Genomic DNA, 55,583 nt, shown 5'->3' on the forward strand with positions numbered 1-55,583 from the left:
GGCCTACTACACCTGGACCACGTACCTGCCGGCCTATGCCCAGGTGAACGCCGGATTCGGCAAGGGCGATGCGCTCGCCGTCGGCACGATCTCACTGGCCTTCTTCGCCGCTCTCCAGCCTCTGGGCGGGCTGTTGTCCGACCGTGTGGGCCGCAAGCCGCTGCTGATCGGCTTCGCAGGAGGGTTCGCCGTCCTCGCCGTTCCCCTGCTGCACGCGATCGGCAGCTCGTTCGTGTCGCTGTTGCTCGTGCAGTGCGCCGGCATGGTGCTGCTCACCGGATACACCTCGATCTCGGCGGCCGTGAACGCAGAGGTGTTCCCCGCGCGGGTGCGGGCAGCGGGTATCGGCTTTCCCTACTCGCTGACCGTGGCGCTGTTCGGAGGCACCGCCCCCTACCTCGGCACCTGGTTCAAGGACTCGGGCCATCCGGGGGCGTTCCCCTGGTACGTGGCCGGGCTCTGCCTCGTGTCCGGGTGCGTCTACGTGATCCTCCCGGAGACCGCGAAGCGCCCGCTCGGCCGTTCCGGTCAGCCCGCCGACCGCTGAACCGTCCCGGAGGGTGCTGCCGCGGCGCCGTCCGGTGCGGCGAACTCGGCGCGTACGGCGTCCGTGTGCTCTCCCAGCGCCGGCACCGCTCGCATCGCCGCCTCCCGGCCTTCCACCTCGACCGGCGGCAGCAGCCCGCGCAGCGGGCCGGCAGGGGAGCCGAACTCGCGCCAGCGGTCGCGCGCGGCGAGCTGCGGATGGGCCGTGAACTCGGCCACCGTCCGCAGCCGGGCGTTGGCGATCCCCGCCCCGTCGAGCAGGGCGGCCACTCCGTCCGTGGTGTGCGGGGCGAAGTGCTCCTCGATGACGGCGGTGAGTTCGTCGTCGTGGGACCGGCGCAGCGGATTGTCGGCGAACCGGGGATCGCGGACCAGCGCGGGCTGCCGGAGCACCTGCTCGCACAGGGCTGACCACTCCCGGTCGTTCTGCACACTCAGGAACACCTGCCCGCCGTCACCGCAGCGGTAGTGGCCGTAGGGGGAGATGGAGGGGTGGCGCGCACCGCTGCGGGTGAGCGGGGCGCCTCCGTAGGCCTCCGCGTAGTAAGGCTGCCCCATCCACTCCGCGAGTGCGTCGAAGAGCGAGACGGACAGGGCCGTGCCCTCTCCGGTGCGTTCCCGTTCGTAGAGGGCGGCGAGGATGCCGGTGTAGGCGTACATGCCCCCTGCTATGTCGGCTATGGAGATGCCGGGGCGGGCGGGGGAGCCGGCGTCCCCGGTGAGCGAGACCAGCCCGGTCTCGCACTGCACCAGCAGGTCGTACGCCTTCTTGTCGCGGTACGGGCCCTCTGCGCCGTAGCCGGAGACGTCGCAGGTGATCAGACGGGGGTGCCGGGCGCGCAGCACTTCGCTGCCGAGGCCGAGCCGTCCCGCAGCCCCGGGGGCCAGGTTCTGGACGAACACGTCGGCACGGGCGAGGAGACGTTCGAGCAGAGCGCGGTCGGCGTCGTCCTTGAGGTCGAGGGCGGCGCTTTCCTTCCCGCGGTTGACCCAGACGAAATAGGCGGAGAGTCCTCTGGTCCTGCGGTCGTAGTCACGGGCGAAGTCCCCGCGCCCCGGCCTCTCGATCTTGATCACGCGCGCGCCGAGGTCGGCGAGCTGACGGGTGGCGAAGGGTGCGGCCACCGCCTGTTCGAGGGCGACGACCGTGATGCCGTACAGGGGCAGGGCCGTGACGTCGTGCGACGGCAGCTTCAATTCGACTCCTCCCGCCAGTCAGTTCATATGACCGGGGTTGTGGACAGTCCGGAGCGCCGACGACGGCTCCGGGCCTAGTGTCGCGCCATGGACACCAGCTCACAGCATGCGCGGATCGCCTGTCACGAGGACCACCTCCAGGGTGCGCGGCCCGTGCACGCCCTCGACCCGCTCCAGTTCGATGTCGCTCGTCGCCGACGGGCCCGAAATCCAGGTCAGAGGCCGGGCCGGGGACAGCCGCCGGACGGCCTGGGGCACGGAGTCCACGACCTGGTCGCCGGTCCGCACCACGCAGATGTGATGGTCGGGCACGAGGGTGAGCCGGCGGCTCCCCTGATCCGGGCCCGCGTCGAGCACGACCGTCCCCGTCTCGGCGATCGCCAGTGCGCAGCCGGTCACGACGCTGTCGACGGAGTCGAGCTCGCGGGCCGTCAGCTCAGGGGAGTCGGCCGCGAGTTCGGCGGGCACATCGGCGAGCCAGCCGGCCGGCAGCCCGGCCGGTACGGCGACCCTGCGGGCACCGTGTTCGCGGAGCAGGCGGGCGAGGAGGACGGGCAGGCCCGTCGCGTCCACGCGGTGGACGAGCGCGCGGTAGTCCGCCAGGTTCTCCGCGAGGAGACCGACGGTCGCCTCATGCGAGCGCTCGCCGTGCTTCTCCGCGTAGTCGCGCGGCACGGGCTGATCGGCCGGCTGCTCCCGCGGCGGCACGTCCGCCAGCGCGCGCCGCACCCGGCCGAGGACGCGTTCCCTGCTGGAGCCACCGGTCATGAGCCGCCTCCTCCCTGGCTCGGTCCGCCGCGGGTCCGGGCCCACCAGTCGCGGAACGACTCGGCCGGCACCTCCGGCAGATCACGGGTGTCCGACCAGGCCCGGCCCGGGCCGGGCAGCCGCCGGGGGTGCAGCCCGCGCGTCCGGGCGAGCAGCCGCTGCCCCCGGCGCAGCGCACGGGGATGGTCGAAGGCCCAGCCCGCCGCACGCATGACGGCGCGCTCGGCGGTGTGCCGCTTCGCGGGCCTGATGAGGGTGCGGGTGCCGCGGACCGTCGCCGGACCGCCTTCCGCCACCCTCTCCCGCAGATGGACGAGGATTCCGGGAATGTCGATGGCCACCGGGCAGGCGTCGAAGCAGGCGCCGCACAGGGAGGAGGCGTACGGGAGCGACTCCTCCAAGGGCGAGGCGAGACCACGGAGCTGCGGCGTGAGGATGGCCCCGATGGGCCCCGGATACGGCGACCCGTACGCGTGGCCCCCGGCCCGCTCGTACACGGGGCAGACGTTCAGGCAGGCCGAGCAGCGGATGCAGCGCAGGGCCGCGCGGCCGATGTCGTCCGCGAGCGTGTCGGTGCGGCCGTTGTCGAGGAGTACCAGATGGAAGGCGCGCGGGCCGTCGCCGTCGGTGGTGCCCGTCCACATCGAGGTGTACGGGTTCATGCGCTCCGCCGTCGACGAGCGCGGCAGCAGCTGGAGGAAGATCTCCAGGTCGCGCCAGGTGGGCACGACCTTCTCGATGCCGACCACCGAGATCAGGGTCTCGGGAAGGGTGAGGCACATACGGCCGTTGCCCTCGGACTCGACCACGACCAGGGTGCCGGTCTCCGCCACCGCGAAGTTGGCCCCTGACACGGCCACTTTGGCCCGCAGGAACTTCTCCCGCAGGTGCAGCCTGGCGGCCTCGGCGAGGTCGGCGGGCCGGTCGGTCAGCCCCTCCGGCGCGGGCAGGCCCCAGTCCGCCATACGGCTGCGGAAGACGTCCCGGATCTCGGTGCGGTTGCGGTGGATGGCGGGCACCAGGATGTGCGAGGGCAGATCGTCGCCGAGCTGCACGATCAGCTCGGCGAGGTCCGTCTCGTACGCCCGGACACCGGCCGCGGCGAGGGCGTCGTTGAGCCCGGTTTCCTGGGTGGCCATCGACTTGACCTTGACCACCTCGCGTTCGCCGGTGGCCAGCACCAGACCGGTGACGATCCGGTTGGCCTCGGCGGCGTCGGCCGCCCAGTGGACCGTTCCGCCCGCCCGGGTCACGGCCTCCTCGAGCTGCACGAGGTAGTGGTCGAGATGGCGCAGGGTCCGGTCCTTGACCGCGGCCCCGGCGGCCCGGAGCTGCGCCCAGTCGTCCAGTTCCGCGACGGCGCGGTCGCGCTTGGCGCGGATGGTGTGCGTGGCGCGCCGGAGGTTGGCTCGGAGCCGGCCGTCCCGGGTCGAGACGCCGGCGGCGCGCGGGAAGGAGGGCATCCCCAGGTAGGTTCCGGTCACCGGGCACCACTGGCCAGGATCTCGGCGATGTGCACGGGACGGACGGGCGAGCCCTCCCGGGTGAGGATTCCGCCGATGTGCATGAGGCAGGAGTTGTCGACCGTGCACACGGCGCGGGCGCCGGTCGCCGTGACGGCCCGGGCCTTGTCGGAGCCCATTGCGGAGGAGACCGCCGGGTTCTTGACGGCGAACGTGCCGCCGAAGCCGCAGCACTCCTCCGCTCCGGGCAGCTCCCGCAGTTCCAGGCCCTCCACGTGCTCCAGGAGCCGGCGCGGCCGGTCCCCGAGTCCGAGGACCCGCAGCCCGTGACAGGTGGGGTGGTAGGTGACGGCGTGCGGGTAGTAGGCGCCCACGTCGGTCACCCCCAGGACGTCGACCAGGAACTCCGTGAGCTCGTAGGTCCTGGACACCGCCTCGGCCACGGCTCCGGGGACCGCGCCGGCACGCCCTTCCGCGGCCGCTTTGGCCGCGATCCGCGGGTAGTTGTCGCGGACCATGGCCGCGCAGGATCCGGAAGGAGTGACGATGTAGTCGTGGTCGCGGAAGGCGGCGGCGTAGCGGCGCAGCAGCGGTTCGGTGCCGTGCCGGTAGCCGGTGTTGAACAGCGGCTGGCCGCAGCAGCTCTGCTCCGCGGGGAAGTCCACGCGGACACCGAGCCGTTCGAGGAGGGTGACGACCGCCCGGCCGGTGCGCGGATAGAGCATGTCGTTGACACAGGTCACGAACAGGCCCACGCGCATGGCCCCTCCTCGCTCGTCCTCGCTTGTCGTCGCTCGGCCTTGCTCGCCGGGCGGCGGCGGTCACCGCGGAGCCGTCCCCGTCACCGGCGTTCCCGGCGTGATCATCCGGAGCGCCTCATACTGCCGCAGGGACCGGCGGCTGTGAAGGACCGGGCTGTGACGAGCCGGACCGCGGAGGGCCGAGCAGGGCGCGGATCTCCCGCACGGCCGCACGGCCCGCCCGGTTGGCTCCGATGGTGCTCGCCGACGGCCCGTAGCCGACGAGGTGCACGCGCGGGTCGCGGGCCGCGCGCGTGCCGTCCAGGCGGATGCCGCCGCCGGGCTCGCGCAGCTTCAGCGGGGCGAGGTGGTCCACGGCCGCCCGGAAGCCGGTGGCCCAAAGAATCACGTCCGCGTCGGCGGTGCTTCCGTCGGCCCAGGCCACTCCGGTGGGGGTCACGCGGTCGAACACGGGCCGGGGGACGAGGACGCCGGCCGCCCGCGCCCGTTGCATGGCCTCGGTCATCGGCAGCCCGGTCACCGAGACGACGCTCTGCGGCGGCAGCCCCTGCCGGACCCGCTCCTCCACGCGGGCGACCGCCGAGCGGCCCCACTCCTCGTCGAAGGGGCCCTCGCGGAAGACCGGAGGCCTGCGGGTCACCCACGTCGTGGCGGCCGCGACCTCGGCGATCTCCAGCAGGTGCTGCACCGCCGAGGTACCGCCGCCGACGACCACCACGCGCTGCCCGGCGAAGGCCTGCGGGCCGGGGTACTGCGCCGTGTGCAGCTGGCGGCCGCGGAAGGTCTCCTGGCCGGGGTAGCGGGGCCAGAAGGGGCGATCCCAGGTGCCGGTCGCATTGATCAGGGCCCGCGCCGACCACGGCCCCTCGGAGCTCTCGACGGTCAGCCGTCCGCCCCGCCCGTCCCGCACCGCGCCCACGTCGACCGGCCGGTGCACCCGCAGGCCGAAGGCGTGCTCGTACTCGGCGAAATAGCCGCCGATCACGGCGGACGACGGCCGGGACCCGTCGGCGCCGGTCAGCTCCATGCCCGGCAGGGCGTGCATGCCGTGCACCTTGCCGTAGGTGAGCGAGGGCCAGCGGAACTGCCAGGCTCCGCCCGGGCCGGGGGAGTGGTCCAGGACGACGAAGTCGCGGTCCGGCTCGTACCCCGCGCGGCGCAGGTGGTAGGCGGCCGACAGCCCCGCCTGCCCGGCGCCGATCACCACGACCTCCGTCTCGCGCACCCCTGCGTCACGCACCCCAGGATTGTTCATGGTTCTACTAACCTGGGAGAGGGGAGATCTCTTCCCCCGTACGAACTCGTACGAAAATGGAGCCATGGCAGACACCCATGGCACCTTCCGCACTCACGTCCTCGACATCGCCACCGGTTCCGCGGAGACGGTCTACGACCTCACGCACGACTGCGAGGCGTTCCTGCGCGAGGCGGCCGCCGGCCGCGACGGGCTGCTCAACGTCTTCGTCCCGCACGCCACGGCCGGCGTGGCCGTGCTGGAGACCGGTTCCGGCAGCGACGACGACCTGCTGGCCGCCCTGCAGGACCTGCTCCCCGCCGACGACCGCTGGCGCCACCGCCACGGCAGCCGCGGCCACGGGCGCGACCACGTGCTGCCCGCTCTCGTGCCCCCGCACGCGACCCTTCCGGTCATCGGCGGGCGGCTGGAGCTGGGCACCTGGCAGTCGGTGTGCCTGGTCGACACCAACAAGGACAATCCGGACCGCCAGGTGCGGCTGACGTTCCTCGGCTGAGCGCCGGGCCCGCCGGGCCGTCAGTCCTTCTGCGCCGACTCCGGCAGCCGGCGCAGCTTCACGCTGGTCTTGCTCCGGTAGGCCCAGTCCAGCATCTTCACGGCGTCCGGGTAGCGGTCGGCGCCGTCGTTGAGGATGACGCCGACCACCGTCCGGCCGCTCCGCTCGGCGGCGAACACCAGGCAGGCGCCGGCCGACGTGCCGGTGCCGGTCTTGATGCCGATGGCGCCCTTGTACGAGCCGAGCAGCTTGTTGGTGTTGTCCCAGTAGTACGTGCGGTTGACGTTCGCCGCCTTCTGGCGGGTCGCCGGCGTCTTGACGACCGTCCTGAACGTGCTGTTGCCCAGCGCGTGACGGGCCAGCTGCGCCGAGTCGCGCGGGGTCGTGTAGTTGTTCCCCGCCCGCGATATGCCGTCGAAGGAGTCGTACTTGGTGTTCTTCATGCCGAGTTCGGCGGCCTTCTTGTTCATCCGGCCGATGAACGACGCCGTCCGCGCGGCCTCGGTGCCGCCGCTGCCGAAGGTGTCCGCGAGCGCGTACGCGGCGTCGCACCCCGAAGGCAGCATCAGGCCGTACAGCAGCTGCCGCACGGTCATCTTGTCGCCCGTGCGCAGATCGGCCGTGCTCGCGCCCTGGCGGGCCACGTAGTCGCGGTACGACTGCTTGATGGTGACCTTCTTGTCGAGGTCCACGCCCTTGGTGTCCAGGACGGTCACCGCGGTCATCACCTTGGTGGTGCTGGCCATCTGCCGCTTGGTGTCGGCGTCCTTGCCCCACAGCTGGCGGTTCTTGCCGCCGTCGAGCAGGAACGCGCCCTTCGCGCTGACCGACGGGCCGCTCGCGGCCTCGGCGGTCGTCGCCGGGAGCACGACGGCGACCGCAGCGGCCGATGCGACCGCGGCCGCGCCCCAGCGGCTGACCGGTCTTCCGGATCGCTCCATATATGCCTCTGTTTCTCGCGTGTTGAGCCCGGGTGAGTCACCTCACCCGCAATGCTGAGCGAGCCGATGATCGCACCAGTTCCCCAGCGGCGAGAACCTGGGGGCGCCTCAGTTACCGCCGGTGAACCGCTCGTAGGCGAAGCGGCCGACGAACTCCGTCTGGCCGCCGCTGAAAAGCAGCCCGGCCGACGCGAAGGACGGGTCGCCGACGGCCTCCGGCAGGGGTGGAACGCCTCCGGGCCGGCCTGCTGCGGACGGGCTCCGCGGGCCGCTCAGGCACCCCGCTGCGCCGCGCGCCCCACGGCGTCCACCAGGGGCAGCACCCGGTACGGCACCCGCTCGCGCAGCACCATCTCCGTCCGGGTGCGGACCACGCCCGGCGTCTGCACCAGCACCTGGATCACGTCCTCCAGATGTGCCGCGTCGCGCGCGACCACCCGGGCCATCAGATCGCCGCCCCCGGTGATCGAGAAGGCCTCCATGATCTCGGGGACCTCTGCGAGCGCTTCGGCGACCGTGTCCAGGTGCCCCTGGGTGACCTCGATGTGCACGAACGCCAGGACGGGGTGGCCCAGGGCGGCGGGCGACAGGCGCGGCCCCGTACCGGTGATCACGCCCTCGCGCTCCAGCCGGTCCAGCCTGGCCTGCAGCGTGCCGCGGGCGATGCCCAGCACGCGCGCGTACTCGCGCACGCTCGTCCGGGGCTGCTCCACCAGCAGGCGGAGGATCTTTGCGTCCAGCGCGTCCACGGCCATGAGCCAACGGCCTCCTCGTGGTCCGGGTTTCCGGCCGGTAACTGTACCAATGGCCCAGTCGGCACGCCTGCTGTTGAGCCAATGGGACCACAGATGTTTTCCTCTACTCATCGATGGCGTTGCGCTGGCTGCGCCGGGCGGCAAGGAAGCCGTACCGGGCCCCCGCAGCGCCTTTGTCATGCCGAGAACCATCCGTAAACCATCCGTACGCGCGCGGGCGCGCGCGTCCCGCTCGGGGAGAACCCGGCGAGAAGGGGGCGGTACCTCTGAAGAGGATCTTCGTGGCTCCGGATCCGGGCCGCCTGCGGCTGCGGACCGCCGTCCGCGCCGTCATCGGCGTGGGCTTCGCCGTCACCGTCGTGCAGCTGTCCGGCCTGCCGCTGCCCGCCTCCATCGCGGGCGGCCTCGCGGCGCTGCTCGCGATGTTCACCGTCGGCGACGCGACGCCCGGCCGGCAGGTGGTCACCACGGCCCTGCTGCCCGTCGTCGGGTTCCCCGTGCTCGCGCTGGCGGCCGCCCTGCACGGCGCGCCCCTGCTGCGCGACGCGGCGTTCCTCGCGGTGGTGTTCTGCGGGGTCTACGCCCGGCGCTGGGGAGCGCGGGGACAGGCCCTCGGGATCTTCGGCTTCATGATGTTCTTCGCCACGCAGTTCCTGCATGCCGTCCCCGCCCAGCTCCCGCACCTCTACGCGGCCGTGACCATGGCCCTCTCGGCCAGCGGCCTCGTGCGCTTCGGGCTGTGGTGCATCGAGCGCCGCACCCCGCCGCCCGCCGGCCCCGCCCCGCTCACCGGGCGCGGTCTCGCGCGCCCCACCACGCGGCTGGCCTTGCAGAACACGTTCGCCTGCGCGCTGGCGCTCGGCGTCGGCCAGCTGGTCTCGGACCAGCGCTGGTACTGGGCCGTCGGCACCGCCTGGTGGATCTTCGTCAACACCGCCTCGCGCGGCGAGACCCTCGTCCGCGGCTTCCGCCGCGTCGTGGGCACCCTGGCCGGCATCGCCGCCGGGCTCCTCGTCGCCGTCCCGCTGCACGGCGCGCCCGTGCCCACCGTCGTCCTCGTCGCCCTCTGCGTCTTCGGGATCTTCTACACCGCGGCCCCGTCGTACAGCTGGATGATGTTCTTCGTGACCGTCATGGCCGGACTGCTGTACGGGCTTCTCGGCGTCCTGCACCCCGGCCTGCTCGCCCTGCGCTTCGAGCAGACGCTCGTCGGCGCCGCCGGGGCCGCCATCGCCGTCGCCGTCGTCCTGCCCGTCACCACCCACGCCGCCACGGACGCCTGGATCCAGCGCGCCCTGCTTGCCGTACGGCACTGCACGGCGGACTCGGCACGGCGGCTGGCCGGCGACGCGTCCGCGGACCCCGCACCGCACGTGGCCGAGCTCGAACTGCTCCTCGGCAAGGTACGGGTCTCCCTGGCCCCCCTGCTGCACCCCCTGAGCCCGCTGCGCGCCCGCAAGGAGCGCGCACGGCAGGTCATGGTGCTCCTCGACGACTGCGCCCGGCAGGCGCGCGGCCTCGCGGCCGTAGCCGCCGACCCGGACGCCTCGCACGACGCCCGCCTCACGGCCGCCTGCCAGCGCGTCGAATCGGCGCTGCTCGGTCTCGTCGCGCCCGGCGGCCAGACCCAGCCGGCCGCGGTGCTGCCCGGTGCCGCGCCGCACCACCACCCCGGTGCCGAGGCCGCACTGGCCCATCTGCGCGATCTCGAAGAGGCGCTGTCGTCGCTGGCCACGCCGCTGCGCGGCGGCGCTCGCGGAGTGTTCGCGGAGGCCTGACCCCGTTGTGCCGGTGCCTCCGTGTAGCGTCGGGATCACAGTCTTCGGGGCGGGGAGGGCGGCATGACGGTCGACGGCGGGCAAGCCGGACAGCGAGGGCGGCTCGCGTACATCGGGTCGTTCACGGAAGCCGGCGGCCCGGGCATCACGGTCGCCGAGGCCGACGCCCGCACGGGCGCGCTGAAGCTCCTGGGCTCCACTGACGCGCTCGTGAACCCCTCGTTCCTCGCGCTCTCGCCCGGTGGCGACGTGCTGTACGCGGTGAGCGAGACCGACGAGGGCGCCGTCGCGGCCTTCTCCCTCGCCGACCCCGTGCGGCCCGAGCCGCTCGGCGAGCCCGTGCCCGTGCGGGGCGACGGACCCACACACCTGGCCGTCACGGGCACCCATGTGTTCACCGCCAACTACGGCTCCGGCAGCGTCAGCGCCTTGCCGGTCCGCAGGGGCGGCGGCCTCGGCACTCCTGCGGCCGTCCTGGCCCACCGGGGCAGCGGCCCGGTCGCGGACCGGCAGAAGGGCCCGCACGCCCACGCCGTCGTGCCCGACCCGTCCGGCAGCATGCTCCTCGCCGTGGACCTCGGTACGGACTCGGTGTGGACGTACGCCCTCGACCCGGTGACGGGCCTGCCGCGCCCGCACGGCGAGACCCCGCTCCGTTCCGGTACGGGTCCGCGGCACCTGGCGTTCGCCCCCCAGGCCGACCGCGTCTACGTGCTGAACGAGCTGACGCCGACCGTCACGGTCTGCCGCTGGAGCAGTGCGGACGGGGCACTGGAGCCGCTCGGCGAGACGCGCGTCCTGCCGCCGGGCGAGGGCGTCCCCACGTACCCGTCCGAGCCCGTGGTCTCCGCCGACGGGCGGTTCCTGTGGGTGGCCAACCGCGGCCACGACAGCATCTCGGTCCTGGCCCTCGACGCGGCGGGCGACGTGGCGGGGCTGCGCCACGTGGTCGGCTGCGGGGGCGTATGGCCGCGCGATCTGACCCTGCACCCGTCGGGCCGGTACCTGTACGCGGCCAACGAGCGGTCGGGCGACGTGACCTGGTTCGCCGTGGACCCGGACAGCGGCATACCGGCGTTCGCGGGCTCGGCGGCGGTGCCGGCGGCGTCCTGCGTGATCTTCGGCTGAACCCGGTGGCACGGGCCCCACATGCGGAGAGGGGCTCTCCGCGGTGCGGGAGCCCCTCTTCCGGGAAACGGACGGGTCGTACGGTCAGACAGTCACGGCACGGTCTGGTCGCAGGCCCCGTACGGAGACACGGTCAGCGAAGACGGCGGCCGCCCGAGGCGGTCAGTGCGCCGGAACCTGGGCCGGCTGCACGGATATGCCCAGGACCTCCGCGTACTTGGCCAGGACGAGCTTGCCGATCGCCGGGTAGGCGCCGAGCGGCGCGGCAGCCGCACAGTCCGCCTCCTTTGCGGCGGCGTCCGCGAGCCCCTCGGCGATCTCCGGGCCGATGAGGCCCGGGGCGAGCGCCAGGTTCCGCGAGCCGGAGCCGCGCAGCTGGTCGGCGGCGCGCGCGATGTCGCCCTCGATGTCGAGCGCGGCCGTGAGGACCGGCACGGCGAGGCGGGCGGAGAGCAGCATGCCGCTGATCCCGGCGGCCTGCACGGCCTCCTCGCCACCGACCGTCGCCAGGATGATCCCGTCCGCCGCCGTTGCGACTGTGAACAGTCGGGCGCGGTCGGCGCGGGCCAGCCCGGCCTCCGACAGGCGCACGTGCAGGGCCTCGGCGAGCAGCGGGTGCGGGCCGAGCGCGTCGGTCAGCTCGGCGGCGGAACCGCTGCTCATGACGGACTGGCGGATGCGGCGCAGGAGAGCGTTGTCCGGGCCGGCCAGGAGCGGCACGACGATGGCCGGGGGCCACTGGTCCCAGGCGTCGGCGGCACCGTCCTCGGCACCGGCTTCGCGGGCTTCGCTCGCGCGAGCGGCGCGCTGAGCGGCGGCGTAGGCGAGGACGGACTCCAGGGAGGGGTAGCCCTCGGTGGCCCCGTCGGCGTCCACGTAGCCGATGCGGGCGTCCAGGCCCGGGAGCTCGGAGCGCGCGATGCTGAGGACCTCCTCGGCGAGGAGGCGCGTCGCCGTGTCGGGGAGCCCCGGAACGGCGAGAACCAGCGGCGGCGCACCGGCGGGGGCGGCCGCCGGCTCCGGCCGCCGGTGCCGTCCGGGCTGACGGGGTCGCGGCATTCGTACAGGCAGGCCAGGCGCGGGCCCTGTGGGGGAGCTCATGGCGCCGCATGTTAGTCGTTCGGGGGACTGGGCCGTTCGGGTGGGGGCGGCTCGGTGGCGTCTGTCCGGATTTATTCGCCCAAAAATACGCTCATCGCAGAAGCCTGCGGACTTGTTCAGCAAACGATCCGGAGCATCGGCGGATCGGCCGGCAGCAGCAGACTGTCCGTCAGCAGGGCTTCGGCCACGCACAACGCGCCGTCCAGCGGCTCTCCCGCCGCCGTGACCGGCCGCGCACGAGGGAGTTGCAATTGCAACTCTTCGCGCAGGGGGTCCAGCAAGGGAGCGCCCAGGCGGAGGAGGCCTCCCGTCAGGGCCACCTCGTAGCCTGCGCCGACGCCGTCCGCGTACACGGCACCGGCCGTATCCGCCACACCTGCCTGCCGGCCGGTTCCGGCAGGGGGGCGTTCCCGGCCGGACCGGGGCGCAGGGCAGACGGCGGCAGCCGCCTCGGCGATGTGCCGTGCCGCACGACGGAGGATCCCGGCGGCCACCGGGTCGGCCGGAGCGCACCGGCCGACCTCCGGAGCGAACGAGGCGAGGACCGCGGGCCGGTCCGCCCGGGGGTACAGGGCGGCGGGCAGCTCCGGCGGCGGCCCGAAGACCGCCTGCAGCCGCTCCAGCAGGGCAGGAGAACCGCCGGCCCGCCCGTCGTACGCCCGCATCGCCGCCTCCAGCCCTGCGCGGCCGATCCAGGCGCCGCTCCCGCAGTCGCCGAGCAGGTGACCCCAGCCGTCGGCGCGCCGCCAGCCGCCCTCCGCGGTCAGATCCGTGCCCACCGCGATCAGCCCGGTGCCCGCCGCGACGACGGCTCCCGGCCGCTGCCCCAGGGCGCCCGCGTACGCCGTGACCGCATCCGCGGCCAGGGCGAGCGTGCGCACTCCGAGGGCCTCGCGCAGCGCGGAGGGCAGCACGGCGCGCAGACCGGCACCGAGCGTCACCATTCCGGCAGCGCCCACACAGGCGGCTTCGCAGCGCTGTGCCCCGGCCTGCGTCAGCAGGTTTCGCGCAGCCGGCAGCACCTGATCCAGAAGGCTCCGGGCGTCGACACCCTGCTCGCCCACCGTCGCCGGGACGGAGGAGGACCAGGTCAGGGCCGGGCCGTCGGCCGGGACCGCGCGCAGGGCGACCCGGATCCCCGAGCCGCCGGAGTCGACGCCCAGGACGTGAGCGGGCGCCGGGCTCACCGGACCGGCCGCAGCCGCAGTCGCACCACGGTCCCGCCGGACCTCCGGAGGTCCGGCGCGAAGGCAGCAGCCGACAGGACCACGGCAGCAGCCGGAGCGATCGTGGCAGCAGCCGCCACGCTCATGGAAGGCGCGCTCCGGGTCACCGAAGGCCCCGTCGGCGTCACGGAAGCTGCCAGTCCACCGGGGCCGCGCCCTGGCGCACCAGCAGGTCGTTGGCCCGGCTGAACGGCCGCGAGCCGAAGAAGCCGCGGTCGGCCGACATGGGGGAGGGGTGTGCCGACTCCACGGACGGCACCTGCCCCAGCAGCGGCCGCAGATTGCGCGCGTCGCGCCCCCACAGGACCGCCACCAGCGGCCGCCCCCGCTCGACCAGCGCCCGGATCGCCTGCTCGGTGACCTCTTCCCACCCTTTGCCGCGGTGCGCGGCAGGCTTGCGCGGGGCGGTGGTCAGCGCCCTGTTGAGCAGCAGGACGCCCTGCCGGGTCCAAGGGGTGAGATCTCCGTTGGACGGGCGCGGCAGCCCCAGGTCGGTGTGCAGCTCGCGGTATATGTTCTCCAGGCTGCCCGGCAGCGGACGCACCTCGGGCGCCACCGAGAAGCTCAGCCCCACGGCGTGACCCGGCGTCGGATACGGGTCCTGCCCGACGATCAGCACCCGCACGTCGTCGAACGGCTGCTGGAAGGCGCGCAGTACGTTGGCGCCCGACGGCAGATACGTACGGCCCGCGGCGATCTCGGCGCGCAGGAAGTCGCCCATCGCGGCGATCCGGCCGGCCACGGGCTCCAGGGCCTTCGCCCAGCCCGGTTCGACGATCTCGTGCAAAGGTCGTGCAGCCACAGCTGCCGCCCCTCCCTGTAAACAAACTGCTTGCTGTTGCGCAAGTCTAGGATCGTACGCGAGGGGGAGACCGCGCTCACATCCCGGGCTCCGGAGCCCGGGCGGGGAGCAGCGCGCCCGCCTGCCCGTTCCCGCCCGGCGGATTCAGCCGTAAGTGTGCCCGGGGGCAAGCGCCGTGCCCGGCGCGTCAGACGGCCCAGCCGTACTGGTCGGGCAGGCGCTTCGCGGCGCCGAGGGCGGCGGCCGCGCGGTGGGGCCAGTACGGGTCGCGGAGCAGTTCCCGGCCGAGCAGGACGGCGTCGGCATCGCCCGCGGCGAGGATCTTCTCGGCCTGCTGCGGATCGGTGACGAGGCCGACCGCGGCGGTCGGCAGTCCGGCCTCCTCCCGGATCCGCCGGGCGAACGGCACCTGGTAGCCGGGGCCGGTGGGGATGCGGATGCCCGAGGTGATGCCGCCCGTGGAGACGTCCATCAGATCCACGCCGCGGGCCCGCAGCTCGCGCGCGAGGCGGATGGTGTCGCCCGTGGTCCAGCCGTCGCGCCCGTCCTCCGGGTTCTCCGTCACCCAGTCCGTCGCCGACGTCCGGAAGAACACCGGCAGTTCGCCGGGCCACACCTCGCGCACCGCTCCCACGACCTCCAGCGCGAACCGCGTCCGGTTCTCGAACGAGCCCCCGTACGCATCGGTGCGGCGGTTGCTGAGCGGCGAGAGGAACTCGTGGATCAGGTAGCCGTGGGCGCCGTGCACCTCCACGACCTGGAAGCCGGCGGCCAGCGCGCGCCGCGCGGCGTCCGCGAACTCTCCGACGATCCGCTGTATCTGCTCCACCGTCAGCTCGTCGGGCACGGGGTGGCCCTCCTCGTACGGCAGGGCGCTGGGCGCGGACGGCTGCCAGGCCTCGTCCGGGCCCACCGGCTCGCCGCCGCGCCACGGCCGGTCGGTGGCCGCCTTGCGGCCGGCGTGCCCGAGCTGGATGCCCGGCACGGTGCCGTGCTCCTTGAGGAACGAGGTGATGCGGCGGAGGGCCTGCGTCTGGGTGTCGTTCCACAGTCCGAGGTCGGCCGGGCTGATCCGGCCCTCCGGGCTGACCGCCGTCGCCTCCACGAGGATCAGGCCCGCCCCGCCGGTGGCGCGGGCGGCGTAGTGCGCGAAGTGCCAGTCGTTCGCGACGCCCGCACCCGGCCCGAAGACCTCGGCGCTGTACTGGCACATCGGGGCCATCCAGACGCGGTTGGGAATGGTGAGCGATCGCAGGGTGCAGGGGCTGAAGAGTGCGGTCAGGGCGGTCACGGCAGGCTCCTGTGGCTGGCGCGGGTGCGCTTCAAGGCGACGTCGTCCCGCTCGCGGCAGGGGCCGGCGGCGGGTCCAGTTGTACGATAACTCTCGTAGTACGAGGGATGTCAAACTACGAGGATCCTCGTACGATGAGGGCGTCGTGGAGATCCCCGGCGAACCTGGAGGAGCAGCCGTGCCGGCGCAGAAAGCGCGGACAGCGCAGAAAGAGCCGTCACCGAGCGGCCGGTCCCTCGCGCACCCCGACCGTGCGGACATCCGGCTGGAAGGCGTGCTGCACGCGCTCTCCGACCCCATGCGCCTGCAGATCGTGCGCGACCTCGCCGCCGAGGAAGGCGAGTTGAACTGCTCGGTCTTCGACCTCCCGGTCAGCAAGTCGACGACGACCCACCACTTCCGCGTGCTGCGCGAGAGCGGTGTCGTCCGGCAGATCTACCGCGGCACCGCGAAGATGAACGCCCTGCGCCGCGACGATCTCGAAGCGGTCTTCCCCGGACTGCTCGACTCCGTCCTCACGGCGGCCGCCCTGCAGGCATCCCGCCTCGGCACCGCATCCTGACGGGAATCCGCCGGACCGGCGGGCGGCACGGTCTTCTGCTCTGCCGTCAGCCGCCGGAGCGCGCCGCGGACAGCAGCCCCTCCCAGTCCGGGATCTTCACCGGCCCACGGCCCAGCTGCCGCCCGAGAGCGGCCTCCGCGGCCTCGATGCTCAGCCAGCCCGGCCACTCCACGGGCTGCCGCCCCGCTGCCCGCAAGGCTGCGTGTGCCTCCTCGGCGGACGCGGGCCTGCGCGCCGCGAGCGCCCCCGCGTCGGCGAGAAGGGACGCCACCGTCTCCTTCGCGCACGACCGGTTCGTGCCGATCACGCCCGTCGGGCCGCGCTTGATCCACCCCGCCACGTACTCGCCGGGCGACGGCACGCCGTCCCGCAGCACCCGGCCTTCCGCGTGCGGCACGGTCCCCAGCTCGGCGTCGAACGGCAGGCCCGCGACGGGCATCCCGCGGTAGCCCACCGAGCGCAGCACCAGCTGGGCTTCGACCTCCTCGAACACACCGGTCCCGGCGATGCCGCCGCGTCCGTCCGGGACCGTCCGCTCGAAGCGCACCGCCCGGACCGCGTCGTCACCGATCAGCGCGACGGGGCGCAGGAAGAACCGCAGGTGGATGCGGCGCGGGCGGCCCGTCGGCGGCTGCCCGGCCCAGCCGTGCAGGACCTCCACGTTGCGCCGCCCCGCCGCGGGCAGCCCGGTGGGATCGGCCCACGCCGGGTCGAGCGCCGCCTCCTCGGCCCGTACGAGCGGCTCCGCGCCCGGGAGCGCACCCAGTTCGCGCAGCTCCTTCGTGGTGAACTTCGCCTGGGACGGGCCGCGCCGGCCCACCATGTGGATATCCGTCACCCGGCTCTCGGCGAGCGCGCTCAGGGCGGCGTCCGGCACATCGGTGTGGTGCAGTTCGCCAGCCCCGCGCGCGAGCACCCGGGCCACGTCGACGGCCACGTTCCCCACGCCGATGACGACCGCGGAGCGCGCACCCAGCACGAAACCGCCCGGCGCGGCGTCCGGATGGGCGCTGTACCAGGAGACGAACTCGGTCGCCGAGAAGCTGCCGGGCAGGTCCTCGCCCGGGATGCCGAGCCGCCGGTCGGTGGCGGCCCCGACGCAGTAGACCACCGCGTGATAGAGGTCCAGCAGCCTGCGGGGCGCGAGGCCGCGGGGGCCGTCCCCCACCGGCACGTTGCCGAAGAACGCGATGTCCGGGTGCTCCATGGCGGCCCGCAGGCTGTTCTGCAGCGACTTGATCTTCTCGTGATCGGGGGCGACTCCGTAGCGCACCAGCCCGTACGGACAGGGCAGCCGGTCGAGCACGTCCACCGTCACTCCGGGGACGTCCCGCTGCTGCACCAGGGCCTGGGCGGTGTAGACCCCGCTCGGCCCCGACCCGACCACTGCGACGCGAAGCACGGTGGGCCCCTTTCCGCAGACCTCCGCAGATGTCCCGCACGTCCCTCCAGGATCGCACCGGGGGGCGGGGAACGGGAGGGCGGCGCGAGGCCATGGCCGGTTCATGGGGCCGGACGGGGGAGCCGGGGCGCGAGATCCCGAGCAGAACCGGCCAGGAACGGACGGAACCGGCCAGGGCGGGCCACGGCCGGTCAGGACCGGAGAGCACCGGAGCGGGCGGCAGGAGGGGCCGCGATCAGGTGCCCGCGGAGGGTGGCTCGGGCCCCGGCGGAACGCCCAGTTCCCAGTCGAGTCCGTAGCGCTGGAACAGCTCCGCGCGCAGGCGCTCGAACGGCATGGGCGCGCCCGGCAGCAGGACCGCCACGACGGCGCCCATCAGCAGCGCGCGCAGCAGCGGGTAGTCCGCATCGGGGTCGGGGGAGCCGTAGTCCGCCACCGTGGAGTGGAGCAGGCGCGCGAGGCGCTGCTGCTCGGGACACTGGATGAACCCTTCCGCCTGGAGGATTCCGGCCATGTGGGTGCGCATCAGCAACGGCCGGTCCCGCGCGAGTCCCAGAATGGCGTCGATCGCGCGTGCGAGACGCTCGCGGCCGTCACGGGCGCACGGGGCGCGCTCCAGGCCCGCCTCGAGCTCCAGATGCATCACGCGGTGCACCGCGGACTGCAGCAACTGCTGTTTGCCGGGGAAGTAGTACGAGACCAGGCCGCGTGCCGTGCCCGCCCTGTCGGCGATGTCGGCAAGCGTCGTCGCCTCGTACCCGCGTTCACCGACGAGCTCGACCGTCGCCTGCAGCAGCCGCTCGCGGGAACGACGGCGCATCTCCTGGTTGGCCGACGCGCTGCGCGGGGACATTCCGTAACTCCTGCGTTGACTGGCTCCGGGCCAATATACTCAGGGGGTGTCCGGCCGTCCTGCCCGCCCCGGCGTGGTACGACTCCGGCGTACCGGCTGGCCTGGGCGGCGCGGGGGACCGCCCAGACCAGCGTGCAGCCGGGTGTCCACCGGGCCTGTCGCCCGGCCGTCAGTCGAGCAGGCCGAGCACCGGCCGCAGGCCCGCGGGCCGCTCCTCGACCGGCAGATGGTCCACCAGATGCACCGCACAGCCCAGCGCGGCGGCGCCCCCGTCGGCCCGGCGGTCGTCCCCCACCATCAGCACCTCGGCGGGATCCAGCCCGAGCGCCTGACAAGCCGCCAGGAACAGCCGGGCATCGGGCTTCTGCACCCCGTGTTCGAAGGACAGGGCATAGGTGTCCACCCATGCGTCGAAGCCGTGCTCCCGGAACACCGGCCGCAGGTCCCAGCCGATGTTGCTGACCACGGCCGTTCGCAGACCGTGCTGCCGCAGTTCGCCGAGGACACCGGCCGCATCGGCGTACGGGCGCCAGGCGGCCGGTTCCTTGTGGCGCTCGTACAGCGCGTCGTAGATCTCGGCCCGGGGCAGCGGCACCTCGCGCGCCAGCCCGGTGTACGCGGCACGGTGCTGCTCCGCGCTCTTGTCCCGCCCGGCCCACACCCCGGCCAGGTGCGGCGGCACGGAGCGCGGACTCCTGCCGCCCGGGAGCGCGCCCGCCTCCTCCAGCCGGAGGGCGGCCCCGGCCGCTTCGGCCTCGTCCATCCGCACGCCCGTCCGCTCCAGCGCCGCAGCCAGCCAGGACGCGGCCGGCTCGACCCGGAACAGCGTGCCGGAGAAGTCGAAGAGCACACCTTTGACCGTCATGACGCCCCCTCAGTCATCGTCCGCCCCCGCCTGTCCGTGAGCATCCCGAACAAGCCCACCGAGACCGCCACCAGCGCCCCGCCCAGCAGCCACCCGCCCACGACGTCCGACAGCCAGTGGACGCCCAGGTACAGGCGCGTGAAGCCGACCCCGAGCACCGACACCGTACCGGCCGCCAACGCCGCGTACAGCCCTCCCGCCCGCGCCCCGTGCCGCCACAGCAGCCATACGAGGAGCCCGCACGTGACCGTCGCCGTCAGGGCGTGCCCGGAGGGGAAGGCCGCGTAGTGCGCGGTCGCCACCGGGTCCGGCCAGCTCGGCCGGGGCCGTCCCACCGCTGACTTGATGCCCTGCTGGAGGGCCGTGCCCACGGCCGACGTGCAGGCGATCCATGCGCCCAGCAACCGGTCGCGCCGCCGCAGGAGCCACAAGACGGCCACGGCCAGGGCGGCACGCATCGTCCAGGGGTCCCACAGCCAGTCCGAGAGCACACGGACGAAGCGGGTCCAGCCGTGGTGCTCCACGGCCGCCGGGTGCAGCCCGTCGGCGACGTGCCGGTCGAGGGAGACGAGAGGCTCCCACGCCTCGGCCACCAGGGCGAGCAGCGCACCGAACACGAGCGCAAGGACGACTCCGGTCCACAGCGGCACCGTGCGGGCGGAGGAGGCGGGAGCAGGAGAGCGGGAGGGGGTGGGCGAAGGGCGTGGAGGGGCGTGCATGGGGAGATCGTCGTTCATGGGGCGCCGACGGGGCTACCCGTCCGGTACGACGACCTGATTTCCGGTGCCCGGGCAGAACGTCTCCCCCTGCTCCGCCCGCCCGCCCGGCCGTGCCCGGGAGCCCTGCCGGCGCTTACGAGCCGGACCGGCTCAGTGCGCTCAGGCCCGGCATGAACGTCACCAGCAGCGGAACGGCGGGAACCAGGGACGCCACCGCCGTAAGCCGCAGCCGCCGCGCCGCCGTCAGCCGGGGCTCGGGGGCCAGCAGCCGCTGCACCCGCGTCGGCACCTGGGAGAGCCGGGACGGGCACGGCCCGAACACCCCTCGGTCCTCGTTCAGTTCCACCAGGGCCAGGGCGGTCGTCAGCCGGCCGAAGCGCCGCGACGCCGCATCGTCCGCGGCCAGCTCCACCAGGTGGTGCACCTGATCGCGGAAGGCCGCGAACACCGGCACTTGCGGGAAGCCGTTCGCGAGGGCCGAGGAGACGCACAGCAGCCAGTGGTGGCGGGCCCGGGCGTGCCCCTGCTCGTGAGCCAGCACCGCGTCGAGCTGCGGGCCCTTGAGGCGGCGCAGTGCAGCGGTCGTGATGACCAGCTGCGGGGCGGGACCGCCGGGCAGCCACCAGGCGTCCGGGCGGTCGCCCTCCAGGACGACGAGACGGTCCTCACCCGGCTCCTCGCCGGGCAGCCGGGGAGAGCGCACCAGCAGCTCCGCGTGGCGCTGACGGCGCCGGGCGCGCGCCCAGCGGATCTCGCGGGTCAGCATCGCCGCGGTCCACGCCCCGCCGCCGGCCAGCGTCAGGGCCAGCGGCGCGGCCCACGAGCCGTAGGCGGCGAAGGCGTAGGCCTCCACGACACCGTGCGGCGCACCGGCGAAGACGTGCCCGCGCACGGCCTCCCAGGCCGCCGCGGCGCTCAGCGCCATGGCGAGCAGGCAGCACAGCAGGACCGCCGCAACCGCGCACTGCCACACCCACAGGGCCACGACCGGTTCCCGGTCGGGCCAGTCCGAGCGGGTCAGCACGCGCGGCGCCATGGCTGCGACGAGTGCGCCGAGGACCAGCAGCGCGAGCGGGACCATCATGGCCGTCAGCCTATGAGCGGCGGCGCGGGCACGGGTACGGTCCCGTGCGCGAAGTGACGCATGCCACGGCCGGCCTGTGCGCCCCCCTGGTGCCCCAGGCGGGGTGCGGGCTCAGAGCGTCAGCAGCATCGCCAGCATGCCGATGCCCATGGACAGCCGGCACGCGTGCGTGAGGTCCGGCCGGCCCGGCCAGTTGACCTGCCCGGCGGCCACCGTCACCGGGACGAGCACGGCCACCGTGCGGACCACGTACACGGCGAAGTACACCAGCAGCAGCCCCGTCAGCAGGGGAGTGCCGGCCGGCTCGTGCGCCGTCGCGGCGTGCGCGGCCGTCCCCGCGTGGACGCCGTGGCCGCCCGTCGGGCCGCCCGCCATGGCCAGGGCCATGTAGACCATGGCGAAAGCGCCTACGGCGTGGTGGAGGTGCTGGGTCTCCGCGCGGCCCCGCGCCACGCCCAGCAGCACGTGTATCCCGGCCGCGCCGAAGACGACGGCGAACAGCAGGGCACCCCACGGCCGGGTGTCCAGGACGGTGGTCGGCACGGCCATGGCCGCCATGCCGAGCCCCATCAGGGCGTCGCTCCCGGCGGCCCGGCGCTCCCCGCCCGCGCCCGCATGGAGGCGCACCAGGCAGTACGAGCCGGTCGCTGCGCACAGCGCCACCAGAAGCCAGCCGATCAGCGGCGGTCCGTGCACGGCACACCTCCCCGGACGCGCAGGCCCACCCCCGGTTGATTCCCCCGGCGGCGAGAACACACGGGAGCGCACAGGCGCACAGAGGGGGCGCCGCGCACCTCGCTTCAAACCCGCGCACGCGCGGTGGCATGCCGGGGGCGCACCGGCGCGCGGGGGCCTTTCCTTGGCCGGGTTAGTGTTCACGTGGAGCCGGAACCGCCGTACGGAGAGGACCCCAGGAACACGATGAAAACCACCAGCAGCACCGAGACGACCTTCCGTGACGCGACCGTCGGCGACGTGCCCGTCCTCGTCGCGCTCGTCGAGTCGGCCTACCGCGGTGACGCGAGCCGTGCCGGCTGGACGACCGAGGCGGACCTGCTGGACGGCCAGCGCACGGACCCCGAGGGCGTCAAGGCCGTGGTGACGGACCCGGACAGCCGGCTGCTGGTGGTCGAGCGGGACGGCCGGATAGTGGCCTGCTGCCAGCTCGAACACCGGGGTGCCCACGCGTACTTCGGGATGTTCGCCGTCAGCCCGGAGATACAGGGCGGCGGGCTCGGCAAGACGGTGATAGCGGAGGCCGAGCGGCTGGTCCGGGCCGAGTGGGGCGCCACCGAGATGCACATGACCGTCATCAAGCAGCGCGACGAGCTGATCGCCTGGTACGAGCGCCGCGGCTACCGGCGCACGGGGCGGATGAGCCCCTTCCCGTACGGGGACGAGCGCTTCGGCATCCCGCAGCGCGACGACCTCGAGTTCGAGCTGCTGATCAAGGAACTGGCCTGAGGAGAAGCCCCCGAGGCGGAGTGCCCGAGGTGAAGTAAGGGGCTCTGTCCATGGACAGAGCCCCTTACCCCTTCCCTCACAGCCGGCCCGCCTCCACGATCCGGCGCAGGAACCTCCTGGTGCGCTCCTCGCGCGGTTCTCCGAAGACCTGCTCCGGGGTCCCGCGCTCCAGCACGACCCCGCCGTCCAGGAAGCAGACCTGGTCGGCGACGTCCCTGGCGAAGCCCATCTCGTGGGTGGCCAGGACCATCGTCATGCCGTCCTCCTTGAGGTCCCGCACGACGCCCAGCACCTCGCCGACCAGCTCGGGGTCCAGTGCCGCCGTGATCTCGTCCAGGAGCAGCAGCCGCGGCCGGCCCGCAAGCGCGCGCACGATCGCCACGCGCTGCTGCTGACCGCCGCTGAGCCGGTCCGGGTACTCACCGGCCTTGCCGCCCAGGCCGAGCCGCTCCAGCAGCTCCCTGGCGCGCTCCTCGGCCTCCGCACGGCCGATGCCGTGCACCCGACGCGGGGCCAGCGTGATGTTGTCGAGCACGGTCATGTGGGGGAAGAGGTTGTACGCCTGGAAGACGACGCCGATGCGGCGGCGGACGGCGTCCGGGTCGACGCGCGGGTCGGTGATGTCCTCGCCGTCGAGCAGGATCGCCCCGTCGTCGATCTCCTCCAGCAGGTTGGCGCAGCGCAGCAGCGTCGACTTGCCCGAGCCGGAGGCGCCGATGAGCGCGGTCACCGTGTGCGGTGCGACCTCCAGGTCCACGTCGCGCAGCACGACCGTGTCCCCGAACGTCTTGCGCACGGCCTCCATCCGCAGCACGGCCTCCGCACCGGTGCCGTCCGCCGGGCCGGTGTCCGTCACGTCGCTCATACGATTCCTCCCTGGGCGCGCCGGCGGTCCGTCCGTGCCGTGACCCAGTCGGTGAAGCGGGTCATGGGGATGGTGAGGGCGACGAAGATGAGCCCGGCGACCACGTACGGCGTGTAGTTGAAGCTCTTGCTCGCGAGGATCTGCGCCGCGTAGACGGCGTCCACCGCGCCGGCGATCGAGACGAGGCCGGTGTCCTTCTGCAGCGAGACCAGGTCGTTGAGGAGCGGTGGGACGACCCTGCGCACGGCCTGCGGCAGGATGACGAAGCGCAGCGTCTGCCGGGCGCTGAGCCCCAGCGAGCGGGCGGCGGCGCGCTGGCTGGGGTGCACGGACTCGATGCCCGCGCGGAAGACCTCGGCGACGTAGGCCGAGTAGGTCAGGACCAGGGCCGTCCCGCCCAGCAGCACCGGGTCGGTGGTCACGCCCTGCAGCCGCAGCGCGGGGACGCCGAAGACGACCATCAGCAGGCAGATCACCAGGGGCAGCCCGCGGAAGAAGTCGGTGTAGGCGGTGGCGAGCGCGCGCAGCGGGAAGAACACGGGGCCGCGCAGCGTGCGGGCGACGGCTATCAGCAGGCCCAGGACGAGCACGGCCGCTCCGCAGACGGCCAGCAGACGGAGGTTGAGCCACAGCCCTTCGAGGACCTGAGGCAGCGCCTCGCGCGCGTAGTGGCCGTTGAGAAACGTTTCACGGGTGCGCGGCCAGCCGGGGGAGTTGACGACGGCCAGGAAGAGCACCGCGCCCGTGATCAGGGTGCTGCTCGCGGCGACGGCGGTGGCGCGGCGGGCGCGGGCCCGTTTGAAGCGTTCTCGTTCGAGGCGGCGTGCGGAGGGGCTGTAGGCGTCCGGAGCGGTCCCCTTCACCAGGGACGGCGGGGCGTCCCCGGCACCGGCGGCCGCTGCCTCTCCGGCGCTCATTTCAGCACCGGGACGTCGGCGGCCTCGGAGAGCCACTTCTTCTCCAACTGGGCGAGCGTGCCGTCCTTGCGCAGGGAGTCGACGGCGCCGGTGATGCAGGGGGTGAGGCGGCTGCCCTTGTCGAGCACGAAGCCGAACTGCTCGGGCGCGCCGCCCTCGCCGTCGAACTGGCCGACGATGCGGGCGTCCGGGACCTCGGCCGAGGTGATGTAGAAGGCGGTCGGCAGGTCGACGACGATCGCCTCGACCTGGCCGTTCTTGAGGGCCGTCTTGGCGTAGTCGTTCTTCTGGAAGACGGCGGGCCGTTCGCCGGGCCTGATCACGTCGTTGACGACGTCGAGGCTGGTGGTGCCCACCTGTGCGCCGAGCTTGACGTGCTTGAGGTCGGCGGCGCTCCGGGCCTTGGCGGCGGGCGAGTCCTTGAGGGCGATGACGGCCTGGCGGACGTCGTAGTAGCCGGAGGAGAAGTCGACGGCGCGGCGGCGCTCGTCGCTGACGGAGATCTGGTTGAGGTCGACGTCGAACTTCTTGGCGCCGGGGGCGACCGCGGTGTTGAAGGGCACGGTCTGCCAGACCACGTCGGCCCGGTCGTACCCCAGCCGCCCGGCCAGGGCGTAGGCGACGGCCGACTCGAAGCCCTTGCCGTTCGCCGGGTCGTCGTCCTGGAACCAGGGCGCGTAGGCGGGCTTGTCGGTGCCCACGGTCAGCTTGCCGGGGAGCTGGGTCGCAAGCCTCCCCTTGGCGCACGCGGCCGCGGCGGGCGGTGCGGCCGAGGACTTCGAGGAGCCGGAGCCGGTGTCGTCCTGCGGGGCACAGCCGGCCGCGGCCGCGAGGAGAACGGCGAGGCAGGCGGCGACCGGGGCCCTGCGGCGGGCGGCGGGGGGCTCGGCCGGGGTGGCGGTGCGGCGCGTGGGCCGGTTGGCGACGGGCATGGCGCGAGACTGGCAGCGTAATCACTGATCTGTCCAGGTCAGGTCACTGACCGTCCGAATACCGGAAGACTGTTGCACCTTCGTGAATTCCCGGGCGGCGGGCGGGTAGGCCCGGAGGGCGCGGAGGGCGGCTCCCGGAAGCCCGTGGAGGGCCGGGGGAGGGCCGCGGGAGGGCGCGCAGGGGGCGGGCGGCGTCCGGGGCCCCCGGGCTCCGCCGGACGGCCAAGAATGGCCGGAACTCGGCTAGGACAGCGCACGAGGCTGCTGGGACTGATGTGTCAGATGTGCGCCCGAGGGAACACCTACGGGGGAGCGGCACAGGAAAAACAGCGGCCCGACCTGGGGTTCGGCAGGATAATTTATGGCCACCCCTCTTGAGCAGGAGAAGCACGCACGGATACGGTGTCTTAACGCCAAGTTCTCCCGAGGAGGAGCAGCCATGACGGAAATCCTTGCGTCCACGGCGATACGGGCCGACAAATCGACCGCCGAGCCGGTGATCGACCACCCCGCGTGGGCCGAGCTCAAGGACGCCGTGGAAACGATCCGGCCGTGGCAGTCCCAGGACGGCTCCATCGACTTCACCGCGGAGGACGCACCACCGGGCGAGACCGTACGGGCCCAGCTGGACCGCGTCGTGGCGGCCGTCGAGCAGCTCTCGCCGCTCGTCCCGCACGACGCCGCGTACCACACGGCCCTGGTGGCCGACCTGCGCCGCTGGTCGGAGACCGGCTTCGGCGTGCCGGACTTCCTGGACTCGCTGCTCGCCTTCCAGCCCGCCGCCCAGCGCGCCGACGGCCTCCAGCACCTCGTCCTCTTCCCGATGTACACGCAGAACGGCAACCCCGACCGGAACCTCGAGGCCGTCGTCCTGCGCGTGGTCTGGCCGGAGTGGCTCGCCGAGCTGGAGCGCACGCGCTACGACAACCCGCTCTTCCTCGGCATCACCTTCGAGGACTTCACCTCGGGCTACGACACCAACTCCGCCGTCCTCTTCCCGGAGACCATCGCCGTCCGCGAGGCCCCCGAGCGCTTCACCTGGGGCGGCATCTTCTGCGACCGCGAGGCGGCCCGCTTCCGGCGCGTCACCGAGGCGGCCGTCTCCGCCCTCGGCCTGGAGCTCCCCGCCGACATCCAGGACATGATCGGCGACCAGCACCGCTGCGAGCAGGCGTTCGTCCTGTGGGACATGGTCCACGACCGCACCCACAGCCACGGCGACCTGCCCTTCGACCCCTTCATGATCAAGCAGCGGCAGCCGTTCTGGATGTACGGCCTGGAGGAGCTCCGCTGCGACCTCACCGCCTTCAAGGAGGCCGTGAAGCTGGAGGCCGACGGCTACGCCCAGGGCCGCGACGTGCAGTTCGCGGTCCTCTTCGACCGCATGTTCCGCTTCCCGGTCACCGGCGAGCGCGTCCGGAACTACGACGGTCTCGGCGGCCAGCTGCTCTTCGCGTACCTCCACCGCCACGAGGTCGTACGCTGGACGGACAACACCCTCCACATCGACTGGGACCGCGCCCCGCAGGTCACCAACCAGCTCTGCGGTGAGATCGAGAAGCTCTACCGCGACGGCATCGACCGCCCCAAGCTGGTTCACTGGCTCGCCGCCTACGAGCTCGTCTCCTCCTACCTCGCTCCGCACCCCGGCTCCGTCTGGGCCAAGGGCCCCGAGGCCCTCGACCTCAGCCAGCCGCCCCGCAAGCTCGTGGACAACGTGCTGCCGGACGAGTTCCCGCTCAGCATGTTCTACGAGGCGCTTGCCAAGAAGCTGCGTCACGTGATCGCCTCGACCAAGGGGATCACCGCGGCGAAGGCCGAGCAGGTGGCCGCGTGAGCGAGCAGACGAAGGAGACGACCATGAGCACTCCCACCAACGGCAACGGCCGGCTGGACGGTGCCGTCGTGGCAGTGGCGGGTGCCGCCGGCCCCGCCGGCCGTGCCACGCTGCTGCGACTGGCCGAGGCCGGAGCGACGGTCGTCGCCTCCGACGCGGACGCGGCCCGCCTCGCGGAGGCCGTGGACGCCGCCCGCTACGCCCACGGCGGCGCCACCGTCACCGGCGACATCGTGGACCTGCTGGACCTGGAGGCCACGCGCAACTGGGTGGACCGCACCGAGAAGGAGTTCGGCCGCATCGACGGCCTGGTCCACCTGGTGGGCGGCTGGCGCGGCTCGGCGACCTTCGCCGAGACCGACCTCGCCGACTGGGAGCTCCTCGAGAAGCTGCTCATCCGCACCGTGCAGCACACCTCGCTCGCCTTCGAGCCCGCCCTCCAGCGCAGCGGCAACGGCCGGTACGTGCTCATCAGCGCGGCCGGCGCCAGCAAGCCCACCGCGGGCAACGCCGCGTACTCCGCGTCCAAGGCCGCCGCCGAAGCGTGGACGCTCGCGCTCGCCGACTCCTTCCGCAAGGCGGGGGGCGAGGAGCCGCCGCCCGCTGCTGCCACCATTCTGATCGTCAAGGCACTGGTGCACGACGCCATGCGCGCCGAGCGCCCGAACGCGAAGTTCGCGGGCTTCACCGACGTCAAGGACCTCGCCGAGGCGATCGTCGGCGTCTGGGAGAAGCCCGCCAGGGAAGTGAACGGAACCCGTCTGTGGCTGACTCCGCAGCAGTGAGCACGAGCCCGTCGGCAGCGACCGACGCCATACGCCGGCACGACCCCGAGGTGCGCGGCTTCGCCAGCGACAACTACGCGGGCGCCCACCCGGAGATCCTCGCGGCGCTCGCCGTCGCCAACGGCGGGCACCAGGTCGCCTACGGCGAGGACGACTACACCGCCCACCTCCAGGACGTGATGCGCGGGCACTTCGGCCCCACCGCCGAGGCGTTCCCGGTCTTCAACGGCACGGGCGCCAACGTCGTCGCCCTCCAGGCCGCGACCGAGCGCTGGGGCGCGGTCATCTGCGCCTCCTCCGCGCACATCAACGTCGACGAGTGCGGCGCGCCCGAGCGCGTCGGCGGGCTGAAGCTGCTGCACGTGCCCACCGAGCACGGCAAGCTCACCCCCGAGCTCATCGACCGCGAGGCGTTCGGCTGGGAGGACGAGCACCGCGCCCAGCCGCAGGTCGTCTCGATCACGCAGACCACCGAGCTGGGCACCTGCTACACGCCCGAGGAGATCCGCGAGATCTGCGACCACGCCCACGAGCGGGGCATGAAGGTCCACCTGGACGGCTCGCGCATCGCCAACGCCGCGGCCACGCTGGGCGTTCCCCTGCGGGCCTTCACCACCGACGCCGGGGTGGACCTGCTCTCCTTCGGCGGGACGAAGAACGGCATGGTCTTCGGCGAGTGCGTCGTCGTCCTCAATCCGGACGCGGTGCGGGCGATGAAGCACCTGCGCAAGATGTCCATGCAGCTCGCGTCCAAGATGCGGTTCGTCTCGGCGCAGTTCGAGGCCCTCCTCAGCGGTGACCTGTGGCTGCGCAGCGCCTCGCACGCCAACGCCATGGCAGCGCGCCTGGCCGAGCGCGTACGGGCCGTCGAGGGCGTGGAGATCCTGCACCCGGTGCAGTCCAACGCCGTCTTCGCCCGGCTCCCGCACGACGTGAGCGAGCGCCTGCAGAAGCGCTACCGCTTCTACTTCTGGGACGAGACGGCCGGCGACGTCCGCTGGATGTGCTCGTTCGACACGACCGAGGCCGACGTCGACGCCTTCGCCTCGGCCCTCGCCGAGGAGATGGGCAGGAAGTAGCCGGCCCGGGGAGAGCCCCGAGGAAGCTGAAGGGGCGCCCGGCCGCACATGCGGCCGGGCGCCCCTTCCGTGGTGGATGAGCCCTAGCGGCGCCGGTCCATCGCCGCGGCCTGGGCCGGCGTGGGCGCCGTGCCGCCGAGGTGGGCCGGGACCCACCAGGTGTCGTCCGCGTCCTTGGGCCGCACCGGGTAGGCGCGCTGGGCCGCCTCCAGGAGCTCCTGGACGCGGGAGCGCAGCCGCTCGCTCAGGGTGTCCGGGTGCTCGCCCGGCTCGGCCGCCAGCGGCTCGCCCACCCGTATCGAGATCGGCACGTGGTTCCGGCCCAGGTCGCGCTTGTGGCCCTTGGTCCACAGCCGCTGGGTGCCCCACAGCGCCATCGGCAGCAGCGGCACCCCGGCCTCCTGGGCGAGCCGCGCCGCGCCGGACTTGAAGTTCTTCAGCGTGAACGACGGGGAGATCGTCGCCTCGGGGAAGACGCCGATGATCTCGCCGGAGCGCAGCGCGGCCAGCGCGTGCTTGTAGGCGTCCATGCCGGCCGCGCGGTCCACGGGGATGTGCTTCATCGCGCGCATCAGCGGCCCGGACACCTTGTGCCGGAAGACGGACTCCTTCGCCATGAAGCGCACCAGCCGCTTGGCGGGGCGGGCGGCCAGCCCGCAGAAGATGAAGTCGAGGTACCCGATGTGGTTGCTCACCAGGACCGCCCCGCCCCGCGCCGGGACGTGCTCGGTGCCCTGGATGTCGAAGCGCAGGTCGAGCGCCTTGAACATGGTGCGGGCGGCACCGATCACCGGGGGGTAGACGAGCTCTGCCATAGGGGGAGGATTCCTTCCGGGCCTTGGGAGGGGACTCCCGGGCTAAGTTACGCAGCCGTAGGGTTCGGCTTCTGCCAGATCGTGCCCGAATGCCCGGCCCGGGGCCAGCGAGGACGGCCCGGCGGCCGGGAGATCCTCATCACGTCCGGCCGGACGGCGAGGAATTTTCCGTTGTCCGCCCGATGCTGCACCGGTGGATGCGGGGGCACAAGGGCCGGGGCCCGCGCACGGCCGGGGGGCTGCGAAGGACAATGCATCACGCCGCCGCTCACGGCCGGCGAAGAGCAAGAAGAGCAAGACGTAAAGCAAGACGGAAGCAAGACGAAAAGAGGGACCGAGGGTGCGCGAGGGCGACGACGGGCTGCGGCTGGGGGCCGCCGACATCGGCGGGGAGCTCGGCGAGCGGGCCACGCTCGTGCAGTTCTCCAGCGCCTTCTGCCAGCCCTGCCGGGCCACCAGGCGGACCCTGGAGCAGGTCGCGGGCATGGTCGCCGGCGTCGCCCACGTCGAGATCGACGCGGAGGCGCACCTCGCGCTCGTACGGGACCTGGGCATCACCGCGACGCCGACCGTGCTCGTCCTCGACGCCGCGGGGCGCGTCGTGCGCCGTGCCGCCGGCCAGCCGCGCACGGCGGATGTGATCGCGGCCCTCGGGGCGGCGGTTTCGTGATCTCCGTGATCCCCCTCCCATCGGCCGGTCCGGCCTTGACGCTCCGCGCTCCGAATCGTCAGTGTGACGTTATGTGGTCAGGACCGTTTCTCCACGGACGTGCGCACGTCGACCTGATGCGGACGGCGAGCGCGTGCTGTCCGAGCCCGTGAGCACCGCGACGACCGTACAGACCGGCTCGACCTCCCAGCAGAAGGACAGTTCCATGACGGCCATGCCCGGGCTCGGTACCTCCCTCGCCACCCCCGAACTGCTGCGCTCCGTCTTCCGCAGGCACGCCGCCGGAGTCGCCGTGATCACCGCCCACGGCACGCACCCGGTCGGCTTCACGGCGACCTCGCTCACGTCCGTCGCCGCCGAGCCGCCCCTCGTCTCCTTCGGCGTGGGCACCGGCTCGTCCAGCTGGCCCGTCCTCGCCGAGGCCGAGCACGTCGGGGTGCACATACTCGGCGAGCACCAGACGGAGCTCGCGGGCACCTTCGCGCGCAGCGGCGCCGACCGCTTCGCCCCGCCCACCGGCTGGCAGCCGGGGCCGGAAGGGGTGCCGCTGCTGGACGGCGTCCTGGCGTGGCTGGTGTGCCGCGTGGTCGCCCGGGTGCCCGCCGGGGACCACCGGGTCGTGCTCGCCGAGGTCGTCGCGGGAGACACCGCCGGTACGGGCCGCCCGCTCGTCTATCACCAGGGGCGCTTCAACGGTCTGCGGGACTGAGACGTCCCGTATTTCCCGCGTTGGCCAGATCACAGCCGACCGGCCTTGCGCATGTGGAACGGGGTCGGTGTACTGACGAGTAACATTCCGTTCGGGGCGCGGCCCGCCACCGGCGGAATCCCGCCCCACAAGGCGCCTATGCTGCCTGCCAAGGCAGCTACGAAGAGACGATGCAGTAGGAGAGCCGGCGTGAGCTTGAGGATCGTTGTCACTGTGAAGTACGTGCCCGACGCCACCGGCGACCGGCACTTCGCCGAAGACCTGACCGTCGACCGCGACGACGTGGACGGCCTGCTCTCGGAGCTCGACGAGTACGCGGTCGAGCAGGCGCTGCAGATCAAGGAGGCGGCCGACGACGACGCGGAGATCACCGTCCTCACCGTCGGCCCCGAGGACGCCAAGGACGCGCTCCGCAAGGCGCTCTCCATGGGTGCCGACAAGGCCGTCCACGTCGAGGACGACGACCTCCACGGCACCGACGCGCTCGGCACCTCGCTGGTGCTCGCCAAGGCCCTGGAGCACGTCGGCTACGACCTCGTCGTCTCCGGCATGGCCTCCACCGACGGCGGCATGGGCGTCGTCCCGGCGATGCTCGCCGAGCGCCTCGGCGTCCCGCAGGTCACCCTGCTCTCCGAGGTCAAGGTCGAGGACGGCAAGGTGACCGGCCGCCGCGACGGCGACGCCGCCAGCGAGCAGCTCGAGGCCTCCCTCCCGGCCGTCGTCTCCGTGACCGACCAGTCCGGCGAGGCGCGCTACCCGTCCTTCAAGGGCATCATGGCGGCCAAGAAGAAGCCCGTGGAGTCCCTGGACCTCTCCGACCTCGGCATCGAGGCCGAAGAGGTCGGCCTGGAGGGCTCCTGGACCAAGGTCGACGAGGCCACGGAGCGCCCGGCGCGCACGGCCGGCACCGTCGTCAAGGACGAGGGCGAGGGCGGCAAGCAGCTCGCCGAGTTCCTCGCGGGCCAGAAGTTCATCTGAGCTCTCTGATCCCGAACGAACCGTCACCCGCCCCACTTTTTCCTGCAGGAGCAACGCCATGGCTGAAGTCCTCGTCTACGTCGACCACGTGGACGGCGCCGTCCGCAAGCCCACCCTCGAACTGCTCACCCTCGCCCGCCGCATCGGCGAGCCCGTCGCCGTGCACCTCGGTGCCGGTGCGGACGCCGCGGCGGCGACCCTCGGCGAGTACGGCGCGGTGAAGGTCCTCACCGCCGACGCGCCCGAGTTCGCCGACTACCTCGTCGCGCCGAAGGTCGACGCGCTGGAGGCCGCGGTCAAGGCCGTCTCCCCGGCCGCCGTGCTCGTTCCCTCCTCCGCCGAGGGCAAGGAGATCGCGGCCCGCCTCGCGGTCCGCATCGGCTCCGGCATCATCACCGACGCCGTCGACCTGGAGGCCGGCGCCGAGGGCCCGGTGGCCACGCAGTCCGTCTTCGCGGCCTCGTACTCCACCAAGTCCCGCGTCACCAAGGGCACCCCGGTCATCACCGTCAAGCCCAACTCCGCCGCCCCGGAGGCCGCCCAGGCCGCCGGTACGGTCGAGCAGCTCGCCGTCGCCTTCGGCGAGAAGTCCACCGGCACCAAGGTCGTCTCCCGCACCCCGCGCGAGTCGACCGGCCGTCCGGAGCTGACCGAGGCCGCGATCGTGGTCTCCGGCGGCCGCGGCGTCAACGGCGCCGAGAACTTCTCGATCATCGAGTCCCTGGCCGACTCGCTCGGTGCGGCCGTCGGCGCGTCCCGCGCCGCCGTGGACGCCGGCTGGTACCCGCACACCAACCAGGTCGGCCAGACCGGCAAGTCGGTCTCGCCGCAGCTCTACATCGCGGCGGGCATCTCCGGTGCGATCCAGCACCGGGCCGGCATGCAGACCTCGAAGACGATCGTGGCCATCAACAAGGACGCCGAGGCGCCGATCTTCGACCTGGTCGACTACGGCGTGGTCGGTGACCTCTTCGAGGTCGTTCCGCAGCTGACGGATGAGGTCAAGAGCCGTAAGGGCTGATCCACGGCCTCTTCTTCGGGCTGTGGCCCTTCTGGTCCCTGATCCCGGTTCTTCGCTTCGGCGAGGCCCCCGTACGCGATGCGTGCGGGGGCCTCGCCGCGTTCGGGGCTTCCCTCGGGACGGCGGCGGCCGGGGCCTGCCCGGTACGGGCCGGGTGGGGCGTTGACCCCCTGTCGGCGCGTCGATACCTTCGCCCGCACGGACAATCCGTTCCGGTACTCGGAAAACGCGGAGACGCGACATCGCGGAAGGGCGTGCAATGGGACAGGACCAGACGGTCGCGACCACCTTCGCCGGCTCGGTGAAGGAACGTATCGGCGCCGCTCTTGCGGACGTCGACGCCGATCTCGCGCGCCGCTACCCGGGCGACCCCGGCACGCGGCAGCCCGTGCACACCGTCTACGTCCCCGCCGACGTCTTCGCCCCCGACACCCCCCGCTTCTGGGGCGACCAGGCGCTCGCCGCCCTCGACGAGCACGCGCCCGACGCCGCGTCGTTCGCCGCCGTCCTCGGCCTTCCCGAGGCCCTCGCCGGTCCCGTCCACGACCGTGTGCGCGCCAAGCTGGAGCGGGAGCCCGTGGAGGACCTCCGCATCGACTTCGAGGACGGCTACGGGCCGCGTCCCGACGGCGAGGAGGACGCGGCGGCCGTCCGCGCGGCGCGGCTCGTCGCCCGGATGTGCGGGGACGGCACCGCGGCTCCCTTCATGGGCATCCGCATGAAGTGCCTGGAGGCTGCCGTCCGCGACCGCGGCATCCGCACGCTGGACATCTTCCTCACCGGGCTGATGGAGGCGGGCGGTCTGCCCGCCGGGCTGATGCTCACGCTGCCCAAGGTCGGTTACGCGGAGCAGGTGGCCGCGATGGCCGGGCTGGCGGAGGAGTTCGAGAAGGCGCGGGGGCTGGAGCGGGGGCGCATCCGCTTCGAGATACAGATAGAGACCACGCAGGCGATCGTCGGGGCCGACGGGCGCGCCACGGTCGCCCGGATGATCGACGCGGGGGCGGGGCGCGTGACCTCGTTGCACTACGGCACCTTCGACTACAGCGCCGCGTGCGGGGTGGGCGCCGCGCATCAGGCGCCCGACCATCCCGTGGCCGACCACGCGAAGGCCGTGATGCAGGTGGCGGCTGCGGGGACGGGGGTGCGGGTTTCCGACGGCTCGACGAACGTGCTGCCGGTCGGGCCGGCGGCCCAGGTGCGTGCGGCGTGGCGGCTGCATCACGGCCTTGTGCGGCGGGCGTTGGTGCGGGCGTACTACCAGGGGTGGGACATGCATCCCGGGCACCTGCCCTCGCGTTACGCGGCGGTGTACGCCTTCTACCGGGAGGGGCTGGAGAGTGCGGCTGCCCGGTTGGACGCGTACGTGAACCGGGCGGGCGGGGATGTGCTGGACGAGCCTGCTACGGCGCGGGCGCTGAGTGGGTATCTGCTGCGGGGGATGGATTGCGGGGCGGTGGATGCGGATGAGGTGGCTGGGTTGACGGGGTTGGGGCGGGGGAGGCTGGAGGGGTTGGCGGGGCGGGTGCGTTGAGGGTGCGTTGTGGGTGCGGGGCGGGGGCTCCGGGGCAGGGGTCCGGGACCGTATATTTACGGGCCCGTCCCCGGCCTCGGGATGGCGCCCTCTTCCTCATCGGGCCCGCAAATACACGTCAGCGTCCCGGACCCCTACCCCTGCGCCCCCACCCCTCGCGTCGTCCCCAGCCCTCCGGTTGTCCCCACTTCCACTGCGTGTTTCGGTCTCAGTTCTCCTGCGGGCGCAGTTCGCCCGAGCCCCGCACGATCAGGCGGGTGGGCAGCACCACCCGCCGCGGCGCCTCGGCGGCGCCGTCCAGGCGGTGGAAGAGCTGTTCGGCGGCGGTGCGGCCCAGGCGGGCCGCGTCCTGGGCGACGACGGTGACCGCGGGGGAGAGGAGGTCGGCCAGTTCGAGGTCGTCGAAGCCCACGAGGGCGACGGGGCGGGGCGAGTGGGCGAGGACGCGGACGGCCGTGGCCGTCACGCGGTTGTTGCCGGTGAACAGGGCGGTCACCGGACGCGGGCCGGCGAGCATCCGTTCCGTCTCCGCGCGGACGCGCCCCGGTGTCGTGGGGCCGAGGGACACCCAGGTCTCGTCCACGGGCAGGCCGGCGTCCGCCATGGCCGCGCGGTAGCCGCGCAGCCGCTCCGTGGCCGTGTGGATCCGCGGCCGGTCGCCTATGAAGCCGATGCGCCGGTGGCCGTGGGCGACGAGGTGGGCCACGCCGTCGCGGGCGCCGCCGAAGCTGTCGGAGAGCACGACGTCGGCGTCCATCCGGCCGGCCGGGCGGTCCACGAAGACCGTGGCGATGCCGGCCGCGATCTCCGGTTCGAGGTAGCGGTGGTCGTCGCCGGCCGGGATGATGATCAGGCCGTCGACCCGGCGGGCGCAGAAGGCCAGGGCGAGCTCCCGCTCGCGCTCCGCGTCCTCGGCGCTGGAGCCGTTGATGAGCAGGGCGCCGTGGGCGCGCGCGACCTCCTCCACGGCCCGGTTGAGGGGCGCGTAGAAGGGGTCGGCGAGGTCTTCGAGGACGAGCCCGATGGAGGCGGTGCGGCCCTTGCGGAGGATGCGGGCGCTGTCGTTGCGGCGGAAGCCCAGCGCGGTGATGGCGTCCTGCACGCGCCGCTCGGTGTCCGGGGTGACGCCCGGCTCGCCGTTCACCACCCGGGAGACGGTCTTGAGGCCGACGCCCGCGCGGGCCGCCACGTCCTTCATCGTCGGGCGGGCACCGTATCGGGAGGAGGGGCTGCGGGTGGGCTGGGCGCTGCTCGACACGGTGCTCGTCCTTACCAGGGGCCGGTGCGGGGTGACGTCGAGCATAGAGCCTAGACAACGTTGTCAGATCCGGACAGACTGGCCTGCGCAGAGCCCGTATCCGCGCCCGGCCAGGAGAGAACGTCCCCATGCGCACCGACTTCGCCGACCTTGTCGCGGCCCTCGACATCGGCGGCACCAAGATCGCGGGCGCTCTGGTGGACGACCGCGGCCGGCTGCTGGCCCGCGCGCAGCGGCCGACGCCCGCGCGCGAGGACGGTGCCACGGTGATGGGCGCGGTGGCGGCGGTGATCGAGGAGCTCGGGAGCGCGGCGCACTGGTCGCGGGTGCGGGCCGTCGGTATCGGCAGCGCAGGGCCGGTGGACGCCTCCCGAGGGACCGTCAGTCCCGTGAACGTCCCCGGGTGGCGGGACTACCCGCTGGTCGCGGAGGTGGCTCGGCGGGTGGGAGGCCTGCCGGTGGTGCTCGTCGGCGACGGTGTGGCGATGACGGCCGCCGAGCACTGGCAGGGCGCCGCCCGCGGGCGCGCGAACGCCCTGTGCATGGTGGTGTCCACCGGGGTGGGCGGCGGCCTGGTGCTGGGCGGTCGTCTGCACCCCGGCCCCACGGGCAACGCCGGTCACATCGGCCATATCAGCGTCGACCTCGACGGGGACGCTTGTCCTTGCGGTGCCCGCGGCTGCGTCGAGCGCATCGCCAGCGGCCCGAACATCGCCCGGCGCGCGCTGGAGGGCGGGTGGCTGCCGGGGCCGGACGGTGACCGGAGCGCGGCGGCCGTCGCTGCGGCGGCCCGGGCCGGGGACGCCGTGGCGCGTGCGTCGTTCGAGCGGGCCGCGCAGGCGCTGGCCGCGGGCATCGCCGCGACCGCGACGCTGGTCGAGATCGAGGTGGCCGTCATAGGCGGAGGTGTGGCGGGCGCGGGCGACGTCCTCTTCGCTCCGCTGCGCGAGCGTCTGCGGGATTACGCGACGCTCTCCTTCGCCTCCGGCGTCGAGGTGCTGCCCGCCGAACTCGGTTCCGATGCCGGTCTCGTGGGGGCCGCCGCCGCTGCGGCGCAGCAACTCGGCCTCTGGGCGGGGCGGGAGCCGGGCACGGCGTAGAACGCGCCGGACAGCAGCGGTACATACGGCTGCGGCGTTGCGCGCACCCGCAGAGCGCACCGGCACCGTGCCCCTCTCCCGCGTTTCCGTGGCAAGGTGTTCCGGGCACTTCACAGGGGGCTACGGAGAAGGGGGAACCGTGATCGTCTGGCTGAACGGCGCGTTCAGTGCGGGGAAGACCAGTACGGCCAGGGAACTGACCGGGCTGATCCCGGACAGCACCCTCTACGACCCCGAGGTGATCGGCGGAGCGCTGCGCCATCTGCTGCCGCCCAAGAGAATGGACGACGTCGGCGACTACCAGGACCTGCCGGTCTGGCGGCGGCTGGTCGTGGACGCGGCGGCGGCCCTGCTCGCCGAGGTCGGCGGGGTGCTCGTCGTCCCCATGACGCTGCTGCGCCAGGAGTACCGGGACGAGATATTCGGCGGCCTCGCCGCTCGCCGCATCCCCGTCCGGCATGTGCTGCTGACTGCCGACGAAACGATCCTGCGCGGACGCATCGCCGGACGCGAGGAATTCGCGGACGACCCCGAGCGCAGCGAGTCCGTCCGGCGGTGGGCACTGGACCACATCGCCCCGTACCGGGAGGCGCTGCCGTGGCTCCGCCGCGACGCCTACGCGGTCGACACCGGTGACCTGACGCCGCGTGAGGCGGCCGAGCGGGTCGCGGACGCGCTGCGCAGCGGCGCCGCCGGAGCCTGCCAGATCGTGCAGACCCCCGAGCCGACGGCCGAGACGCTCGCCGCCGGCGTACTGCTCTTCGACGAGGAGGACCGGGTCCTGCTCGTCGACCCGACGTACAAGCCGGGCTGGGAGTTCCCCGGCGGCGTGGTGGAGCCGGGCGAGGCGCCCGCCCGCGCCGGGATGCGGGAGGTGGCCGAGGAGATCGGCATCGAACTCCCCGACGTGCCCCGCCTGCTGGTCGTCGACTGGGAGCCGCCCAAGCCACCGGGCTACGGCGGCCTGCGGTTCCTCTTCGACGGCGGGCGGCTGGCCGGGGCCGACGCCGGCCGGCTCCTGCTGCCCGGCTCCGAGCTGCGGGGCTGGCGCTTCGTCACCGAGAGGGAGGCGGCGTCCCTGCTGCCGCCCGTACGGCTGAGCAGGCTGCGCTGGGCCCTGCGCGCCCGCGAGCAGGGGCGCCCCCTCAACCTCGAAGCGGGCGTCCCCGTCGGGTGATCCGCAGGCCCCGGCTCCCTGACGGGCCGGGGCCCGGCACCTGACCCGGCCGCGTCCGGGAACCGTCGATTCGGCGCGCTAGCGCTTCATCTCCGCGTACTTGCCCAGGAACAGGGCCTCCGCCAGGGAGAGCCGCTCCAGCTCCTCCGGCGACACGCTCTCGTTCACCGCGTGGATCTGCGCCTCCGGCTCGCTCAGCCCGATCAGCAGGATCTCCGCCTCCGGGTACAGCGCGGTGAGCGTGTTGCACAGCGGGATCGAGCCGCCCATGCCGGAGATCTGCATCTCCTGGCCCGGGTAGGCGATGCGCATGGCGTCGGCCATGGCCGTGTAGGCGGGGCTGCTGGTGTCCGCGCTGAACGGCTGGCCCTGGCCGACCTGCTCCACCTCGACGCGCGCGCCCCACGGCGCCGCCGCCTTCAGGTGCTCGGCCAGCAGCTTCGTCGCCGCCGCGGCGTCCGTGCCCGGCGGCACTCGCAGGCTGATCAGCGCCCGGGCCCCCGCGTGCACCGACGGGGTGGCCCCGACGACCGGCGGGCAGTCGATGCCCAGGACGGTGACCGCCGGGCGCGCCCACAGCCGGTCGGCGACCGTGCCGGAACCGATCAGCTCCACGCCGTCCAGCACCCTGGCGTCCTTGCGGAAGTCCTCCTCCGGGTACTGCATGCCCTCCCAGCTCGCCGCCGCCTCGGCCTCCAGGCCGGTGACGGTCGTCGAACCGTCCTCGGCGCGCAGCGAGTCGAGGATGCGGATCAGCGCGGCCAGGGCGTCGGGCGCCGCGCCGCCGAACTGGCCCGAGTGCAGATTGCCCCCCAGCGTGTCCACCCGGACACGGACGAGGGTCATGCCGCGCAGCGTCGCGGTGGCGGTGGGCAGGCCCACGCGGAAGTTGCCGGCGTCGCCGATGACGATGCTGTCGGCGGCCAGCAGCTCCGGGTGCGCCGTGGCGTAGCGCTCCAGGCCGCCGGTGCCCTGCTCCTCGGAACCCTCGACGATCATCTTCACACTGACCGGCACGCCGCCGTGCTCCTTGAGCGCGCGCAGGGCCGTGAGGTGCAGGATCACGCCGCCCTTGCAGTCGGCGGCGCCGCGGCCGTACCAGCGGCCGTCGCGCTCGGTCAGCTCGAACGGCGGCGAGATCCAGGCGGACTCGTCCAGCGGGGGCTGCACGTCGTAGTGGGCGTAGAGCAGCACGGTGGGGGCGCCGGCCGGGCCGGGGAGGAAGCCGTAGACGGACTGGGTGCCGTCGGGGGTGTCGAGCAGGGCGACGTCCTGGAACCCCTCGGTGCGCAGGGCGTCCGCCACCCAGTTCGCGGCGGCCTCGCACTCGCTCCGCGGGAACTGCTCCTCGTCCGCCACCGACCGGAAGGCCACCAGCTCGGCCAGTTCGGTCCTGGCGCGGGACTGCAGCGAGGCGACGGTCGCCGCGAGCTCGGCGGGGACCGGCCCGGGCTGCTGGTTCGAGGACGCTTCCATGGAACGCTCCTTGTGCACGCGGCGTTGTATCCGTACGAATGGGCGATTGTGCCGTCGATCCTCCCACGCCCCCGGCCCGCTCCGCCCACGGCCTTCCCGTGGCGGGGCGGCGAGGGCCTGGCCGTAGGATGCGGGCGGTAGCCGAAGCCGTGATCGAGCGGGAGTAGAAGCACAGGTGAGCAGCGACAACGCAGCCCCGGGCACGGGGCGGGACGCGGGTGGGGCCGGGGAGCCGGTGTGGGACGTCGTGGTGGTGGGTGCGGGGCCCGCCGGGGCTTCCGCCGCCCACGCCGCCGCCTCCGCGGGCCGCCGGGTGCTGCTCCTGGAGAAGGCCGAACTGCCGCGGTACAAGACGTGCGGAGGCGGCATCATCGGCCCCTCGCGGGACGCTCTGCCGCCCGGTTTCGAACTGCCCCTGCGCGACCGCGTCCACGCGGTCACCTTCTCCCTGAACGGCAAGCTGACGCGCACGCGCCGCTCCAAGCGCATGCTGTTCGGCCTCATCAACCGGCCCGAGTTCGACGCCGCGCTCGTGGAGGCCGCCAAGGATGCCGGTGCCGAGGTGCGCACGGGCGTGGCCGTCGCGCGCGTGGAGCAGCACGGCCCGGCCGTGCCCGACCGGCGCACGGTCGCCGTGGTGCTCGCCGACGGCGAGACCGTGCTCGCCCGCGCCGTCGTCGGCGCCGACGGCAGTGCCGGGCGCATAGGGGCGCACGTGGGGGTGAAGCTCTCCCAGGTCGACCTCGGTCTGGAGGCCGAGATCCCGGTGCCCCCGACGGTCGCGGAGGACTGGGCCGGGCGCGTGCTCATCGACTGGGGCCCGATCCCCGGCAGTTACGGCTGGGTCTTCCCCAAGGGCGACACCCTCACCGTGGGAGTGATCTCGGCGCGCGGTGACGGCTCGGGCACCAAGCGGTATCTGGAGGACTTCATCGCCCGCCTCGGGCTCGCGGGCTTCGAGCCCAGCATCTCCTCCGGCCACCTCACCCGCTGCCGCTCGGACGACTCCCCGCTCTCCCGCGGCCGCGTCATCGTCTGCGGCGACGCCGCCGGCCTGCTGGAGCCGTGGACCCGCGAGGGCATCTCCTTCGCCCTGCGCTCGGGCCGCCTGGCCGGCGAGTGGGCCGTCCGCATCGGCGAGGCGCAGGACGCCGTCGACGCCCGCCGCCAGGCCCTCAACTACGCCTTCGCCATCAAGGCGGGGCTGGGCGTGGAGATGGGTGTCGGGCGCCGCATGCTCGCCTTCTACGAGCGCCGCCCGGGCCTGATGCACGCCGCGCTGACCGGCTTCCGCCCGGCGTGGCAGGCCTTCACCCGGATCACCCGGGGCCAGACGACGCTCGCGGAGATCGTCCGGACCCACCCGGTGGCCCGGCGCGCGCTCTCCACCGTCGACCGCCCGTAGCTCCCTCGCCGTCGTCCGGAGCCCGTCCGGCCGCTCCCGGGCGGCCTCGCGCGCGGCGGGTACGGCTACTCCCGGCGGAGTAGACGCGCCCACCCCGCGCGGCCGACGCGGCGGGCGCCGGCGGCGGCTAGCTTTGCCCGTATGGGCCGGGAGAGACGAGCGCCGTGGGCGCGGGAGAGCGGCGCGGGGCCGCCGTGGGAGCGGTGGGCCCGCCCGGGCCGCCTGCCCTGGGCCTCCACGCTCGCCGTTGCCGTCGTCCAGCAGGCCGGCAGCTCCTACGCCGCGCTCCACCAGCCCGGCCGTGCGCCACTGGACTCCTTCGCGCGCGTGCTGCTCGCAGCCGGCCCGGCCTTCCTGCTGCTGCGCCACCGGCACCCGGTCGCCGCCGTCTCCGGTGCCTGTCTCGCGGCCGCGCTCTACCTGGGCGGCGGCTACCCGTACGGCCCGGTCTTCATCAGCGTCGCGGTGAGCTGCTTCACCGCGGTCGTCGCGGGCCACCGCCGCGTGGTGTGGTCCGCCGTCGCCCTGCTGTGGGCCGTACACCTCCTCATCGCCCACTGGCTCTACCAGTGGCTGCCACCGGCCGGCGACGGCCCGGCCGGCTGGGGAGCGGAGTGGGCTCCCGCGGCCTGGGCCGCCGCCCTCCTCGCCGCCGCCGAGCTCGTGCGCGTACGGCGCGAGCAGTGGGCGCACGCCCGGGCCGAACACGCCGCTGCGGAACGGCGCCGCGCCGACGAGGAGCGGTTGCGCATCGCGCGCGAACTGCACGACGTGCTCGCGCACAGCATCTCCGTCATCAACGTCCAGGCCGGGGTGGGGCTCGCCCTGATCGACAGCCACCCGGAGCAGGCGCGGACGGCCCTCACCACCATCAAGGCCGCCAGCAAGGAGGCGCTCGGCGAGGTCCGCCAGGTCCTCGACACCCTCCGGGCGCCCGGCGACGCGCCCCGCTCCCCGGCGCCCGGCCTCGACCGGCTGCAGGAGCTGACGCGGCAGGCGGCCGGCGCCGGACTCGACGTGCACGTGACGACCGAGGGCCCGCCGGCGGACCTGCCGCCCGGGGCCGGCCTCGCCGCCTTCCGCATCGTCCAGGAAGCCCTCACCAACATCGTCCGCCACTCCGGCTCCCGCACGGCCGAAGTCCTCCTCCACTACGGCCCCGACGCCCTCGAAGTGACCGTCGACGACGAGGGGCCCGCGCTCTCCGGGACGGTCTCCGGCGGCGGGAACGGCCTGCTCGGCATGCGCGAACGGGCCGCGGCCCTGGGCGGCACCGCCGAGGCGGGCGTCCGGCCCGACGGCGGCTTCCGCGTACGGGCCCGGCTGCCCCTCCGCGGACAACGGGAACAACGAGAACCACGAGGCGAACGAGGCGGGACGGGGGAGCCGTGAGGGGCGGGACAAGAGGTGCGGTGAGTGGCGGGAGGAGAGGCGCGACGTGGGAGACGGGATGAACGAGACGAGGGACGCGATGAGGGACGCGACGGGTGCGGCGGGGAAGGTGCCGGCGATCCGCGTGGTGCTCGCGGACGACCAGCTGCTCGTCCGCGCGGGCTTCCGCGCCCTGCTGGACGCCCAGCCCGACATCGCCGTCGCCGGCGAGGCCGCCGACGGCGAGCAGGCCCTCGACCTCGTGCGCCGGCTGCGGCCCGACACCGTCCTCATGGACATCCGCATGCCCGTCCTCGACGGCCTCGCCGCCACCCGCCGGATCACCGGGGACCCGGCCCTCGCGGACGTGAAGGTCATCATGCTCACCACCTTCGAACTGGACGAGTACGTCTTCGAGGCCATCCGCTCCGGCGCCTCGGGCTTCCTGGTCAAGGACACCGAACCGGAGGAACTGCTGCGGGCGGTGCGGGCCGTGGTCCACGGCGACGCCCTGCTCTCGCCGGGCGTGACCCGCCGCCTCATCGCCGAATTCGCGGCACGTTCCAAGGAGCCCGCCGCGGCGCCGGGCCTCTCCGAGCTGACGGACCGCGAACGCGAGGTGATGACGCTGGTCGGCATCGGCCTGTCCAACGAGGAGATCGCCCGGCGGCTCGTCGTCAGCCCCCTGACCGCGAAGACCCACGTCAGCCGCGCCATGGTCAAGCTGGGTGCCCGCGACCGGGCCCAGCTCGTCGTCCTCGCCTACGAGACCGGGCTCGTCCGCCCCGGCTGGCTGGGCTGAGCCCGCACCCGCCGCCGCACGCGGCCTCCTGTCAGAACAGCGCCTCGGGTCCGGCGGCGCCCGGCGGCCGCACCTGCACGTCCGCGGTCGTCTCCGCCCCCGGCGCGGCGGCCACGAGCGCCCACCCTGCCAGCTGCCGCGCGTCCACCAGCAACTGCCGTCCGTCCGCGGCGTCCAGATACAGGTCGGGGCCGGCCACGGCGGCGACCGTGCCCGCTATCGTGCGCCCGGGCGCGAGGACGACCGTCCCGCAGTCGTCCCGCAGCCGGCCGAGGTGGAAGACCGCGTCGTGGTGCACAGGGGTGAAGGGCAGCACGGTCAGCGACTCCGGCAGGGTCTCCAGCGCACAAGCGCGCGCGTGCAGGGCCGCCAGCTCGGCCGCCCGCGACTCCTGGGCGGGCGCGGGACAGCGGGCGGCCCGCTTGGCGGCGTACGGGATGCGGTCCGGGACGGCGAGCGCCGCGCCGAGCACGGCCTCCGCACGGCGCGCTGCCATCAGAGGCCCGCGGCCCAGCAGCGCGTAGGACAGCGCGCCCTGTTCGAGCAGGCGCACGCCTTCACGCTCGGCCGCGGTGATCCCGGCCTTGACCGCCCCGGGCACGGACCAGGCCAGATACACGTCGTACGGGCGCGGGTCGTCGAGGGCGGTGTCGGCCGCCACCGAGTGCGAACGGTCGAGCCGCGCACACTCCGCGCACTGCGCCGAGACCGCGGTAGGCGTGAGCTCCGCCCCCGCGGGGCACGGCGTGCGCCTGCCGCCCCTGCGGACCCCCACGCACCGCCGTGCGGCACCCGTCGTGAAGGCGACCGGCCGCCCCGCGGGCAGCGGAGTGCTGCGCTCCCCGTGCGTGGTGTGCAGCCAGGCCAGGGACGGTCCGCCGGCTCCCCAGCGCACTCCGCCGCAGCGCCATTCCTCCTGCTCTGCCCTCATGACCCACCCCTTCCGTCACGCCTTCGGATTGTGTCAGCCGCCACTGACAACGCCGTCGCGCGCCGGGTGGATCAGCAGGTCAGCGGGGTCAGGAGACCGTGCGGCGGGTGGCGTAGGCGATCGCCGCCGCCACGGCCGCCAGACCCGCGACGGTGGTCAGCGCGACGGGCAGGGACGACGCGTCGGCGAGGAGGCCGATGACCGGCGGCCCCAGCAGCATCCCGCCGTAGCCGAAGGTGGAGGCCGCGGCCACGCCGCCCGGGCCGCCCAGCTCCCCGGCCCGCCCGACCGCGACGGGGAAGATGTTGGCCAGGCCCAGGCCCGTGACGGCGAACCCGGCGAGCGCCGCCCACACCGTGGGCGCCAGCGCCCCGAGCAGCATGCCGCCCGCGGCCGCCGCCCCGCCCGCGACCAACGCCGTGGTCTGGCCGAGGCGTTCGAGGAGGAAGGTGCCGCTGAGCCGGCCGAGGGTCATGGCCAGGGCGAAGACGGAGTAGCCGGCGGCCGCGAGGCCCGCGTGGACCCCGAGGTCCTGCTGCAGGTGCAGCGCGCCCCAGTCGGCAAGGGCCCCTTCCCCGTAGGCCGTGCACAGGGCGATCACCCCGAAGAGGGCGACCGTCCGGTTGCCGCGGCGCGAGGTGCCGCCGTCCGCCGCCGGCGCGGGCGCCGGACGCTCGGCCCGCGGGGCGGGGTGCGAGAGGAGCATGCGTCCCGCGGTGGCGGTGACGGCGAGCCCGGCCACGGTCAGGAGCAGCAGGTGCCGGGTGGGGGAGAGGTGCCCCGCGACCAGTCCGCCCAGCCCGGCGCCGAGCATCCCGCCGAGGCTGAACGCGGCGTGGAAGCTCGGCATCACGGGCCTGCGCAGCGCCGCGACGAGGTCGACGGCCGCGGAGTTCATGGCGACGTTGATGCCGCCGTAGGCGGCGCCGAAGACGAGCAGGACCAGGCCGAGGGCCGGTGCGGAGCGGACCAGGGGAGGGAGGGCGATGCTCAGGGACATCAGCGCGCCGGCGACGACGGTCACCGGGTGGCTGCCGAACCGGCGGCACAGCCGGCCGGTCAGCACCATGGTGGCCACGGCTCCGGCCGAGACGCCCAGCAGGGCCAGCCCCAGCGCGCCCGCGGACGCGCCGGTCTGCTCCTTGATGGCGGGGATCCGGACAACCCAGCCGGCGAAGAGGAAACCGTCGAGGGCGAAGAACAGGGTGAGGGCGATACGGAGCCGGCGGAGGGCAGGACTGCCCCGGTCCGGACGCCGTTCGCCCGGAAGGATCGTCCGCGTGTCGCCCAGAAGAGCCGTCCGTATTTTGTTTAGTGTCGGCACAAAGTCACAATAGGGGCGTGACCCAGACTCGGACAACACGTTTGGAGCGGGGCCGCGGCGCCCTCGGCCCGGCCCTGGAGCTCGTACACACCGGCCGCGCCCCCACGCGCGCCGTGCTCACCGCCGAACTCGGCGTGACACGCGCGACCGCCGGTGCCGTCGCCGCCGAGCTGGAGGCCCTCGGACTGATCACCGTCGACGCCCGCCCCGCGGCCGCCGGCTCCCAGGGCCGTCCCTCGCACCGGCTCTCCGTCGCGCCCGGCGGTCCCGTGGTGCTCGCCGCCCAGATCCACGCCGACGGCTTCCGCGCCGCCCTCGTCGGCCTCGGCGGGCGGGTGGTCGCCACCGCGCCCGGCTGCATGACCGTGCCCGCCGACCCGTCGCACATCATCGACGCCGTCGTCGAGGCGGGCGCCGGCCTGCTGCGCGAGACCGGCCGCCGCTGCCTGGGCGCGGGCCTCGCCGTCCCCTCGGCCGTCGCCGAACCGGACGGCACCGCCCTCAACCCGCTCCACCTCTCCTGGCCCGCCGGGGCGCCGGTCCGCAGCCTGTTCACCGAAGCCCTGGCCAAGGCCGGTGTCCCCGGCCCCGGCGAGGGCCCCGCCACCGGCGTCACCGGCAACGACGTCAACCTCGCGGCCCTCGCCGAGCACCGGCACGGCGCCGGCCGCGGCGCCCGGCACCTCCTCTGCGTGGCCACCGGCCACCGCGGCGTCGGCGGGGCGCTCGTCCTCGACGGCCGTCTGCACAGCGGCAGCTCCGGACTCGCCCTGGAGGTCGGCCACCTCACCGTCAACCCGGCCGGTCTGCCCTGCCACTGCGGCAGCCGCGGCTGCCTGGACGTCGAGACCGACCCGCTCGCCTTCCTCACCGCGGCCGGCCGCACCCCCGGCCCCGAGGTGTCCCTGCTGCAGCAGTCCCGCGACCTGCTCCGTACGGAGTACGCCGACCCGGCCGTCCGCGCCGCCGCCGAGCTCATCGTCGACCGGCTCGGCCTCGGCCTCGCGGGTCTCGTCAACATCCTCAACCCCGACCGCATCATCCTCGGCGGGCTCCACCGCGCCCTGCTCGACGCCGACCCCGAGCGGCTGCGCGCCGTCGTCGCCGACCGCAGCCTGTGGGGCCGCAGCGGCAGCGTGCCGATCCTGCCCTGCACGCTCGACTTCAACAGCCTGATCGGCGCTGCCGAAGCCGCCTGGCAGCCCGTCCTGGACGACCCGCTGGCCGTCCTGGGCTGACAATGCGGCGCCCCGTCAGGTCGGCCACGCGTGCGCGCGCACGCGTGGCCGGCGGTGGGCCGTAACGTCCCCGAACGGCGGCGCACCAGGACCGCACGGCTGCACGGAGTACGCGCAACCCCCGGGCGTACTCCCCGCGCCGCAGCCGCACTGCAGCCGGCCGTACGACGACGCGGTGGCCCACGACGAGGAGGCTCGGTGGTGAGCGGCAGAAGCCGCCGGCAACCTGTCACCACCGAGGAGGCGACCCCTCATGAACACCCTCGCCCACGCCCTGGCCGACGGCGGCCCCGGCCCCTGGATCCTCTTCTTCCCTCTCGTCTGGGCAGCCGTCGTCATCGGCGTCGTCACCGTCCTGCGCCGCACCGTGTGGCGCGGTGGCCGCGCTCCCTGGCACCAGCGGCAGGCGCGCTCCGAGCACTCCCCGCTGACCGTCCTCGGCCGCCGGTTCGCCGCCGGCGACATCGACGAGGAGGAGTACTGGCGGCGCGTCTCCGTCCTGGAGGAGCACTTCGGGGCGCCCGGCAAGCGCGGTGCGTCATGAGTGCGGGCACGCGCCCCCGCTGTTCGGCAGGCGCGGGAGCCTCGGCGGCGCGGCATTGACACCGACGGGACCGCGGAGCTCCACACCTGCGGGCTTGCTCACCGTTGCGGCGGAAGGGTGTTGCCTCGGCAGCAGCGACGGGGGAGCCGCTGCCGTGCCCGTGCACCAACCCTCCGCCGCACCGGTGAGCAAGCCCCACGGTGTGGTCAGCCTGCCCAACTGGCAGCTCCGGGGCGTTGTCCAACGCAGGGCAGCCCGGACCTCCTGCACGCCGGCGCGGCGGCGTGCGCGCCGAGTGCCGTCCGGACGGTGGGAACCCCCGTCCGGTCAGCCGGGAACGGCGGAGCGGACGGGGGAGCGGTGGAGCGCCGCGGCCGCCCGGCGGGCGGGGGCGGGCTGCTCGAAGGAAGGCTCCTCCAGCGGCGGGAGGGCCGGCACGGGCGGTTCGAGGGTGACCGTGGTCCGGTCGTCGCGGGCCTGCCGGGCGCCGGCCGCGTCCGGGACGGGCAGCGAGAACCAGACGACCTTCCCGCCGTCGTGGCGCTCCTGCACCCCCCAGCTGTCGCTCACGGCCGCGATCAGGGCGAGACCGCGGCCGTGGGTGCTGCCGGTGCCGGCGTCCGCCAGGCGGGGCAGCCGCGGGTCGTGGTCGCGGACCGAGACGGTCAGCCGGTCCAGCACCAGGTCGATCTCGACGGTGCATCGTTTGTCCGGCTCGGCGTGCTGGTGCACGTTGGTGAGGAGCTCGGTGACACAGAGCGCCGCGGGGTCGATGAGCGGATCGAGATTCCAGTACCGCAATTGCGCAGATACGATTCTGCGGACCTGGCCGATCCGCGGTGGAAGAGCCTGGAGCTCTACGGTGCAGTGCTTGTTGGGTCGGCTGATCACGGCTGCGACTCCCTGGAAGAAGTAGGGCTAGCCTGATTCAGGAACGCGTTCTGGCACGCGCCGGGGCCGGGCCGGCGGCGGTGGCTGCCGAGCCGCTCGACGGCTACTGATCCAGAGCGTAGCCGTCGGTGAACCCTCAGTGATGCTGGTACGAGTCAAGGGTCGGCTGCGGCAGCCGGAAGTGCAACTTCTGCACCGTCAGCCCCTGGCGTCACCGCCGCGTCCCGAGCGGACGGCTTCCAGGAACCGTCGGACGGCGGCCTCCCCCGTGGTCTCCTCCGCCCCCGACGGATCCTCCAGCCGGCCCAGCGTGAGGACGTAGCGCGTGCCGTTCACCGTCGCCCGGGCGCGGTCCCGGCCGGCGAACCACGGCTTGCTCGCGTGGACCGCCCCCAGGGGAGCGCTGTCGATCTCCCGGCCGTAACTGGTGAGCAGCTCCAGCCTGCCGTCCTTGATCTTCACCTGGCCCGCCCGGGTGAGCGAACGGAGGGACCGCTCGATCCGCACCCCGGTCGCGTTGAACTCCGGTTCCTTGAAGTCCGGCTCCGCCACGCCAACCGCCTCCCCGGCCGATTCGTGTGCCTCGTGCGCAGTCTGCCCGTGAGGGGGCCCGCGCACCAGTGCCCATTTATGATCGAAATATCCGAGTGCTCCGCATGGGCCCGGATGGAACGGGAGAACGTCGTGCACACCATCGACGTCGACCGCAGCGACCCGGCCTACCGCGCCTGGCTCAACGAAGCGGTCCGCAAGGTCCAGGCCGACGCGAACCGCTCGGCCGACACCCACCTGCTGCGCTTCCCCCTGCCCGAGGAATGGGGCGTCGACCTCTACCTCAAGGACGAGTCCACCCACCCCACGGGCAGCCTCAAGCACCGCCTCGCCCGCTCGCTCTTCCTGCACGGCCTGTGCAACGGCTGGATCCGCCCCGAGGCCCCGGTCGTCGAGGCCTCCAGCGGCTCCACCGCGGTCTCCGAGGCCTATTTCGCCCGCCTGATCGGCGTGCCCTTCATCGCCGTCATGCCCGGCACCACCAGCCGCGAGAAGTGCCGCCTCATCGAATTCCACGGCGGCCGGTGCCACTTCGTCGATGACCCCCGCAAGATGTACGCGGAAGCGGCGGCCCTCGCCGAACGCTCCGGCGGCCACTACATGGACCAGTTCACCTACGCCGAACGGGCCACCGACTGGCGCGGCAACAACAACATCGCGGAGTCGGTCTTCAGCCAGCTGCGCAGCGAGCGCCACCCAATCCCCGCCTGGATCGTGGCCACCGCGGGCACCGGCGGCACCTCCGCGACCATCGGCCGCTACGTGCGCTACATGCAGTACGACACCCGCATCTGCGTCGCCGACCCCGAGTACTCCTGCTTCTTCGACGGCTGGCGGAACCACGACCCCACGGCGACGGGCGAGCGCGGCTCGCGGATCGAGGGCATCGGCAGGCCGCGCATGGAGCCCAGCTTCGTGCCGGGGGCGATCGACCGGATGATGAAGGTCCCCGACGCCGCGAGCATCGCGGCCGCGCGCGCCCTCGACGAGGCCATCGGCCGCAAGGCGGGCGGCTCCACCGGTACCGGGCTGTGGAGCGCCCTCAAGATCGTTGCCGAGATGGCCGGCAACGGCTCCAAGGGCAGTGTCGTCACCCTCATCTGCGACCCGGGAGAGCGCTACCTCGACACGTACTACTCCGATGCCTGGCTCGCCGAACAGGGGCTGGACATCGGGCCGTACGCCGGAGCCGTCACGACCTTCCTGGCCACGGGGCGCTGGCCGGACTGACCCACCGTCATCCCGATGCGGTCCCGGCCCTTCCCCTCGGCCCGCGTCAGCGAAGGCCCGCCGCGGAGTCCCCGGCGGCATCGGCCACCACCAGCTCCGGCAGCCGGTCGGCGATCTCGCGCCGTACCGCCTCCGGCAGCCCCGCATCCGTGACCAGTGCGTCCACCTCGTCCAGCGTCGCGAACGAACTCAGCCCCACCGTCCCCCACTTGGTGTGGTCTGCCAGGACCACCACGCGCCGGGCCGAGCGCACGAAGTGCCGGTTGGTCTCCGCCTCCGCCAGATTCGGCGTCGACAGGCCCGCCTCCGCGGATATGCCGTGCACACCGATGAACAGCACGTCGAAGTGGAGCGAGCGGATCGCCGCGTCCGCGACCGGTCCCACCAGCGTGTCCGAGGGCGTGCGCACCCCGCCCGTCAGCACCACCGTCGCCGCCCCCGGCCGGGCCGACGGCCCCACCGCCGTCACCGGCCGCTGCGAGGCGTGGAACACATCGGCCGCCCGCACCGAATTCGTCACCACCGTCAGATCGGGAACGTCCACGAGCCGCTGCGCCAGCGCGAACACCGTCGTACCGCCCGCCAGGGCTATCGCACTGCCCGCCGGTGCCATCCGCGCCGCCGCCCGCGCGATGTCCTCCTTGGCGGCCAGTTCCAGCTCCGACTTCGCCTCGAACCCCGGTTCGTGCGCCGTCGCCTCCGCCACCGGCACCGCACCGCCGTGAACCTTCTCCACCACACCCATCCGGGCCAGCACGTCCAGGTCGCGACGGACCGTCATGTCCGAGACGTTGAGCCTCCGCGTCAGTTCGTTGACCCGCACCCCACCGCGCCTCCTGACCTCGTCGAGGATCAGCGCGCGCCGCTGTTCCGCCAGGAGGTTCTGGTTGTCGCTCACCCGGCCCGTCCTTTCCGGTCAGCCACCGGCAGTCGTGCGCGCATCCTCCCACGCGGTGCGCGGTACCGATCGTCTTCGTCCGGACGGATCACGATCGGGCCTTCTCCTGCTGCCTGCCCCCCGGATGTCAGTGGCTCCTGTCAGCATGCTGGTGGACGGTACGAAGCACCGGGATCGGGGGTACGCCGTGGCGCCGGACGAAGGAGCCCACGAGGCCGGCACAGCCGGTACGGACGTGCCTGCGGAAGCCTTGCCAACAGAAGTCTCACCGCCGGAGGGCTCCGGGCTCGCCCTGGAGCTGCTCGTGCACGGCGTCGGGGGCACCACGCCGCAGGTCATGCTGGGCGATCCGCGCACCGTGCGCGTCACGGGCGACACCATCGCGGGCATCCACCGCCGCGTCGACGACCTCGACGCCGAGACACGCCCCGCGGACCACCGCCGCGAGCCCGTCCGCGAGGCCTACGTGTGGTCCAACCTCACCTCCGGCGACGCCTCCCGCGCCCTCTGGCTGATGCTCCTGCCCTTCATGGTCATCAACCTCGCCCACTGGATGCGGCCCACCTCCGAAGGCCGCGCCACGACCGTACGGGCCTACGGCCTGCTGGTGCGGCTCGTCGCCCTCACCCTCACCGTGCTGCTCACCGCGGCCGCCTGCGAAGTGGCCCTCGACCTGACGGCGTGGCAGTGCGCGGGCACGCCCGCCTGTTCCGCGGGCAAGGCATGGCTCGGCTTCGTGTCCGCCGGCCGGGGCGGCTGGTGGAGCGAGCCGGGCCGCAGGCTCGCCCTGGCCGCCGCCGTGCCCACCGCCGTGACCGGCCTGCTGTGGCTCCTCTCCCGCCGCACCTGGAGCGCGTACGAGACCCAGCCGCCCGCGCGCGCCACCACCGACGAGGCCGCCCGCCCGGCCCGCCGCCCCGCCCTGTGCCTGCCCGGCTTCTGGTACGGGCGGCGCATCGTCGCCCGGCTGCGCGCCGCCCACACCGCCGCGGCCCTCCTCACCGTCGCCGCCTTCCTCGCCCAGGCCGCCTCCCACCACGACCGCGCCCCGGGCGGAAGCCCCGCCCTCGACACCCTGGGCCGGATCCTCGGCGCCGCCCTGGCCGCAGCCGCCCTGTTCGTCCTCCACGCCGTCTGCCGCAGGGGCCGCAGCGAGGACACCCCCGACGACACGACCGACCGCATCACCGTCACAGCCCTGCCCTGCACCGCGGCCGGCCTGCTCCTCCTCTCCGCCGTCTACGCCGCCTGGGACCGCCCCGGCTGGCAGTCCCACGGCATGCTCCCCGGCGACCGCGCCTTCGGCCTGATCGCCCTCGGGCAGGGCGCCCTCGTCCTCCTCCTCGCGTTCGCCGCCCGCCGCCTGCACCGCGCCGCCCCCGTCGAGCGGACCCCGCTGGGCGGGCTCGCGGGCCCCGCCGTCGCCACGCTCGCCTGCGCGCTCGGCGGCGTCATGACCGCAGGAGTCGCCCACCGCGTCGCGGACTGGCTCGACGGCCCGGCCACCCCCGGCATGGGCGACGGCCCGATCGGCGGCCCGCCGGTGCTGCTCACCTGGCAGGCGTCCGTCATCCCGCCGCTCCTCGCGGTCCTGCTCCTGCTGCTCCTCGCGCTGACCGTCCGCACCGCACGCCTGCGCAAGCGCCTGTGCCGCACCGTCCCCGGCGACTATCCCGGCGAACCGCACGACAGCGCCCGCACGCGCGCCATCGCCGGCACCATCGCCCGCGCCGGGCTCACCGACGCCACGCCCCGGGTGCTCGGCACCGTCGCCGCGCTCACCCTCCTCCTCGGCGCCGGAGCGGTCGCAGGCGCCTGGGGCACCCACGACGTCCCGGGCCGGGCCTTCGCCGGCACCGCCCCCGTCGTCGAGGACCTGGCCCAGACCGCCCAGGCGCTCGGTTCGTGGTGCGTCGGCCTCGGCTTCGTCCTGCTGATCGCCTGGGGCCGCCGCGCCTACCGCGACCCCGCCGCCCGGCGCACCGTCGGCATCCTCTGGGACGTCGGCACGTTCTGGCCGCGCGCCGCCCACCCCTTCGCACCGCCCTGCTACGCCGAGCGCGCCGTCCCCGACCTCACCTGGCGGATGCGCACCTGGACCGAACGCACCGGCGGCCGGCTCGTCATCTCCGGCCACTCCCAGGGCAGCGTCCTCGCCGCGGCCGCCGTCTGGCAGCTGTCCGCCGCCACCCGCAGCCGGGTCGCGCTGCTCACCTACGGCTCTCCCCTGGAGCGCCTGTACGGCCGCTGGTTCCCCGCCTACTTCGGCCCGGTGAAGCTCGCTGCCCTGCACGACGACGTCCATTGCTGGTGCAATCTGTGGCGCTCCACGGACCCCATCGGCGGCCCCGTCCGCCTCCCCGGCGACACCGCGAGCGCCACCACCGCCGTGGACCACGGACCCCTCAAGGACCCCCTCGCCTACGGCCGCACCGCCGAACACCCGCTGCCCGCGGCCGTCCTCGGCCACTCCCACTACCAGGCCGACCCCGAATTCGCCCGCATCCGTGCGGCCCTGCTCGCGCGCCTCGCCGCCTGGATGCCCGTGCCGCCTCAGGGCAGCGCCGGCAGATCCTCGGCGTAGAGGAGGGTGAGGTCGTCGGTGCTCGGGTCGGCCAGCTGCGCCACCCGGCCCGCGTGCCGCTCGACCATCGCCTCGAAGGTCTGCCGCGCCGTACGGCCGTTGCCGAACGCCGGCCCCCGCGGGATCTCCCGGAAGTACTGGAGCAGGGCCTCGGACGCCCCCGCCCCGATCCGGTACTCGTGCTCGTCCGCCTGCTGCTGCACGATGCGCAGCAGCTCCTCCGGGGCGTAGTCGCCGAAGGTGATGGTGCGGGAGAACCGGGAAGCCACGCCCGGGTTGACGGTCAGGAAGCGCTCCATCTCGTCGGTGTACCCGGCCACGATCACCACGACCTCGTCCCGGTGGTCCTCCATCAGCTTCACCAGGGTGTCGATGGCCTCCCGGCCGAAGTCGCGCCCCGAGTCCTCCGGGGCGAGCGCGTACGCCTCGTCGATGAACAGCACGCCCCCGCGGGCCCGGTCGAACGCCTCCTGGGTGCGGATGGCCGTCGAACCGATGTGCTCGCCCACCAGGTCCACGCGCGACACCTCGACCAGATGGCCGCGCTCCAGCACCCCCAGCGAGGCGAGGATCTCGCCGTAGAGCCGGGCCACGGTCGTCTTGCCCGTGCCGGGCGAGCCCGTGAACACCAGGTGCCGGCGCACCGAGGCGGCCTTCAGCCCGGCCTCCTTCCGGCGCCGCCCGACCTCGATCATGTCCGTGAGGGCGCGGACCTCCTTCTTGACGCTCTCCAGGCCCACCAGCGCGTCCAGTTCCTGCAGGACGGTCACCGAGGCACGCGCTCCGGGCGGTACGGCGGGCGCGGGCTGCGCCTCCCCGGCGGAGCGCTGCACCGGCACGGCCACCGGCTTCAGCACCGTCCGCGGGACGGCCGCCGTCGCCACCGGCGCCCCGCCCGCACCACCCCCCGAGGACAGCGCCGCAACCGCCGTGGAGGGGACCGCCTCGTCGCTCGTACAGCCCTCGCTGACCGGGCCGGCCTCCGCGAACTCGTAACCGCCGCGCTCGCAGCGCTCGGTACGGCAGCGGGTGAGCGTCGACCGGCAGCCGTCGATGACGTGGAAGCCGTAGCCGCCGCTGCCCGTCACCCGGCACTCGTGGAACGTGCCCCGGCCGCCCGCCGACACGTAGAAGCCGGCCTCCACCGGCGAACTCACCGTGCACTGCTCGACGGTGGGATCGGCGCCCTTGGTGACGATGACGCCCGTCGCCGCGGCGTCGATGGTGCAGCCCGCCATCGAGCCGCCGCTGCCGTGGTCGCGGAACCAGGCGCCCGTGCCCGCCTCCCGGATCCGGCACCCCGCGAGCTGGGCCGACGCGCCGTCACTCACCGACACGGCCGTGTTGCGGACCTGGGAGAGGTCGCTGTCGACCACGTCCACGTGCGAACCGCGGTCGAGGACGAACAGGGCGTCCGGCACGTCGTGCACGCGGCAGGAGCCCAGGGAGGCCGTCGCCCCGTCGCTGATCCACACCGCCGGATAGTCGCCCTTGCTGTCGTGGATCTCGCACAGGTCGGCGTCCACGCGCGTGCCCGGGTCCCATACGGACAGGCCGTTGCGCCCGAACCTGCGGATCGCCGAGCGCGTCATCGACAGCACCGAACGGGAGCGCAGGTCAACCCCGTTCTCCGGCACGTCGTGGATGTCGCAGTCGACGAGGGAGAGCACCGCGTCGGTGTCCAGCGTCACGCCGTCCCCGGAGGTGCGGTGCACCCGGCAGTCGGTGAGCCGGCCGGCGGCTCTGGAGGCCACCTGCACCCCGGCGCCCCGCACCTCGTACACCTCGCAGCCCACCGCCTCCAGCGAGCTGCCCTCGCCCGTGAGCGACAGCCCCGCGCCCGACGCGTGGTGCACCCTGCAGCGTTCCAGGCGCGGATGCGCCCCGCCCTGGACCGCGAAACCCGACTGCCCGGCGGCGACCACCTCGCACTCCTCGAACAGGCCGCCCGCCCCGTCCAGGACGCTGATGCCCACGCCGCCCGCGTTGTCGACGGTGCACTGACGCACCGTCGGCCGGGAGCCTCCGCGCACCTCGATGCCCACCGCCGAGCGGGTCACGATCCGCAGGCCGGACAGCTCCGGGGCGCCGTCTTCGACGACGAGCGCGGGGGCCGCCGCGTCGTGGCCCTCGACGTGCAGGTCCTGCAGGGCGGCCGAGGCCCGTACGGTCAGGGCGATCCCGTCGGCGGGCGCGATGCGCA

Annotated in this window: 52 protein-coding genes (2 of these 52 only partly in view); 23 read left to right on the forward strand and 29 right to left on the reverse strand. The window is 73.8% G+C overall.

Going from position 1 to position 55,583, the window contains the following annotated elements; all coding sequences use genetic code 11:
• Positions 1-547, forward strand: the 3' portion of a protein-coding gene (locus ACFZCD_RS20905; protein WP_391832919.1) for an MFS transporter. It extends 821 nt beyond the left edge of the window; only the last 547 of its 1,368 coding nucleotides appear in the window; the start codon falls outside the window, past its left edge; its stop codon occupies positions 545-547.
• Here ACFZCD_RS20905 and ACFZCD_RS20910 read toward each other — a convergent pair.
• The 5 genes from ACFZCD_RS20910 to ACFZCD_RS20930 all read right to left on the reverse strand — a co-directional run bounded on the left by ACFZCD_RS20910 (position 529) and on the right by ACFZCD_RS20930 (position 5,990).
• Positions 529-1,743 (reverse strand): CaiB/BaiF CoA transferase family protein, encoded by a 1,215-nt coding sequence (locus ACFZCD_RS20910; protein ID WP_391832921.1) that lies wholly within the window; start codon positions 1,741-1,743, stop codon positions 529-531. The genes ACFZCD_RS20905 and ACFZCD_RS20910 overlap by 19 nt on opposite strands.
• A 99-nt stretch (positions 1,744-1,842) precedes the next feature.
• Positions 1,843-2,511, reverse strand: a complete 669-nt coding sequence (locus ACFZCD_RS20915) for a lactate utilization protein C (protein WP_391832923.1) — start codon at positions 2,509-2,511, stop codon at positions 1,843-1,845.
• Positions 2,508-3,995 carry a lactate utilization protein B gene (locus tag ACFZCD_RS20920; RefSeq protein WP_391832925.1) on the reverse strand — a complete coding sequence of 496 codons (1,488 nt, stop codon included), beginning with the start codon at positions 3,993-3,995 and terminating at the stop codon, positions 2,508-2,510. The genes ACFZCD_RS20915 and ACFZCD_RS20920 overlap by 4 nt, the downstream gene beginning before the upstream one ends.
• Positions 3,992-4,735, reverse strand: a complete 744-nt coding sequence (locus ACFZCD_RS20925; protein WP_391832927.1) for a (Fe-S)-binding protein — start codon at positions 4,733-4,735, stop codon at positions 3,992-3,994. The genes ACFZCD_RS20920 and ACFZCD_RS20925 overlap by 4 nt, the downstream gene beginning before the upstream one ends.
• A 115-nt stretch (positions 4,736-4,850) precedes the next feature.
• Positions 4,851-5,990, reverse strand: a complete 1,140-nt coding sequence (locus ACFZCD_RS20930; RefSeq protein WP_391832929.1) for an NAD(P)-binding domain-containing protein — start codon at positions 5,988-5,990, stop codon at positions 4,851-4,853.
• 64 nt (positions 5,991-6,054) lie between these two features.
• On the opposite strand from ACFZCD_RS20930, the gene ACFZCD_RS20935 reads away from it, so the two are divergent.
• Positions 6,055-6,486, forward strand: a complete 432-nt coding sequence (locus ACFZCD_RS20935; RefSeq protein ID WP_391832931.1) for a YjbQ family protein — start codon at positions 6,055-6,057, stop codon at positions 6,484-6,486.
• A gap of 20 nt (positions 6,487-6,506) precedes the next feature.
• Here the strand turns inward: ACFZCD_RS20935 and ACFZCD_RS20940 are convergent, their stop codons facing one another.
• On the reverse strand, positions 6,507-7,427 hold the full coding sequence (locus ACFZCD_RS20940) for a D-alanyl-D-alanine carboxypeptidase family protein (protein ID WP_391832933.1): 921 nt from the start codon (positions 7,425-7,427) through the stop codon (positions 6,507-6,509).
• Between the two features lie 272 nt (positions 7,428-7,699).
• Complete coding sequence (locus ACFZCD_RS20945; protein WP_391832935.1) at positions 7,700-8,182, reverse strand: Lrp/AsnC family transcriptional regulator; 483 nt, start codon at positions 8,180-8,182, stop codon at positions 7,700-7,702.
• Positions 8,183-8,457: 275 nt separating this feature from the next.
• On the opposite strand from ACFZCD_RS20945, the gene ACFZCD_RS20950 reads away from it, so the two are divergent.
• Both ACFZCD_RS20950 and ACFZCD_RS20955 read left to right on the forward strand, forming a co-directional pair.
• Positions 8,458-9,960, forward strand: coding sequence for an FUSC family protein (locus tag ACFZCD_RS20950; RefSeq protein WP_391833130.1), 1,503 nt, complete (start codon positions 8,458-8,460; stop codon positions 9,958-9,960).
• Positions 9,961-10,023: 63 nt separating this feature from the next.
• Positions 10,024-11,088, forward strand: a complete 1,065-nt coding sequence (locus ACFZCD_RS20955) for a lactonase family protein (protein ID WP_391832937.1) — start codon at positions 10,024-10,026, stop codon at positions 11,086-11,088.
• Between the two features lie 162 nt (positions 11,089-11,250).
• Here the strand turns inward: ACFZCD_RS20955 and ACFZCD_RS20960 are convergent, their stop codons facing one another.
• The 4 genes from ACFZCD_RS20960 to ACFZCD_RS20975 all read right to left on the reverse strand — a co-directional run bounded on the left by ACFZCD_RS20960 (position 11,251) and on the right by ACFZCD_RS20975 (position 15,499).
• Positions 11,251-12,189: a hypothetical protein gene (locus ACFZCD_RS20960; RefSeq protein ID WP_391832939.1), complete on the reverse strand. Its 939-nt coding sequence runs from the start codon at positions 12,187-12,189 to the stop codon at positions 11,251-11,253.
• A 116-nt stretch (positions 12,190-12,305) separates the two neighbouring features.
• On the reverse strand, positions 12,306-13,376 hold the full coding sequence (locus tag ACFZCD_RS20965; RefSeq protein ID WP_391832941.1) for an N-acetylglucosamine kinase: 1,071 nt from the start codon (positions 13,374-13,376) through the stop codon (positions 12,306-12,308).
• 163 nt (positions 13,377-13,539) lie between these two features.
• Complete coding sequence (locus ACFZCD_RS20970) at positions 13,540-14,217, reverse strand: uracil-DNA glycosylase (RefSeq protein WP_391832943.1); 678 nt, start codon at positions 14,215-14,217, stop codon at positions 13,540-13,542.
• A gap of 187 nt (positions 14,218-14,404) precedes the next feature.
• The gene (locus tag ACFZCD_RS20975) at positions 14,405-15,499 is read right to left on the reverse strand and encodes an NADH:flavin oxidoreductase/NADH oxidase (RefSeq protein WP_391833132.1); all 1,095 of its coding nucleotides are present in this window, start codon (positions 15,497-15,499) and stop codon (positions 14,405-14,407) included.
• A gap of 187 nt (positions 15,500-15,686) precedes the next feature.
• On the opposite strand from ACFZCD_RS20975, the gene ACFZCD_RS20980 reads away from it, so the two are divergent.
• Entirely contained in the window at positions 15,687-16,070 is a 384-nt protein-coding gene (locus ACFZCD_RS20980; protein WP_391832945.1) for an ArsR/SmtB family transcription factor, read from the forward strand.
• 46 nt (positions 16,071-16,116) lie between these two features.
• On the opposite strand, the gene ACFZCD_RS20985 is transcribed toward ACFZCD_RS20980, so the two are convergent.
• The 6 genes from ACFZCD_RS20985 to ACFZCD_RS21010 all read right to left on the reverse strand — a co-directional run bounded on the left by ACFZCD_RS20985 (position 16,117) and on the right by ACFZCD_RS21010 (position 21,689).
• Positions 16,117-17,472, reverse strand: coding sequence for an FAD-dependent oxidoreductase (locus ACFZCD_RS20985; protein WP_391832947.1), 1,356 nt, complete (start codon positions 17,470-17,472; stop codon positions 16,117-16,119).
• A gap of 235 nt (positions 17,473-17,707) precedes the next feature.
• On the reverse strand, positions 17,708-18,325 hold the full coding sequence (locus ACFZCD_RS20990; RefSeq protein WP_391832949.1) for a TetR/AcrR family transcriptional regulator: 618 nt from the start codon (positions 18,323-18,325) through the stop codon (positions 17,708-17,710).
• A 169-nt stretch (positions 18,326-18,494) separates the two neighbouring features.
• Complete coding sequence (locus ACFZCD_RS20995) at positions 18,495-19,190, reverse strand: HAD family hydrolase (protein ID WP_391832951.1); 696 nt, start codon at positions 19,188-19,190, stop codon at positions 18,495-18,497.
• Positions 19,187-19,909, reverse strand: a complete 723-nt coding sequence (locus ACFZCD_RS21000) for a phosphatase PAP2 family protein (RefSeq protein ID WP_391832953.1) — start codon at positions 19,907-19,909, stop codon at positions 19,187-19,189. Before ACFZCD_RS21000 ends, ACFZCD_RS20995 begins: the two co-directional genes overlap by 4 nt.
• 133 nt (positions 19,910-20,042) lie before the next feature.
• Entirely contained in the window at positions 20,043-20,993 is a 951-nt protein-coding gene (locus ACFZCD_RS21005) for a M56 family metallopeptidase (RefSeq protein WP_391832955.1), read from the reverse strand.
• A 111-nt stretch (positions 20,994-21,104) separates the two neighbouring features.
• Complete coding sequence (locus ACFZCD_RS21010; protein WP_391832957.1) at positions 21,105-21,689, reverse strand: DUF5134 domain-containing protein; 585 nt, start codon at positions 21,687-21,689, stop codon at positions 21,105-21,107.
• Between the two features lie 225 nt (positions 21,690-21,914).
• Here ACFZCD_RS21010 and ACFZCD_RS21015 point away from each other — a divergent pair, with 225 nt between their 5' ends.
• Positions 21,915-22,457, forward strand: a complete 543-nt coding sequence (locus ACFZCD_RS21015; RefSeq protein WP_391832959.1) for a GNAT family N-acetyltransferase — start codon at positions 21,915-21,917, stop codon at positions 22,455-22,457.
• Positions 22,458-22,533: 76 nt separating this feature from the next.
• On the opposite strand, the gene ACFZCD_RS21020 is transcribed toward ACFZCD_RS21015, so the two are convergent.
• Genes ACFZCD_RS21020 through ACFZCD_RS21030 form a run of 3 tightly spaced genes read right to left on the reverse strand, consistent with a single transcriptional unit; the run spans position 22,534 to position 25,171 of the window.
• Positions 22,534-23,322, reverse strand: a complete 789-nt coding sequence (locus tag ACFZCD_RS21020) for an amino acid ABC transporter ATP-binding protein (RefSeq protein WP_391832961.1) — start codon at positions 23,320-23,322, stop codon at positions 22,534-22,536.
• Positions 23,319-24,239 carry an amino acid ABC transporter permease gene (locus ACFZCD_RS21025; RefSeq protein ID WP_391832963.1) on the reverse strand — a complete coding sequence of 307 codons (921 nt, stop codon included), beginning with the start codon at positions 24,237-24,239 and terminating at the stop codon, positions 23,319-23,321. Before ACFZCD_RS21025 ends, ACFZCD_RS21020 begins: the two co-directional genes overlap by 4 nt.
• Entirely contained in the window at positions 24,236-25,171 is a 936-nt protein-coding gene (locus ACFZCD_RS21030; protein ID WP_391832965.1) for an ABC transporter substrate-binding protein, read from the reverse strand. Before ACFZCD_RS21030 ends, ACFZCD_RS21025 begins: the two co-directional genes overlap by 4 nt.
• A gap of 439 nt (positions 25,172-25,610) precedes the next feature.
• On the opposite strand from ACFZCD_RS21030, the gene ACFZCD_RS21035 reads away from it, so the two are divergent.
• The 3 genes from ACFZCD_RS21035 to ACFZCD_RS21045 are packed head-to-tail and all read left to right on the forward strand — an operon-like array spanning position 25,611 to position 28,872.
• Positions 25,611-27,008, forward strand: a complete 1,398-nt coding sequence (locus ACFZCD_RS21035; RefSeq protein WP_391832967.1) for a DUF6421 family protein — start codon at positions 25,611-25,613, stop codon at positions 27,006-27,008.
• A gap of 23 nt (positions 27,009-27,031) precedes the next feature.
• Positions 27,032-27,793 (forward strand): SDR family NAD(P)-dependent oxidoreductase, encoded by a 762-nt coding sequence (locus ACFZCD_RS21040; RefSeq protein WP_391833134.1) that lies wholly within the window; start codon positions 27,032-27,034, stop codon positions 27,791-27,793.
• On the forward strand, positions 27,772-28,872 hold the full coding sequence (locus tag ACFZCD_RS21045; RefSeq protein WP_391832969.1) for a threonine aldolase family protein: 1,101 nt from the start codon (positions 27,772-27,774) through the stop codon (positions 28,870-28,872). Before ACFZCD_RS21040 ends, ACFZCD_RS21045 begins: the two co-directional genes overlap by 22 nt.
• Before the next feature lie 83 nt (positions 28,873-28,955).
• Here ACFZCD_RS21045 and ACFZCD_RS21050 read toward each other — a convergent pair whose 3' ends face one another.
• Positions 28,956-29,687 carry a lysophospholipid acyltransferase family protein gene (locus ACFZCD_RS21050; protein WP_391832971.1) on the reverse strand — a complete coding sequence of 244 codons (732 nt, stop codon included), beginning with the start codon at positions 29,685-29,687 and terminating at the stop codon, positions 28,956-28,958.
• A 340-nt stretch (positions 29,688-30,027) separates the two neighbouring features.
• On the opposite strand from ACFZCD_RS21050, the gene ACFZCD_RS21055 reads away from it, so the two are divergent.
• The 5 genes from ACFZCD_RS21055 to ACFZCD_RS21075 all read left to right on the forward strand — a co-directional run bounded on the left by ACFZCD_RS21055 (position 30,028) and on the right by ACFZCD_RS21075 (position 34,599).
• Positions 30,028-30,357 carry a TlpA family protein disulfide reductase gene (locus ACFZCD_RS21055; RefSeq protein WP_391832973.1) on the forward strand — a complete coding sequence of 110 codons (330 nt, stop codon included), beginning with the start codon at positions 30,028-30,030 and terminating at the stop codon, positions 30,355-30,357.
• A gap of 205 nt (positions 30,358-30,562) precedes the next feature.
• Positions 30,563-31,066, forward strand: a complete 504-nt coding sequence (locus tag ACFZCD_RS21060; RefSeq protein ID WP_391833136.1) for a flavin reductase family protein — start codon at positions 30,563-30,565, stop codon at positions 31,064-31,066.
• Positions 31,067-31,255: 189 nt separating this feature from the next.
• The gene (locus ACFZCD_RS21065) at positions 31,256-32,044 is read left to right on the forward strand and encodes an electron transfer flavoprotein subunit beta/FixA family protein (protein WP_391832975.1); all 789 of its coding nucleotides are present in this window, start codon (positions 31,256-31,258) and stop codon (positions 32,042-32,044) included.
• A gap of 58 nt (positions 32,045-32,102) precedes the next feature.
• Positions 32,103-33,065: an electron transfer flavoprotein subunit alpha/FixB family protein gene (locus tag ACFZCD_RS21070; RefSeq protein ID WP_391832977.1), complete on the forward strand. Its 963-nt coding sequence runs from the start codon at positions 32,103-32,105 to the stop codon at positions 33,063-33,065.
• Between the two features lie 259 nt (positions 33,066-33,324).
• Positions 33,325-34,599 carry a DUF6986 family protein gene (locus ACFZCD_RS21075; protein ID WP_391832979.1) on the forward strand — a complete coding sequence of 425 codons (1,275 nt, stop codon included), beginning with the start codon at positions 33,325-33,327 and terminating at the stop codon, positions 34,597-34,599.
• 208 nt (positions 34,600-34,807) lie between these two features.
• Here the strand turns inward: ACFZCD_RS21075 and ACFZCD_RS21080 are convergent, their stop codons facing one another.
• Positions 34,808-35,797 carry a LacI family DNA-binding transcriptional regulator gene (locus ACFZCD_RS21080; RefSeq protein ID WP_391833138.1) on the reverse strand — a complete coding sequence of 330 codons (990 nt, stop codon included), beginning with the start codon at positions 35,795-35,797 and terminating at the stop codon, positions 34,808-34,810.
• A gap of 188 nt (positions 35,798-35,985) precedes the next feature.
• Between ACFZCD_RS21080 and ACFZCD_RS21085 the strand changes: the two genes are divergently transcribed.
• Positions 35,986-36,957 (forward strand): ROK family protein, encoded by a 972-nt coding sequence (locus ACFZCD_RS21085; protein ID WP_391832981.1) that lies wholly within the window; start codon positions 35,986-35,988, stop codon positions 36,955-36,957.
• Positions 36,958-37,096: 139 nt separating this feature from the next.
• Entirely contained in the window at positions 37,097-38,134 is a 1,038-nt protein-coding gene (locus ACFZCD_RS21090; RefSeq protein ID WP_391832983.1) for an NUDIX domain-containing protein, read from the forward strand.
• 78 nt (positions 38,135-38,212) lie between these two features.
• Here the strand turns inward: ACFZCD_RS21090 and ACFZCD_RS21095 are convergent, their stop codons facing one another.
• Positions 38,213-39,610 carry a dipeptidase gene (locus tag ACFZCD_RS21095; protein WP_391832985.1) on the reverse strand — a complete coding sequence of 466 codons (1,398 nt, stop codon included), beginning with the start codon at positions 39,608-39,610 and terminating at the stop codon, positions 38,213-38,215.
• Between the two features lie 175 nt (positions 39,611-39,785).
• Here ACFZCD_RS21095 and ACFZCD_RS21100 point away from each other — a divergent pair, with 175 nt between their 5' ends.
• The 3 genes from ACFZCD_RS21100 (at position 39,786) to ACFZCD_RS21110 (ending at position 43,188) form a co-directional block, all read left to right on the forward strand.
• A complete protein-coding gene (locus tag ACFZCD_RS21100) occupies positions 39,786-41,015 on the forward strand; it encodes a geranylgeranyl reductase family protein (RefSeq protein WP_391832986.1) in 1,230 nt (409 codons plus the stop codon).
• 141 nt (positions 41,016-41,156) lie between these two features.
• Positions 41,157-42,407 (forward strand): sensor histidine kinase, encoded by a 1,251-nt coding sequence (locus ACFZCD_RS21105; RefSeq protein ID WP_391832987.1) that lies wholly within the window; start codon positions 41,157-41,159, stop codon positions 42,405-42,407.
• 79 nt (positions 42,408-42,486) lie between these two features.
• Positions 42,487-43,188 (forward strand): response regulator, encoded by a 702-nt coding sequence (locus ACFZCD_RS21110; protein ID WP_391833140.1) that lies wholly within the window; start codon positions 42,487-42,489, stop codon positions 43,186-43,188.
• Positions 43,189-43,219: 31 nt separating this feature from the next.
• On the opposite strand, the gene ACFZCD_RS21115 is transcribed toward ACFZCD_RS21110, so the two are convergent.
• Together ACFZCD_RS21115 and ACFZCD_RS21120 are read right to left on the reverse strand one after the other, a co-directional pair.
• Positions 43,220-44,119, reverse strand: coding sequence for a DUF2797 domain-containing protein (locus ACFZCD_RS21115; RefSeq protein WP_391832989.1), 900 nt, complete (start codon positions 44,117-44,119; stop codon positions 43,220-43,222).
• An 88-nt stretch (positions 44,120-44,207) separates the two neighbouring features.
• Complete coding sequence (locus tag ACFZCD_RS21120) at positions 44,208-45,443, reverse strand: MFS transporter (protein ID WP_391832991.1); 1,236 nt, start codon at positions 45,441-45,443, stop codon at positions 44,208-44,210.
• Between the two features lie 17 nt (positions 45,444-45,460).
• Between ACFZCD_RS21120 and ACFZCD_RS21125 the strand changes: the two genes are divergently transcribed.
• Both ACFZCD_RS21125 and ACFZCD_RS21130 read left to right on the forward strand, forming a co-directional pair.
• Positions 45,461-46,681 (forward strand): ROK family protein, encoded by a 1,221-nt coding sequence (locus ACFZCD_RS21125; protein WP_391832993.1) that lies wholly within the window; start codon positions 45,461-45,463, stop codon positions 46,679-46,681.
• Positions 46,682-46,934: 253 nt separating this feature from the next.
• On the forward strand, positions 46,935-47,225 hold the full coding sequence (locus ACFZCD_RS21130; protein ID WP_391832995.1) for an SHOCT domain-containing protein: 291 nt from the start codon (positions 46,935-46,937) through the stop codon (positions 47,223-47,225).
• Positions 47,226-47,552: 327 nt separating this feature from the next.
• Here the strand turns inward: ACFZCD_RS21130 and ACFZCD_RS21135 are convergent, their stop codons facing one another.
• Positions 47,553-48,116 carry an ATP-binding protein gene (locus ACFZCD_RS21135; RefSeq protein ID WP_391832997.1) on the reverse strand — a complete coding sequence of 188 codons (564 nt, stop codon included), beginning with the start codon at positions 48,114-48,116 and terminating at the stop codon, positions 47,553-47,555.
• A gap of 198 nt (positions 48,117-48,314) precedes the next feature.
• Positions 48,315-48,668 carry a hypothetical protein gene (locus ACFZCD_RS21140; protein WP_391832999.1) on the reverse strand — a complete coding sequence of 118 codons (354 nt, stop codon included), beginning with the start codon at positions 48,666-48,668 and terminating at the stop codon, positions 48,315-48,317.
• A gap of 78 nt (positions 48,669-48,746) precedes the next feature.
• Between ACFZCD_RS21140 and ACFZCD_RS21145 the strand changes: the two genes are divergently transcribed.
• Complete coding sequence (locus ACFZCD_RS21145; protein ID WP_391833001.1) at positions 48,747-49,898, forward strand: PLP-dependent cysteine synthase family protein; 1,152 nt, start codon at positions 48,747-48,749, stop codon at positions 49,896-49,898.
• A gap of 46 nt (positions 49,899-49,944) precedes the next feature.
• Here ACFZCD_RS21145 and ACFZCD_RS21150 read toward each other — a convergent pair whose 3' ends face one another.
• Complete coding sequence (locus tag ACFZCD_RS21150; RefSeq protein ID WP_391833003.1) at positions 49,945-50,796, reverse strand: DeoR/GlpR family DNA-binding transcription regulator; 852 nt, start codon at positions 50,794-50,796, stop codon at positions 49,945-49,947.
• 145 nt (positions 50,797-50,941) lie between these two features.
• Between ACFZCD_RS21150 and ACFZCD_RS21155 the strand changes: the two genes are divergently transcribed.
• Positions 50,942-53,380, forward strand: coding sequence for a hypothetical protein (locus ACFZCD_RS21155; protein ID WP_391833005.1), 2,439 nt, complete (start codon positions 50,942-50,944; stop codon positions 53,378-53,380).
• Here ACFZCD_RS21155 and ACFZCD_RS21160 read toward each other — a convergent pair.
• On the reverse strand, positions 53,350-55,583 hold the 3' portion of the coding sequence (locus tag ACFZCD_RS21160; RefSeq protein ID WP_391833007.1) for a right-handed parallel beta-helix repeat-containing protein. Its footprint extends 202 nt past the window's final position; 2,234 of the gene's 2,436 nt are visible here — the last part of the coding sequence; the start codon falls outside the window, past its right edge; it ends in the stop codon at positions 53,350-53,352. The two genes, ACFZCD_RS21155 and ACFZCD_RS21160, sit on opposite strands and share 31 nt — an antisense overlap.

It is taken from the genome of Streptomyces sp. NPDC008001 (genome assembly GCF_042958085.1).
GTDB lineage: Bacteria > Actinomycetota > Actinomycetes > Streptomycetales > Streptomycetaceae > Streptomyces.

Excerpts from the sequence above, each read along its gene's own strand:
- ACFZCD_RS20915 (WP_391832923.1), bottom strand. The coding sequence starts at position 2,511 with ATGACCGGTGGCTCCAGCAGGGAACGCGTCCTCGGCCGGGTGCGGCGC.
- ACFZCD_RS20925 (WP_391832927.1), bottom strand. The coding sequence starts at position 4,735 with ATGCGCGTGGGCCTGTTCGTGACCTGTGTCAACGACATGCTCTATCCG.
- ACFZCD_RS20930 (WP_391832929.1), bottom strand. The coding sequence starts at position 5,990 with ATGAACAATCCTGGGGTGCGTGACGCAGGGGTGCGCGAGACGGAGGTC.
- ACFZCD_RS20935 (WP_391832931.1), top strand. The coding sequence starts at position 6,055 with ATGGCAGACACCCATGGCACCTTCCGCACTCACGTCCTCGACATCGCC.
- ACFZCD_RS20940 (WP_391832933.1), bottom strand. The coding sequence starts at position 7,427 with ATGGAGCGATCCGGAAGACCGGTCAGCCGCTGGGGCGCGGCCGCGGTC.
- ACFZCD_RS20945 (WP_391832935.1), bottom strand. The coding sequence starts at position 8,182 with ATGGCCGTGGACGCGCTGGACGCAAAGATCCTCCGCCTGCTGGTGGAG.
- ACFZCD_RS20955 (WP_391832937.1), top strand. The coding sequence starts at position 10,024 with ATGACGGTCGACGGCGGGCAAGCCGGACAGCGAGGGCGGCTCGCGTAC.
- ACFZCD_RS20960 (WP_391832939.1), bottom strand. The coding sequence starts at position 12,189 with ATGAGCTCCCCCACAGGGCCCGCGCCTGGCCTGCCTGTACGAATGCCG.
- ACFZCD_RS20990 (WP_391832949.1), bottom strand. The coding sequence starts at position 18,325 with ATGTCCCCGCGCAGCGCGTCGGCCAACCAGGAGATGCGCCGTCGTTCC.
- ACFZCD_RS20995 (WP_391832951.1), bottom strand. The coding sequence starts at position 19,190 with ATGACGGTCAAAGGTGTGCTCTTCGACTTCTCCGGCACGCTGTTCCGG.
- ACFZCD_RS21000 (WP_391832953.1), bottom strand. The coding sequence starts at position 19,909 with ATGCACGCCCCTCCACGCCCTTCGCCCACCCCCTCCCGCTCTCCTGCT.
- ACFZCD_RS21005 (WP_391832955.1), bottom strand. The coding sequence starts at position 20,993 with ATGATGGTCCCGCTCGCGCTGCTGGTCCTCGGCGCACTCGTCGCAGCC.
- ACFZCD_RS21015 (WP_391832959.1), top strand. The coding sequence starts at position 21,915 with ATGAAAACCACCAGCAGCACCGAGACGACCTTCCGTGACGCGACCGTC.
- ACFZCD_RS21020 (WP_391832961.1), bottom strand. The coding sequence starts at position 23,322 with ATGAGCGACGTGACGGACACCGGCCCGGCGGACGGCACCGGTGCGGAG.
- ACFZCD_RS21025 (WP_391832963.1), bottom strand. The coding sequence starts at position 24,239 with ATGAGCGCCGGAGAGGCAGCGGCCGCCGGTGCCGGGGACGCCCCGCCG.
- ACFZCD_RS21030 (WP_391832965.1), bottom strand. The coding sequence starts at position 25,171 with ATGCCCGTCGCCAACCGGCCCACGCGCCGCACCGCCACCCCGGCCGAG.
- ACFZCD_RS21035 (WP_391832967.1), top strand. The coding sequence starts at position 25,611 with ATGACGGAAATCCTTGCGTCCACGGCGATACGGGCCGACAAATCGACC.
- ACFZCD_RS21040 (WP_391833134.1), top strand. The coding sequence starts at position 27,032 with ATGAGCACTCCCACCAACGGCAACGGCCGGCTGGACGGTGCCGTCGTG.
- ACFZCD_RS21050 (WP_391832971.1), bottom strand. The coding sequence starts at position 29,687 with ATGGCAGAGCTCGTCTACCCCCCGGTGATCGGTGCCGCCCGCACCATG.
- ACFZCD_RS21060 (WP_391833136.1), top strand. The coding sequence starts at position 30,563 with ATGACGGCCATGCCCGGGCTCGGTACCTCCCTCGCCACCCCCGAACTG.
- ACFZCD_RS21070 (WP_391832977.1), top strand. The coding sequence starts at position 32,103 with ATGGCTGAAGTCCTCGTCTACGTCGACCACGTGGACGGCGCCGTCCGC.
- ACFZCD_RS21075 (WP_391832979.1), top strand. The coding sequence starts at position 33,325 with ATGGGACAGGACCAGACGGTCGCGACCACCTTCGCCGGCTCGGTGAAG.
- ACFZCD_RS21080 (WP_391833138.1), bottom strand. The coding sequence starts at position 35,797 with ATGAAGGACGTGGCGGCCCGCGCGGGCGTCGGCCTCAAGACCGTCTCC.
- ACFZCD_RS21085 (WP_391832981.1), top strand. The coding sequence starts at position 35,986 with ATGCGCACCGACTTCGCCGACCTTGTCGCGGCCCTCGACATCGGCGGC.
- ACFZCD_RS21095 (WP_391832985.1), bottom strand. The coding sequence starts at position 39,610 with ATGGAAGCGTCCTCGAACCAGCAGCCCGGGCCGGTCCCCGCCGAGCTC.
- ACFZCD_RS21105 (WP_391832987.1), top strand. The coding sequence starts at position 41,157 with ATGGGCCGGGAGAGACGAGCGCCGTGGGCGCGGGAGAGCGGCGCGGGG.
- ACFZCD_RS21110 (WP_391833140.1), top strand. The coding sequence starts at position 42,487 with ATGAGGGACGCGACGGGTGCGGCGGGGAAGGTGCCGGCGATCCGCGTG.
- ACFZCD_RS21115 (WP_391832989.1), bottom strand. The coding sequence starts at position 44,119 with ATGAGGGCAGAGCAGGAGGAATGGCGCTGCGGCGGAGTGCGCTGGGGA.
- ACFZCD_RS21130 (WP_391832995.1), top strand. The coding sequence starts at position 46,935 with ATGAACACCCTCGCCCACGCCCTGGCCGACGGCGGCCCCGGCCCCTGG.
- ACFZCD_RS21145 (WP_391833001.1), top strand. The coding sequence starts at position 48,747 with ATGATCGAAATATCCGAGTGCTCCGCATGGGCCCGGATGGAACGGGAG.
- ACFZCD_RS21155 (WP_391833005.1), top strand. The coding sequence starts at position 50,942 with ATGCTGGTGGACGGTACGAAGCACCGGGATCGGGGGTACGCCGTGGCG.